Genomic DNA, 57,259 nt, shown 5'->3' with positions numbered 1-57,259 from the left:
ACCGCCGTGCGCCGGGCCCCACAGACATGCGATACCGGCTGCGATACACGCGAACGGATTCGCGCCCGACGAACCCGACAGACGCACCGTCGATGTCGACGCGTTCTGCTCGTGGTCTGCGTGCAGGATCAGGATGCGGTCCAGCGCGCGGACCAGCACTTCATTAACCTTGTACTCTTCGCACGGGTTCGAGAACATCATGCGCATGAAGTTCGCGCTGTACGACAGATTGTTCTGCGGATACACGAACGGCTGGCCGATCGAGTACTTGTACGCCATCGCGACCAGCGTCGGCAGCTTGGCGATCATGCGGATCGCGGAGACGTCGCGGTGGCGCGGGTTATTGATGTCGAGCGAGTCGTGGTAGAACGCCGACAGCGCGCCAACTGCGGCGACGAGAATCGCCATCGGATGCGCGTCGCGGCGGAAACCGCGGAAGAAGAACTGCATCTGCTCGTGAACCATCGTGTGGTTCGTGACCGTCTTCACGAACTCGTCCTTCTGCGCCTGGTTCGGCAGATCGCCCTTCAGCAGCAGGTAGCACGTTTCGAGGAAGTCGGCGTTTTGCGCGAGATTGTCGATCGGGAAGCCGCGATACAGCAGCTCGCCCTTGTCGCCGTCGATGTAGGTGATCGCCGAGTTGCACGACGCCGTCGACATGAAGCCCGGATCGTACGTGAACTTGCCGGTTTGACCGTACAGCTTACGGATGTCGATCACGTCCGGGCCCATCGAACCCTTGTAAATCGGCATTTCAACGCTCGGCGAGTTGTCGCTGAACGATAGCGTGGCTTTAACATCTGACGGGGTCATAGCACATCCTCAATCGAAAGTATGGAAACAGGGTTTCGATAATTGCACGCCTGGATCAAACTTACCTGCGCACCTGTGACGCTCACACAGTGCGCAGCATCTCCAGCACCCGCGCGACGTCGGCGTCGGCGAGGTCGCCTTCCGGTTCCTTGCGTGCGAGAAGCAAGTCCATCAGGTCGTTATCGCTCAGTTCGAGCAGGCGCGTGAGCGCGCCCACGTCCGCATCACTGAGGTCATGCTCATATCGGCTGAAAAAACGCTCGAAGATCAGATCGTTTTCCAGCAGGCCGCGCCGCGCGCGCCAGCGGAGACGCGCGCGGCGTAGAGGGTCGGACTGATGCGATGATCCGTCCATCTCAGACAGCGCGGCGAACCATCAATTCCTTGATCTTGCCGATCGCCTTCGTCGGATTGAGGCCCTTCGGGCACACGTCGACGCAGTTCATGATCGTATGGCAACGGAACAGACGGTACGGATCTTCCAGGTTGTCGAGACGCTCGCCCGTCGCCTGGTCGCGGCTGTCCGCGATGAAGCGATAGGCTTGCAGCAGGCCCGCCGGGCCGACGAACTTGTCCGGGTTCCACCAGAAGCTCGGGCACGACGTCGAGCAGCTGGCGCACAGGATGCACTCGTACAGGCCGTCGAGCTCGTCGCGTTCTTCCGGCGACTGCAGACGTTCCTTTTCCGGCGGCGGCGTATCGTTGATCAGGTACGGCTTGATCGAGTGATACTGGTTGAAGAACTGCGTGAAGTCGCAGATCAGGTCGCGCACGACGGGCAGGCCCGGCAGCGGACGCAGCACGATCTTCTGCGGCAGGTCGTTCAGGTTCGTCAGGCAGGCAAGACCGTTCTTGCCGTTGATGTTCATCGCGTCCGAACCGCACACGCCTTCGCGGCATGAACGGCGGAACGACAGCGTTTCGTCCAGTGCCTTCAGCTTGACGAGCGCGTCCAGCAGCATGCGCTCGTGCGAGTCGATTTCGATCTCGTACGTCTGCATGCGCGGCGCGGCGTCCTTGTCCGGGTCGTAGCGATAGATTTCAAAAGTACGCTTGGCCATTTCTCAGATCCTTTGATGTGCCTTAGAAGGTACGCGCTTTCGGCGGCACCGATTCGACGGTCAGCGGCTGCATGTGAACCGGCTTGTAGTCGAGGCGATCGCCTTCGCTGAACCACAGCGTATGGCGCAGCCAGTTTTCGTCGTCGCGATGTTCGAAGTCGCTCTGCGCGTGCGCGCCGCGGCTTTCCTTGCGAGCCTCCGCCGACACCATCGTCGCGCGCGCCACTTCGATCAGGTTCTCCACTTCGAGCGCTTCGATGCGCGCGGTGTTGAACACCTTCGACTTGTCCTTCAGATGGACGTGAGCCGCGCGTTCCTTCAGTTCCTTCATCTTTTCCACGCCTTCAGCCAGCAGCTTCGACGTGCGGAACACGCCTGCGTGCGCCTGCATCGTCGAGCGAATGTCGCCCGCGACTACCTGCGCGTATTCACCGGAGCTGGAGTTGTCGAGCTTCGCGAGACGCGACAGCGCGAAGTCGGCAGCGTCGGCCGGCAGCGGCTTGTGTTCCTTGATTTCCTTCACATGCTTGACGATGTGGTTGCCGGCGGCGCGGCCGAACACGACGAGGTCGAGCAGCGAGTTCGTGCCCAGGCGGTTCGCGCCGTGGACCGACACGCACGAGCATTCGCCGACGGCATAGAAACCGTTGACGGGCTCTTCGTGACCCTTCGACGTACCCACGACCTGGCCGTGGATGTTCGTCGGAATGCCGCCCATCTGGTAATGGATGGTCGGCACGACGGGGATCGGCTCCTTGATGCAGTCGACGTTCGCGAACTTCAGCGCGATTTCGCGGATCGACGGCAGACGCTTCATGATCGTCTCGGCGCCGATGTGCGACAGATCGAGCAAGACGTGGTCCTTGTTCGGACCGACGCCGCGGCCTTCCTTGATTTCCTGGTCCATCGAACGCGAAACGAAGTCGCGCGGCGCCAAATCTTTCAGCGTCGGCGCGTAGCGCTCCATGAAGCGCTCGCCGTTCGAGTTGCGCAGAATGCCGCCTTCGCCGCGCACGCCTTCCGTGATCAGCACGCCAGCGCCTGCCACGCCCGTCGGGTGGAACTGCCAGAACTCCATGTCCTGCAGCGCGATGCCCGAGCGGGCCGCCATGCCGAGGCCGTCACCCGTGTTGATGAACGCGTTCGTCGATGCCGCGAAGATGCGGCCCGCGCCGCCCGTGGCGAACAGCGTGGTCTTGCCTTCGAGGATGTAGACGTCGCCCGTTTCCATTTCGAGTGCGGTCACGCCCAGCACGTCGCCGTCGGCGTCGCGGATCAGGTCCAGCGCCATCCATTCGACGAAGAACGTCGTCTTGGCTTCGACGTTCTGCTGATACAGCGTGTGCAGCAGCGCGTGGCCGGTACGGTCAGCCGCCGCGCAGGCGCGTTGCACGGGCTTTTCGCCGTAGTTCGCCGTGTGGCCGCCGAACGGGCGCTGATAGATCGTGCCGTCCGCGTTGCGATCGAACGGCATGCCGAAGTGTTCCAGTTCATACACGGCGTTCGGCGCTTCACGGCACATGAACTCGATCGCGTCCTGGTCGCCGAGCCAGTCGGAACCCTTGATCGTGTCGTAGAAGTGATAGTGCCAGTTGTCTTCGCTCATGTTGCCGAGCGATGCGCCGATGCCGCCTTGAGCAGCGACCGTGTGCGAGCGCGTCGGGAAGACTTTCGACAGCACGCAGACCGACAGGCCCGCGCGCGCGAGTTGCAGCGACGCGCGCATTCCGGAGCCGCCCGCGCCGACGATGACCACGTCGAAGCGGCGACGCGGCAGAGAATTCTTGATTGCAGCCATTCTTTTACACTCTCCAGAGAATCTGCGCAGCGTAGCCCGCGCAAGCGAGCAGCCAGACGATCGTCAACGCTTGAAGCAGAAGGCGCGTGCCAACGGGCTTGACGTAGTCCATCCAGATGTCGCGCACGCCGACCCAGGCGTGATAGAACAGCGACAGCAGCGTGACGAAGGTGGCGAGCTTCATCCACTGCGTAGCGAAGATCGCGGCCCAGCCGTCGTAAGAGAATGCCTGCGCGCCGAAGAACCAGCACAGCAGAATGATGGTGTAGACGGCCATGATGACGGCCGTGATGCGCTGTGCGAGCCAGTCGCGCAGACCGTAGTGAGCGCCGACGACGAGGCGCTTCGAGCCAACACGGTTATTAGCTGACATTTTTTTAGAATGCTCCGAACAGTTTGAGCGCGAATGCGATCGTCAATAGCGACGACACGATGAACACGACGATCGACGTATTCTTGCCGCGTTCCTTCGACACTGCGTCATGGTTCATGTCCATCAACAGGTGACGGACGCCGGCGCAGAAGTGGAACAGGAAGGCCCACGCGAGAACCAGCGTAATGAGCTTGACGATGATGTTGGACAGGAAGCCCTTGAAAACTTCGAAACTGAGTTCGGATGTGAGACTCTGATCGAAGAGGTACAGCAGGAACGGAAGGAAGATGAAGAGCAGTCCACCGCTTACACGGTGAAGAATCGACACGCGCCCCGCGAGAGGAAGACGGTATGCCGTCAATATCTGCCCGATACCGATGTTCCGGAATTCCGGCCTCGGTTTTTTTACGGCTTCAGCCATGCTAGACCCCTACTATGTAGTCACACTAATCCGCGATTTTAGCGCCTTTTTATTTCGCGCTGCAGCGAAACCCCGCACAAGACAGCGTTACGCCACGCGCATGTAAAGGCACAGGCAAGCCTCGCCGCAAGCCCACGGCAAAGCTGCTTCTCTCAACTCAAGTCGTTCTGATAGTAATACCCGGTTGTGACATACCATCCTCGTCGAACTTCGACGGGACGATCCCCATAGGTATAGGACACGCGCTCCACGGATAACAGCGGAAATCCCGTCGGCACATGCAGCAGATCTGCAACGGCCGGGTCCGCTGCAACCGCGCGAATCTTCTCCGATGCGCGGATCATTCGCGTGCCGAACTCCGTTTCGAACATCGCATAGAGCGGCCCCTTGTACTCCGACAGGCGCTCGAGCGTCAGCCCGCGGAACACGCCACCCGGCAGCCAGATCTCGTCGAGAACGGTGTCTTCGCCGTCGAAGGTCAGGAGGCGCTTGATCAGCACGACGGGATCGGCCGGCTTCAGATCCAGTTGCCGCGCAATCTCCGCCGACGCGCGCAGCCGGCGGCATTCGAGCAGCCGGCTGATATGCGGATGCTCGGCGCCGTCGTCGGCGAGAAGGCGCAGGAAGCGGAATTGGGCGCGGTCTTCGTTGTGCGTGGCAACAAACGTGCCTTTGCCCTGGCGGCGCACCAGCAGATTGTCGGCGGCGAGTTCGTCGATCGCCTTGCGCACGGTGCCCTGGCTGACCTTGTAACGCGCGGCCAGCTCGACTTCACTAGGAATGATCTCGCCGGGCTTCCATTCGCCCGACTCGAGACTCTGCGTGATGAGCGCCTTGATCTGCTGATAAAGAGGACTGAAGGTCGGCGATGGAGCCGGCGTGGAGACAGGCGCGGCGTCACCCGCGCCGGACGCGCCGGGAGGGTTTGCTGTGCTGGCCTGGTTCGAATTCATGCGCGCATTTCAACACAAAGCGCCTCGCGCCGTCCAGATTTTTTACCGCAATAATTATGTCTTATATAAGACATAAGATACTGTTGACTTTGTGCCTCCCGAATCCTACACTCCTTGTCGAGCAAGGGTTTGCGGGTAGTGCCACGCATTTTTGACACCGCTTTGTGTCAACGGCGTGATGCGCTGAAGGCCACCCTGCATCACGCCGTTCCCTCACGCAGTCCAGGTTTCGCTTCGCCCTGCATTGCCCGGCTTGCGCCGTCAATGTCCGCCGAAACGCGCTGTTTGCAGGAGCCCGCGCCATGCAGCGGCCACGCGCGGCATCGCCGCGAGGCGAGCCTCGTCAGCATCCCCCGTTCCCCGCGCTCGGCAGCACCGATTATCCGGCATGGCGGTTTCGCCGGCGGCGCGCCTTCTGGCCTTCTCGTGAGCGCCCGCAAGGCTCGCGCAGCGAATTTGCCGTGCTTAAACCACGCTTCGCGTAACGCGCATATAGAATGGCGTTTTCCCTAGCGTTCAACGCATCGTCCTGGAGATTTCTCAATGGCTAAGCCCGCAAAGCGCGTTGCCGTCACTGGCGCCGCAGGTCAAATCGGTTACTCCCTGCTGTTCCGTATCGCCAATGGCGACATGCTCGGCAAGGACCAGCCGGTCATCCTGCAGTTGCTGGACCTGCCGCAAGCGCAAGCCGCCGTCAAAGGCGTCGTGATGGAACTCGAAGACTGCGCGTTCCCGCTGCTCGCGGGTGTCGTGGTGACTGACGATCCCAAGGTCGCATTCAAGGATGCGGACGTCGCACTGCTGGTCGGCGCGCGTCCGCGTTCGAAAGGCATGGAGCGTAAAGACCTGCTGTCGGCAAACGCCGAAATCTTCACGGTTCAGGGCAAGGCGCTGAACGAAGTCGCAAGCCGCGATGTGAAGGTGCTGGTCGTCGGCAATCCGGCGAACACGAACGCGTACATCGCGATGAAGTCGGCACCCGATCTGCCGAAGAAGAACTTCACGGCCATGCTGCGCCTCGACCACAACCGCGCGCTGTCGCAACTGGCCGCGAAGTCGGGCAAGCCCGTTTCGTCGATCGAAAAGCTCGCGGTGTGGGGCAACCACTCGCCGACGATGTACCCGGACTTCCGCGTCGCAACGGCAGAAGGCCAGGACCTGACGAAGCTGATCAACGACGACGAATGGAACCGCAACACGTTCATCCCGACGGTCGGCAAGCGCGGCGCGGCGATCATCGAAGCACGCGGCCTGTCGTCGGCGGCTTCGGCAGCCAATGCTGCAATCGACCACGTGCGTGACTGGGTGCTCGGCACGAACGGCAAGTGGGTGACGATGGGCATTCCGTCGGACGGCTCGTATGGCATCCCCGAAGACATCATCTACGGCGTGCCCGTGACGTGCGAAAACGGCGAATACAAGCGTGTCGAAGGCCTGTCGATCGACGCGTTCTCGCGCGAGAAGATGGACAACACGCTGAACGAGCTGCTCGAAGAGCGCGACGGCGTTCAGCACCTGCTCGGCTAATCGCCCGATGCAGACACGAACCGGGACTCCGTTGCAGCGCGACGGGTTCCGGTTTTTTACGTGCGATCTCTTGCATGATGCTCTGCGCGGCAGACGGCATGCAGCAGATCGCAACTGATCCGAACGCGTTTTGATTCAACAGCCTGTTCGACTCGCTTCGCGCGACTTGCTTCGACGCGGGCCGAAAACGGACAGAACGCGCCCGAATCGGAATTTTCAAACACGCTCCCGACGCCGACAATGCGCGCACTGACTCCCGCGGAAGTCCTGTTTGACGGCGAAGCGCCGCCTGCTGTGCTGCCTGCCTGCGATCACTACGCGGGCAGCGAAAAGCTGATGCTCAAATCGCTCGCGTTGCAGCAGCAGCTCGGGCCCGTCTTCGATGTCACGCTCGATTGCGAAGACGGCGCGCAAGTGGGCCGCGAGGCGGAGCATGCCGAACTTGTCGCGTCGCTCGTCGGCAGCGAGCACGACCGGTTCCTCCGCGTCGGCGTGCGCATTCACGATTTCAACCACTCGCACTGGCGCGACGACGTGCGCCTCATCTTGCGCGCCGCCAGGCGCGCCCCTGCCTACATCACGCTGCCGAAAGTCCGCAACGTGCCCGATGCCGCCGAAATGTGCGCATTCATCGAGGCCACACGGCGCGAACTCGGCATCGCGAAGCCTGTCCCCGTCCATCTGCTGATCGAAACGCACGGCGCGCTCGCGCGCGTGTTCGATCTCGCCGCGCTGCCGGGCGTCGAGGCGCTAAGCTTCGGCCTGATGGACTTCGTGTCCGCGCACGACGGCGCGATTCCCGATAGTGCGATGCGCTCGCCGGGCCAGTTCGATCATCCCCTCGTGCGGCGCGCGAAGCTCGAGATTTCGGCGGCTTGTCACGCGCATGGCAAAGTGCCGTCGCACAACGTATCGACGGAAGTGCGCGACATGGACGTCGTCGCGAACGATGCGCTGCGCGCGCGCAACGAATTCGGCTACACGCGCATGTGGAGCATCCACCCAGCGCAGATTCCCGCGATCGTGTCGGCCTTTGCGCCGCGCGACGAAGAAATCGCGACGGCGACGGACATCCTGCTCGCCGCGCAATCGGCGCAATGGGGCCCGACGCGCCATCGCGACTCGCTGCACGATCGCGCGAGCTATCGCTATTACTGGTCGGTGCTGCGCCGCGCCCGCTCGACGGGCCGCGCACTACCCGCCGAAGCCACGCCGCTTTTCGGGCCCAACGACACGCCCTCGACGAAGGAGTCCGCATCATGAGCACGACCGCACACACGTCCGCGGGCGCCGCGTTTCGCGCGGCCGTCGCCGCCGAAAAGCCGCTGCAGGTCGTCGGCACGATCAACGCGAATCACGCGCTGCTCGCGCAACGCGCGGGCTTCAAGGCGATCTACGTATCGGGCGGCGGCGTCGCGGCCGGCTCGCTCGGCTTGCCCGATCTCGGCATATCGACGCTCGACGACGTATTGACCGACGTGCGCCGCATCACCGACGTGTGCGATCTGCCGCTGCTCGTCGATGTCGATACGGGCTTCGGCCCGTCGGCGTTCAACATCGCGCGCACCGTGAAGGCGCTGACGAAAGCGGGTGCAGGTGCGATGCACATCGAAGACCAGGTCGGCGCGAAACGCTGCGGACACCGCCCCGGCAAGGCGATCGTGTCGCAGGCGGAAATGGTCGACCGCATCAAGGCAGCCGTCGACGCGCGCACTGAATCGAACTTCGTCATCATGGCGCGCACGGATGCGCTCGCCGTCGAAGGCTTGCAGTCGGCCATCGACCGCGCGGCGGCATGCGTCGAAGCGGGCGCGGACATGATCTTCCCCGAAGCGATGACGGAGCTCGGCATGTACAGGCAGTTCGCGCAGGCCGTGAAAGTGCCCATCCTCGCCAACATCACCGAATTCGGGGCGACGCCGCTCTTTACTGTCGAAGAACTGCGCGGCGCGGACGTGTCGCTAGTGCTGTATCCGCTGTCGGCGTTCCGCGCGATGAACAAGGCAGCCGAAAACGTTTACACGGCCATTCGCCGCGACGGCACGCAAAAGGCCGTCGTCGAGACGATGCAGACGCGGGCCGAACTGTACGACCGCATCGGCTATCACGCATACGAGCAGAAGCTCGACGCGCTGTTCAGCCAGAGCGCGCAGAAAAACGGGCAAGACAACTAACGCAAGCGGCACCTCAAGGAGACCCTCGGCATGAGCGATACGACGCAAGCGGCTGCACCCGAAACGACAAGCGGCTTCAAGCCGAAGAAATCCGTCGCGCTGTCGGGCGTGACGGCGGGCAACACCGCGCTGTGCACGGTCGGCAAGACGGGCAACGACCTGCACTATCGCGGCTACGACATTCTCGACATCGCGGGCGCCTGCGAATTCGAAGAGGTCGCGTATCTGCTGGTGCACGGCAAGTTGCCGAACGTCGCCGAACTCGCCGCGTACAAAACGAAGCTCAAGGCGTTGCGCGGCCTGCCCGCGAACGTGAAGGCCGTGCTCGAATGGATTCCCGCCGCAGCGCACCCGATGGACGTGATGCGCACGGGCGTCTCGGCGCTGGGCACGGTGCTGCCGGAGAAGGACGATCACAACATAGCAGGCGCGCGCGACATCGCCGACCGGCTGATGGCCTCGCTCGGCTCGATGCTGCTGTACTGGTATCACTACTCGCACAACGGCAAGCGGATCGAAGTCGAAACCGACGACGATTCGATCGGCGGCCACTTCCTGCATCTGCTGCATGGCGTGGAGCCGTCGAAGTCGTGGGTGGACGCGATGCACGTATCGCTGAACCTGTACGCGGAGCACGAATTCAACGCATCGACGTTCACGGGCCGCGTGATCGCGGGCACGGGCTCGGATATGTATTCGGCGATCACGGGCGCGATCGGCGCGCTGCGCGGGCCGAAGCATGGTGGCGCGAACGAGGCCGCATTCGAGATCCAGTCGCGCTATCAGACGCCCGATGAAGCGGAAGCGGACATCCGCCGCCGCGTCGACAACAAGGAAGTCGTGATCGGCTTCGGGCATCCCGTCTACACGATCTCCGATCCGCGCAACAAGGTCATCAAGGACGTGGCGAAGAAGCTGTCGAAGGAAGCGTCGAACATGAAGATGTTCGATATCGCCGAGCGGCTGGAAACAGTGATGTGGGACGTCAAGAAGATGTTCCCGAACCTCGACTGGTTCAGCGCGGTGTCGTATCACATGATGGGCGTGCCGACCGCTATGTTCACGCCGCTGTTCGTGATTTCGCGCACGTCCGGCTGGGCCGCGCACATCATCGAGCAACGCATCGACAACAAGATCATTCGGCCGAGCGCGAATTACACGGGTCCGGAGAATTTGAAATTCGTGGCGCTAAATAGGAGAAAATAGCGTCCGCTGTGCGCTCCGGGGTGCGTGCAGCCCCCGGCGGTTGCGATGTTGCAGCCGCGCACTGTTTAAACTCTGAAATTCGATAGAAAGGTTCTCTCCCATGAAAAAACTGCTGATCGCTGCCGTTATTGGCGCTCTGTCCTCGACGCTGCTGGTAACGGCGCCCAGCGCGTTCGCACAATCGACGACGACTCACGCCAAGCCGAAGGCACCGGCGCCGAAGCGCCTGTTCAAGCGCAAGGCCAACCCTGCCAAGGAAGCGAAGGTCGATCCCGTGCCGGAAGGTTCGGAGAAGTGGTCGTGCAACGAAGGTCTGTCGTTCGACCTGAAGGGCGACATGAAGCGTGACCAGATCGTGACCGTCCACTGGGCCAACAAGAACTACAACCTGCCGCGCGAAGCCACGACGACGGGTGCGGACCGCTTCCACGACGCGGCAACCGGCATGGATCTCGTCGTGATCCCGACCAAGGCCATGCTGTTCTCGGACAAGGACAGCTCGCGCCTCGCCGACGAGTGCAAGACGGCAGCCATGGTGCAAGGCTCGCCGGCTCCGACGCAGTCGAACGCCATCAACAAGGCCCAGTAAGCGGGTCGCTCAGGAAACCTCGATGTCCGCACCGATCTCCAACGTCCGCCCAAAACCGGACACAGTACTGGTCGATATCGTCGACTATGTGCTGAATGAAAAGCTCGAGAGCGATCTCGCGCTGGAGACCGCGCGCAATTGCCTCATCGATACGCTCGGCTGCGGACTCGAGGCCCTGTCCTACCCTGCCTGTACCAAGCTGATGGGACCGCTCGTGCCGGGCACGATCGTCCCGAACGGCGCAAAGGTGCCGGGCACGCAGTTCCAGCTGGATCCCGTGCAAGCCGCCTTCGACATCGGCGCGATGATCCGCTGGCTCGACTTCAACGACACCTGGCTCGCGGCCGAATGGGGCCATCCGTCCGATAATCTCGGCGGCATTCTCGCGACGGCCGACTGGCTCTCGCGCACGGCAACCGCGAACGGCAAGAAGCCGCTCGTGATGAAAGACGTCCTGGTCGCGATGATCAAGGCGCACGAAATTCAAGGCTGCATCGCGCTCGAAAACTCGTTCAACAAGGTCGGCCTCGACCATGTGCTGCTCGTGAAGCTCGCTTCGACGGCAGTGGTCGGCCAGTTGATGGGACTCACGCGCGATGAGCTGATCAACGCAGTCTCGCTGGCGTTCGTCGATGGACAATCGCTGCGCACCTATCGCCATGCGCCGAACACAGGCTCGCGCAAGTCCTGGGCAGCGGGCGATGCGACGTCGCGCGCGGTGCGTCTCGCGCTGATCGCGAAGACGGGTGAAATGGGCTATCCGTCGGTCCTGACGGCAAAGACGTGGGGCTTCTACGACGTGCTGTTCAAAGGGCAGCCGTTCAGATTCCAGCGCCCTTACGGCTCGTATGTGATGGAGAACGTACTCTTCAAGATTTCGTTCCCCGCCGAATTCCACGCGCAAACGGCCGCCGAAGCGGCGATGGCGCTGCATGCGCAGATGATCGCGAGCGGCAAGCGTATCGAAGACGTCGCGAAGATCACGATACGCACGCATGAAGCGGCGATCCGCATCATCGACAAGAAAGGGCCGCTCGACAATCCCGCCGACCGCGATCACTGCATCCAGTACATGATTGCCGTGCCGCTCATTTTCGGGCGCCTGACGGCCGCCGATTACGAAGACGCCATCGCGCAGGACCCGCGCATCGACGCGCTGCGCAACAAGATGGAATGCGTCGAAGACCCGCAATTCACGAAGGATTATCACGACCCGGACAAGCGCTCCATTGCGAATGCGCTGACGGTGGAGTTCACCGACGGATCGAAGTTCGACGAGGTGGTCGTCGAATATCCGATCGGTCACAAGCGTCGCCGCGCCGAAGGCATCCCGCTGCTCGTCGAGAAGTTCAGGACGAACCTCGCGCGGCGCTTTCCGGCGAAGCAACAACAAGCGATCCTCGATGTGTCGCTGGACAAGGCAAAGCTAGAAGCGATGCCCGTCAATGAATACGTCGATCTGTACGTCATTTGAGTTCAGAAACGTAGCAACGTCATTTCCTCGAAACCCCAGGACAATTACCATGGCCCACAACCTCCACAAAACGCTCAAGGAATTCGACAGCGGTTCCGGCAAAGGCAAGTTCTATTCGCTGCCGCAGCTCGGTAAGGCACTGAACGTCAAGATCGACCGCCTGCCGGTTTCGATCCGCCTCGTGCTGGAATCGGTGCTGCGTAACTACGACGGCAAGAAGATCTCCGAAGAACACATCGAGCAGCTCGCGAACTGGAAGCCGACGGCTGCACGCGTCGACGAAATTCCGTTCGTAGTCGCGCGCGTCGTGCTGCAGGACTTCACGGGCGTGCCGCTGCTCGCCGACATCGCAGCCATGCGCGGCGTCGCGCAGCGCGCGGGCAAGAACCCGAAGTCGATCGAGCCGCTGGTTCCCGTGGATCTCGTCGTCGACCACTCGGTGCAGATCGACCACTTCCGCGAGAAGGGCGCGCTGGACCTGAACATGAAGCTGGAATTCCAGCGCAACAACGAGCGCTACCAGTTCATGAAGTGGGGCATGCAGGCGTTCGACACGTTCAAGGTCGTGCCGCCGGGCGTCGGCATCGTTCACCAGGTGAACCTCGAATACCTCGCGCGCGGCGTGCACAAGAAGGCCGAGAACGGCGACACCGTGTACTATCCGGACACGCTGGTCGGCACGGACAGCCACACGACGATGATCAACGGCATCGGCGTGGTCGGCTGGGGCGTGGGCGGCATCGAAGCGGAAGCGGGCATGCTTGGCCAGCCGGTGTACTTCCTGACGCCGGACGTCGTCGGCGTGCACCTGAAGGGCAAGCTGCGCGAAGGCGTGACGGCAACGGACCTCGTGCTGACCATCACCGAACTGCTGCGCAAGGAAAAGGTTGTCGGCAAGTTCGTCGAGTTCTTCGGCGAAGGCACGCGCTCGCTGTCGCTGCCGGACCGCGCGACGATCGGCAACATGGCGCCGGAATACGGCGCGACGATGGGCTTCTTCCCCGTCGACGAAAAGACGATCGACTACTTCAAGGGCACGGGCCGCACGCAAGCGGAAATCTCGGCGTTCGAAAACTACTTCAAGGCGCAGGAACTGTTCGGCGTGCCCGACGCTGGCGACATCGACTACACGAAGGTCGTCACGCTCGATCTGGGCACGGTCGCGCCGTCGCTGGCCGGTCCGAAGCGTCCGCAAGACCGCATCGAGATCACCAACGTCAAGTCGACGTTCACCGACCTGTTCTCGAAGCCCGTCAACGAAAACGGCTTCGCGAAGAAGGCTGAAGACCTGAACGCGCAATACACGACGAGCAACGGCGTCAACGTGAAGAACGGCGACATTCTGATCGCCGCGATCACGTCGTGCACGAACACGTCGAACCCGAGCGTGCTGCTGGCAGCCGGCCTGCTGGCGAAGAAGGCCGTCGAAGCCGGTCTGGAAGTGGCGCCGCACATCAAGACGTCGCTGGCTCCGGGATCGCGCATCGTCACCGAGTACCTGACGAAGACGGGCCTGCTGCCCTACCTCGACAAGCTCGGCTTCACGCTGGCCGCATACGGCTGCACGACCTGTATCGGCAACGCGGGCGACCTGACGCCGGAACTGAACGAGTCGATCACGAAGAACGATATCGTCGCGGCCGCCGTGCTGTCGGGCAACCGCAACTTCGAAGCGCGCATTCACCCGAACATCCGCGCGAACTTCCTGGCATCGCCGCCGCTGGTCGTCGCTTACGCGATCGCGGGCAACATCACGCGCGACCTGATGACCGAGCCGGTCGGCAAGGGCAAGGGCGGCAAGGACATCTACCTCGGCGACATCTGGCCGTCGAGCGAAGAAGTCAACGCGCTGCTGAAGTACGCACTGGACGCCGACGCTTTCCGCACGAACTACTCGCAGCTCACGAAGAAGGGTGATCTGTGGAGCAAGATCGAAGGCGAAGAAGGCCAGGTCTACGACTGGCCGAAGTCGACGTACATCGCTGAGCCGCCGTTCTTCGGCAACGACTTCTCGATGGAGCCGGCCTCGAGCATCGCTGCCGTGAAGGGCGCGCGCGCACTGGGCATCTTCGGTGACTCGGTCACGACCGACCACATCAGCCCGGCCGGCTCGATCAAGGAAGACTCGCCCGCAGGCAAGTGGCTGAAGGAAAACGGCGTGCAGAAGGCCGACTTCAACAGCTACGGCTCGCGCCGCGGCAACCACGACGTGATGATGCGCGGCACGTTCGCGAACGTCCGCATCAAGAACCTGATGATCCCGGCGAAGGCGGACGGCACGCGCGTCGAAGGCGGCCTGACGATTCACCAGCCGAGCGGCGAACAGCTGTCGATCTACGACGCAGCGATGAAGTACATCGCGGCAAACACGCCGACCATCGTGTTCGCGGGCGAAGAGTACGGCACGGGCTCGTCGCGCGACTGGGCGGCGAAGGGCACGCAACTGCTGGGCGTGAAGGCGGTTGTCGCGCGCAGCTTCGAGCGCATCCACCGTTCGAACCTCGTCGGCATGGGCGTTCTGCCGCTGCAGTTCAAGGGCTCGGATAGCATCCAGTCGCTGAACATCACGGGCGAAGAAACGTACGATGTCGAAGGTCTCGGCGACGACTTCAAGCCGCAACAGGAAGTCACGCTGGTGATCCATCGCAAGGACGGTTCGGAGCAGCGCGTCCCCGTTCTGCTGCGTATCGATACGCCGATCGAAGTCGACTACTACAAGCACGGCGGTATCCTGCCGTTCGTGCTGCGCTCGCTGCTCGCAGCGTAAGCTATCGCTTTGCAGGTGCTGCGTTCTCGTCGAGGACGCAGTGACTTTTAAGAGCCCGGTTATGCCGGGCTTTTTTTTCGTTTGCGCGCGATGGAAATGCATGCAGTCGGCCAATTTCGCCGTGAGCTGCGCGTGGTCCGCGTTGTCGAGTAAAAAGTTCCTGTTTCCGGCCGAACGTTGATTCGCTCTGCCATTAGCGATACCCTTGACCCGTTCGTCGTCGTCGAATGCTGGTCAACCCGGAGGCAACCGTTTCGTGAAGCGAGCGTGGGCTTTCTCCTGCATCCTTGCCTTGAGCGCGATCCTCGGCGGATGCGACAAGAACGGATCGCAAAACGCGACCAAGGAACCGGACGCATCCGCGAGTCAGGCGGCCGGTCAGCCTGGGCAGGCCGCGAGCAACACACTCGCCGCGTCGGGGGCGCAGCAGCGGAGCGCGCCGGCGGCCGTCACCAAGGCGCAGCTGCCGGGTGAAGCGGCGGAAACACTGCGTCTGATCAAAGCGGGCGGCCCTTTCCCTTTTGGCGAGGACGGGGTCCTGTTCCGCAACAGCGCGGGATTGCTGCCCGAGCATCCGCGCGGCTACTACCACACCTATACGGTTCGCACGCCTGGCTCGAAGGATCGCGGGCTGCGCCGCGTCGTATGTGGCGGACCGCGCAAGCAGACCAGTGATTGCTACTACACCGACGATTACTACGTCAGTTTCAAGCGCATCACAGATAGCCAATGAATGTCCATGACGGCCTGTTTTTGCGTTGCGAAAGCGCGGTAAGAAAACGGAATCACGCGATATAGCGCCGCGCCGCCGAGGAATGCGGTTTGCTGCGACGCCGTATGACGCTCACGCTCTGGCGGCCGCTGAGCATGCACATCATGACGACCGCATCCGCTTCAGTTTGTCTTTGTCTTTGGATGACGGATCTCTGTCTCGTTCGTCGTCACGGTGAGTCCTTTTAGCGACTGCGCGAATCTTCCCTGCCTACCCTCATCGCCGGCGCTGACGAAAAAAGCGAAACGCTGTTTCCCGGCGTGTCGAATTTGATAGTCTTCGTTCGTCGTCTCTACGGCAGCATGCAGCATGCGGCTTTGCCACCGCATCGCCCCAACACTGACAGGAGATTTGCCATGAAGATTCAGAAGATCACGCCGTTTCTCTGGTACTCCAACGAAGCGGAGGAGGCCGCTGCTTTCTATGCGGGTATCTTTCCGGACTCGCGCGTCATCCGGGTCACTGGGGTGCCGAGCGCCGGCGCCACGAAAGTCGTCGAGTTCGTTCTCTTCGGGCAGCCCTTCTATGCGATGAGCTCCGGGCAGCCCGATCCGTTCAACCCGTCGATATCTCTGCTGGTCAGTTGCGACGACCAGGCAGAACTCGACCGCTATTGGAACGCCCTTCTCGAGGGCGGCGGCTCGACCCAGGCGTGCGGCTGGCTGAAAGACCGCTTCGGCATTTCGTGGCAGATCGTGCCGAACGATCTCATCCCGATGATCGCAGACCCCGATCCCGTCAAGGCGAAGCGCGTCGCAGAGACCATGATGACGATGATCAAGTTCGATGTCGCCACGTTGAAAGCCGCCTATGCGGGGACGGCGAGCTGACAAGCAGCGCAAGCCCTCTGCATTGCGCGCAAGAGAGAGCGCCGGCCGGCTTTATCCACTTCGCCAGCCGACGCTCATCGCACTACCGCTGATAAAACGCCACGCGCTCCATCACCCGCTCCACATAGCGCCGCGTCTCCGCATACGGCGGAATCCCGCCGCCGCACTTTCGCACCGCACCCTCGCCCGCGTTATACGCCGCAAGCGCCAGCGAAACATCGCCGAACGTCGCAAGCAACGCATCGAGCAAACGCGCGCCCGCCAGAAGGTTCTGCCCGGGATCGAACAGATCGTCCGCGCCCTGCTGCCTGCCTGTTTGCGGCATCACTTGCATCAAGCCCGTTGCGCCTTTCCGCGACACCGCAAACGGATTGCCGCCCGACTCGACATCGATGACGGCCATCAGCAGCGCTCTGTCGACGCCGACACGCTTCGCAATGTCATCGACGAGCGGCGTCCACGCCAGCACCCTCGACAATGCACCACGCGGGCCCGTTGGCGCCGCAAGCGACGCGTCCAGTTCGATCACCAGCGACTGCCCGGCCGCATCGCCGCCCTTCAATCCGCCGATGACCATCTCGACGCGTCCGCCTGCCCGCGCATCATCGACATCACCGATCACGACGATCGCCAGCAACGCGAGCAACACGACACGCAGCATCAACGCGCCGTCACGGTAGCCGCATCGTTGGCCGCGTCTGCGCGAAACGGCGACTGCATCCGCACGATCGCCCCGGATTCCAGCGCAATCGGCCAGCGCTGGCTCTGCAATCCATCGGCGAGCGTCGTCCGGCACACGCTGTCGGGCCGGCGCGGCGATCCATACGCATCGACGTCTGCGTCAGCGGGTCCACGCGAAAACAGGCCATTCGCAGCGACGTTGCCGATCACGTTCGTCGCGTAGTACATGATCCTGTTGACCAGAGGCACGACCAGATCGAAGCAGTAGTGCACGCGCAGCTTCAGCAGATTCGCATCCTGCACATTCACGTTCGACTCCATGCCAGGAGACGCATCGCGATACATCAGCGTATCGTTCGGAATCTCTTCGTGCGTGATGCCCTCGTCGGGATAGAAGCGCGTGCGCGCGAAGTCACGCGTCATCGCGGCCGTCGGGCTGACAATCGCAATCGACGCCGCCTTCGTCACCGCGCTTCGCGCCGCAAGCATGGCCGATTGCACGCCCCGCGCATCGGCATGCCGCGCATACAACGGCGCGAGACCGCGAGCGAGACCTGCCTGCATCGCCTGCATCGATCCATGATTCACCGCCCCATCACGCGCCGCTTCGAGCACGGCAACGTCAAGCGTCGACTTCGCCTGATACAGCAGCACGAACTGCACGGTCGCGAAACCGAAAAACAGCAGCAGCGGCGCGACGATCAGAAATTCCGTCATCGCCTGCCCTGTCATGCGTCTCATGTGTCTCATGCATCGCTTGCGCATGTATTCATGCGTCACGGCAGCGCCCTCCATGCGAGCCTGTCGCCGATACCGATACCGCACACATGCGCCGCGTTCGCGTTCATCTCCAGCACGCTGCGCGCGCGCCAGCAAAACAGCATGCGTCCACGTTGCACGTTGCAATGGATCGCCACCACGCGATTGCGATCGTCGATAAAGACTACGTCGATCGAAAAGCGCATGCCGAACGTATGCACCGCATTGCACGGTTCGAGCCACAGCGCCTGCGTCGCATCGAGACATGAGCGGCCGAGCAACCCATGCAGGCGTTCGAACGCGTGTTCGGTCACGTCGAGCGCGATGCGCGTCGACTCTCCGCGATGAATCAGGCGCGCGCGTTTCATAGCAACCCCTCCTGCATGAACTTCATCGCGATCGGAAAGCCGGATCACGTGATGGCCGGTCACACGCAACAGGCGGGAGCGAACGGCTACATCAGCAAAGGCCGCGAAATGGCGGAGATGCTGACGGCCGCGCGCACCGTGTTGCTCGGCTTCGACTGTTTCCCGGCGCATGCGCAGAATGCGAGCCGGAACAGCGGCTTGGAAGTACTGTCGCCGCGCGAGATGGAAGTGCTGCAGTATCTTGCGCGCGGCGTCAGCAACAAGGAGATTGCGAGCCGGCTGTTTCTCAGCGACAAGACAGTGAGCACGTATAAGACGCGGCTGTGCGAAAAATTGGGGCTATCGTCGCTGGCCGCGCTGATCGAGTTCGCGTCGCTGCACAAGCTGATCGACTGACACGGTCGCGAGCATGACACTCCGCCGCGCGACAGACGCGCTCTCGTTTCCGGTGCGCACGGTCGGCGGCTCGTCGCTTGCGTGCGCGCTGTCGCTGTTCGGCGCGCTCGCGGCGTACTGCGGTCCGCTCGCGGGTGCGTCGGCGGCGGCAACGCTGCTGCTGGCGCGCGCGCTGCACGTCATCGCCAGAAACGGCGCGGCGCACCGCGCGCTCTCGCTCGTCAACGAAAAGCTGAGCGCGTCGCTGCGCCTCACGCGGGAAGACAACAAAGCGCTCGCGGCCGAAATCGCGCGCGCGGCTGACGAAGCCGGGCAGGCAGCCCGAGCCGAGGCACTCGAAGAACAGGTCCGGACATTGGCGCGCACGAGGCGCGCGATCGTGCCGCCCATGCGGGCATTGAACGACGCCGCGCGTTTCGCCGACGCAACCGGCGTACCGTTCGCCGCGCGCCAGGCGACGCGTGCATCGCGTGTCTATCGTCACGCTGCGCAGACGCTCGCGCAGGTCGCCGGCGACGCGCTCGACATGCTCCCGCCGGACGAGCGCAACGTCGTGCTCGATGAAGATGCCGTCGATCTGCGCGAACTGTTCGACGCGGCCGCGCTGCTCCTGGCGCCCGTCGCGGCGGCCAAGCGGATGCGGATGCAAATATGCATCGACCGCTCCGTCGCGGCGTGCGTGCTGGCCGACGCAACTCGCCTTGGGCAGATTCTGTTCGCCCTGCTGGCCTACGCGATCGAAGAAGCCGACGCCGGCACCCTCACCGTCGCCGCGCGCGCGGAATCGCTGAATGCGGGTGCGCAACGCATCGTGATCGGCATCAACGGACCGGCGGGCGCAACGTCGACAACGCCGGCAACGTCCACGACGCGCGGCGCGCGCAACGGGCGCTCCGGCACGCATCCGGCCGTGGCCGAATCGGCGGACTTCCGCGCGCATCCCGATCTCGCGCTATGCCGTGCGATCGCGCGACGAATGGGCGGCGACATCACCGTTTTGCAGGGCCGAAGCGTCGGCGTGTGCGTCGCGATCCATGCGCCGTTCACGATCGAGCGCCACGACTGGCCGGTGCTCGAGCACGAGCGCCGCTGGGCCACCGTCGATCTCGACACTTACGAAGACCGGCAGGCACTGTGCGAACTGCTGAAGAAGCTGGGCGTCACCGCGCTGCCCTCCGACGCAAAGCCGCCCGTGCGCATCGACTATCACTTTGCTGCCGCATCGCGGCCGCCGTCGCCTCATGGCGCGAAGCGCACGATCGTGATGACGCGCGATGCGCTGCCGGGCGGCATCCGGGAGGCAGGCAACGGCGTCGAACTGTCGCTCAGCCCGCTGTCGTGGACGGCGCTCCGGCGCGTCTGCGATACGCGCGACGAAACGCTGCCCACGCGAGCCGTGCCGTTGCGCGCGCAAGTCCGTTCCTCTTCTGGACGACCGACCATTCTCGTCACCGACGACAACGAAGTGAACCGCAAAGTGCTCGCGCGTCAACTCGACGTGCTCGGCTATCGCTGCATCGCGGCCTGTTCGGGCGAAGAGGCGCTCGACGTGCTGGCTCGCGAGCGCATCGATCTGCTGATCACCGATCTGCAGATGCCCGGCATGGACGGCGTCGAGCTCGCGCGCCACGTCCGCGCAATGTTCAGCACGTGCCGCGAGCCGCTGCCCATCATCCTGCTGTCCGCGAATCCCGACACGAAAGCAACGAACGGCAGCGAACGCGCGATGTTCGGCGCGATTCTCGTCAAGACGGCCAGCCTGGGCACGATCGACGCGTGCCTCAAGCGTCTGCTTCCAGCGAGCGCGCAAGATCGCGCTGCACCGCCTGGGCGGCGCCTCGAAGCGTACGACTTCACCGCGCTCGATTCGCTCGCCGAGCAGGGCGTGGACGTCGACGGCTTGCTGCGCGACTGGCGCAAGTCGATGGACGACGATCTGGCCCGACTCGAACGATGCCGCGCGTCCGGCGACGCGCAAGGCATCAGCAGCGTGTTGCACAAGCTCGCCGGGGCAGTCGGCATCGTCGGCGGCCGAGGCATGATGAACGCGTTGCAGCGGGCGAGCGCCGCGCAGCAGCCGGTCGATGGCGGATTGCTCGATGGGCTCGTCGATCAAATGAAATCGCTGATGACGGAACTCGACTGCTCCCGCGCGCGCTGGACATTCAGGCCATAAGCAGCAGCGCCGACAGACGGCGCAACACGCGCGATAAAGGCAACAAAAAGAAAAAGCGACCCAATAACGAAACGACAAAAGGCCCGCAGAATGCGGGCCTGAAATTCCGCGAATCACGGTGGAGACGATCAGAGAACCGTGCGCGGTCAGCGCGGCTGATTCGTGCAACCTCGGGGAAAGCTGCTCAGTCGCGCTAATGACCAGTATAGAGCGCGATTTTGTCTGTGCAGGAGAAAATGCCTGCCTTTGCGCTAACAAGTATTAATTGCCGCATGCGCAATGATAGGCACAAGGCGCCCATTCGCCTGTCATGTCTGCGAGGTCAACAAGTCGGTGAGCTGTTCGTTCAGTTGATCGACCGCTTCCGCCACGAATGGAAGCAGCGCGACGACCGTCAGCGCATCGCGCTCGAATGCCGCGCGCTCCAGGCGCCGCGCCAGCGAGATTTCGCGGCTGCGTCGCAGCATGCCCAGCGAACCGGCGAGTCGATGAGCGGCACGGCCCAGATCGTCCCATGCTTCGCTATGGCGGGCCGCGATCATGAACACGAGCGTTGCGCGATTCGTCTCGATCAGCGCACACGTCACGTCGCGCGCAACGGTGTGATCGCCCAGCGCGAGGGCATCGATTTGCGCGCGCAGCGTGCAGTCGAAAGCGGTGCACATGGGAAGCGACGTCATTGTTGCGCGGCCGTGATGCCACAACGCCGCGCGAAATCGACCAGCTCGACGAGCGTCTCGACGCCCACCTTGTTCATCAGCCGGGTCTTGTGACTGCTGACCGTCTTGTTGCTGATGAAGAGCGCATCGCCGATCGACTTGTTGGACATGCCCTTGGCCAGCATCTGCAGGATCACGAGTTCCTTGTCGGACAGCATGTCGAGCTTGTCGGCTCCCGCAACGGCATGGGCGGACCCGGAACCGTTCGCGCACGGCACGACGGGAAACACGCTATAGCCCGACAACACCGCCTCCACGCTGCGCATGATTTCCTTCACGTCCTGGAGCTTGCTGACGAAACCCTGCGCGCCTGCCCGCATCGCGCGAGTCACGAAAGTGGCCGCATCGTGGCTCGATAGAATCAGCACGCGCATGCCGGGATGCGCGGCTTTCAGACGGGAAAGAACATCGAGGCCATTTATTCGCGGAATATCCAGATCGAGAATAGTGAGATCAGGCGCGAATTGACGCGCCATTTCCATTGCCGCCTGACCGTTGTCCGCTTCAAATACTTCCTGCGTACCGAGCAATTGCAATAGATGAGTCTTGATAACAAGGCGAAATGCAGGATGATCGTCCACGATTAATATAGAAGCCAACTCCCGTTCTCCAGATATCTCTTTGATCGCGCGCTCGTCAATTTCGCGGACTCCTGACAAATCGCCGCACGCCACTTTACGGGAAGATTCTAATTCATTATTGACGCATTCAGTCTGCGGAATATTCCGCATTCTTCATTGCATATTCAACCCGAATGTTATCCAGCGTGGCAATAAATACCCCGCGCATAAAAAAGTAAATCAGCCGGGCAAAATCTGGCTCTCCGGGATAGGCGAGCGTGTCGAACCCGAAGCAGCGCGTCGGACTTCAGGTAAACCCGCTTGAATTTAACTAACTCGTCAATTAAGCTTGCCTCTCATGAACCCGAAGCGTCCACCGGCCAAACCGCGCGGCCGGCGCCCCGTCGTCGAGAACTTCGACGTGCGCGAACATCTGCTCGACACGGCCACGCGCCTGTTCTCCGAGCGCGGCATCGCCGCGACCACCGTCGCGCAGATCGCCACGGCTGCGGGCGTCACGTCCGCGCTCGTGCACTACTACTTCACGAACCGCGAAACGCTGCTCGATGCGATCGTCGAAGAGCGGCTCGCGCCGTCCATCGGCTTCGTATGGAGCGCCGCAGGCGACGATTCGAACCCCGATCCGTTCGCGATGGTCAACGATCTCGTCGCGCGCCTTTTCGACGTCACGCGCCGCATGCGGTGGTTGCCGCCGCTGTGGCTGCGCGAGGTCATCAACGAAGGCGGCATGTTGCGCGAGCGCATGCTCACGCGCATTCCGTTCGACAACATCAAGCGCTTCGGCGCGCGCATCATGCAGGCGCAGCAGGCGGGCGAAGTGAACGCCGAACTCGATCCCCTGCTGATGTTCAACTCGATCCTCGCGCTCGTGATGCTGCCGCAAGCGGCCGCGAAGGTATGGCAAAGCATTCGCGGCTTCCCCCCGATCGAGGGCGAGACGCTGCAGCGGCACGCGACGGCGCTGCTGCTGGGCGGCATGCGTCCGCGCGCAACAGCTGCCGACAAAGCGCCTGACGTTCGAGCAGCGCGCAAGACCACGCGGCGCGCCACCACGAGGTCCAGATCATGACGCAGTCCCGTTCATCCGCGAACACGCTGCGGCTATTCGTCGTGTTCATTGCGTTGGTCGGATGCAGCGCGCTCGGTGCATGCTCGCATCGCGACGACAACACATGGCAAGGCTATGTCGAAGGCGAATTCGTGTATCTCGGCTCGTCGCAATCGGGCAAGCTGACGCAGCTCGACGTCGCGCGCGGCGACGAGATCGCCGTGAACGCGCCCGTGTTCGCGCTCGAATCCGTCGACGAAGCGGCCGCGCTGCAACAGGCACAGCAACAGCTCGCCGCGGCCCGCGCACAGCTCGCGGATATCCAGACGGGCAAGCGCCCGCCCGAAATCGACGTGACCAAAGCGCAGCTTGCGCAGGCCATCGCGAATGCGCGCAAGGCGGCGCTGCAACTGACGCGCGACGACGCGCAGTATCGCGTCGGCGGCATTCCGAAGGGACAGCTCGACGATTCGCGCGCCGCTGCCGATGCCGCGAACGCGCAGGTGCGCGAGCTCACGCATGAAGTCGACGTCGCGCGCCTGCCTGGGCGTTCGCAGCAACTGACCGCGCAGGCGGCGCAAGTCGACGCGGCGCAGGCCTCCGTCGCGCAGGCGCAATGGAAGCTCGACCAGAAGCGCGTGAACGCGCCCGCGCAAGGCCGTGTCTACGACACGCTGTACCGCGTCGGCGAATGGGTGCAGGCGGGCAGCCCCGTCGTGCAGATGCTGCCGCCGCAGAACGTGAAGGTGCGCTTCTTCGTGCCGGAGACGCTGGTCGGTTCGCTTCAGCCTGGCCGCGCGCTGACCATTCATTGCGACGGCTGCGCATCGGACGTGAGCGCGAAGATCACCTATGTGTCGAGTTCGTCCGAATACACGCCGCCCGTCATCTACAGCAACGAGAGCCGCGGAAAACTCGTGTTCATGATCGAAGCGCGCCCGTCCGTCGACGACGCGCCGCGCCTGCATCCCGGCCAGCCCGTTTCGGTGAGCTTGCGATGAACACGCAAAACGCAACGCTCGCCATCGACGTGCACAACCTGAACAAGCATTTCGGCGACAGGCACGTCGTCAACGATGTGACGCTGCAGGTCGCGCGCGGCGAAATCTTCGGCTTTCTCGGACCGAACGGCAGCGGCAAGACGACGTCGATCCGCCTGATGTGCGGACTGCTCACGCCGGACTCCGGCAGCGGCACGTGCCTCGGCTACGACATCGTGCGCGAGAGCGCGCAGATCAAGCGCAATGTCGGCTACATGACGCAGCGCTTTTCGTACTGGGACGATATGACGATTCGCGAGAACCTCGATTTCGTCGCGCGCATCTATCAGATGAAGAACCGCAAGGAGAAAGTCGATCGCGCGCTCGAAACGCTCGGCCTGCAAACGCGCGCAGGCCAGATGACGGGCGCGCTGTCGGGCGGCTGGAAACAGCGGCTCGCGCTCGCCGCGTGCATGTTGCACGAGCCGAGGCTGCTGCTGCTCGACGAGCCGACTGCGGGCGTCGATCCGACCGCGCGCCGCGACTTCTGGGAAGAGTTGCATCGTCTCGCGGCGCAAGGCATATCGGTGCTCGTGAGCACGCACTACATGGACGAAGCGGAACGCTGCCACAAGCTCGCGTACATCGCTTACGGCAAGCTGCTCGCGCAAGGCAGCGCGCAACAGGTGATCGATTCGCAGGCGCTCGCCACGTGGGCGATTCACGGCGAGCGGCTGACCGACCTGTCGGAACGGCTGCGCAACACGCCGGGCGTCGACCAGACCGTCGTATTCGGCTCCGCGCTGCACGCGAGCGGCCACGATCATGCGGCGCTCGAAAAGGCCATCCGGCAGGCGACGTCCGGCATGTCCGTGCGTATCGAGCCGATCGACACCGGACTCGAAGACGTGTTCATCTACATGATGAGCCGCTCGACCGACAACTACGCGCACGTGGGCAAGCCATCGTGAACCGCTTCTTTTCCGTCACGCGCTGGTGGGGCATCGTGCTGAAGGAATTCGTCCAGTTGAGGCGCGACCGCATCACGTTCGGCATGATCGTCGGCCTGCCGATTCTTCAGCTCGCGCTGTTCGGCTTCGCGATCAACACCGATCCGAAGCACCTGCGCACGGCCGTCATCGTCAGCGACGACAGCCCGTTCTCGCGCAGCTTCGTCGCGGCGATGCAGAACTCCGACTACTTCAATATCGTCGAGACGCTGCCCGACGATGCGGCCGGACGGCATGCGCTCGCGCAAGGCAACGTGCAGTTCGTCGTGTCGATACCCGTCGATTTTTCGCGTCGGCTGTTGCGCGGCGAACGGCCCGCGCTGCTGGTCGAAGCCGACGCAACCGATCCGACGGCGACGCAAGCGCCCCTCGCCGCGCTGCCCGGTCTCGTGCAATCGGTCGCGGACAAGGACATCACGGGACCGCTCGCGCATCTGAACGGCGCGCCCGCCGCGTTCGACGTGCAGATCCACAAGCTGTACAACCCCGAAGGCATCACGCAATACAACGTCGTGCCGGGGCTGATGGGCACGATCCTCACGCTGACGATGGTCATGATGACGGGCCTCGCGATGACGCGCGAACGCGAGCGCGGCACGATGGAAAATCTGCTCGCAACGCCCGTTCTGCCGCTCGAAGTAATTGCGGGCAAGCTGGTGCCGTACATCGCGATCGGACTCGTGCAGTCGTCGATCATCCTGGTCGCAGCGCGCTACGTCTTTCATGTGCCGTTCGTCGGCAGCCTGATTGCGCTCTATGTGGCCGCGCTGCTTTTCATCGCGGCGAACCTGACGGTCGGCATCACGCTGTCGTCGATTGCGCAGAACCAGTTGCAGGCGATGCAGCTCACCGTCTTCTACTTTTTGCCGAGCCTGCTGCTGTCGGGCTTCATGTTTCCTTTCGCGGGCATGCCCGTGTGGGCGCAATGGATCGGCAATCTGCTGCCTCTCACGTACTTCAATCGCCTCGTGCGCGGCATTCTTCTGAAGGGCAACGGCTGGGTGGACCTGTGGCCTTCCGTGTGGCCCGTCGCGATCTTCACGGTCATCGTGCTGGCGATTGCAGTGCGCTTCTACCGGCGCACGCTCGACTAGGAGGACTCGATCATGAAACGCTGCGTCCTCGTCGCTGCGCTTCTGTTGGGCGGTTGCGCCGCCGGCCCGGATTTCCATGCGCCCTCCGCGCCCGATGCGCAGTCCTATGCGCGCGAAACGCTGCCTGCTTCGACGCAGGCAGCCGGCGCGACGCAAACGCTCGTCGCCGCCGATCACGCGTTGCCGGCGTGGTGGACGCAATTTCGTTCCGACGCGCTCAACCGTCTCGTCGATACAGCGCTACAGCAAAGCCCGACGCTCGACGAAGCGCGCGCGAAGCTCGTCGAAGCGCGCGAAAACTATGTCGCGCAAGCGGGCGCGACGCAGTTTCCGACAATCGACGCGAAGCTTTCCGGCGCGCGCCAGAAAGTCGATCCGGCGGCGTTCGGCATTCCCGTGCCGAGTCCGGGGCCGTTCACGCTGTTCAATGCGTCGGTGAGCGTGTCGTATTTGCTCGATGTTTTCGGCGGCAACCGGCGCGCGCTCGAAGCACTGCTCGCGCAGGTCGATTATCAGACGTACGAACTCGATGCCGCGCGTCTGACGCTCGCGGGCAATGTGGTATCGACGGCGATCCGGCGCGCGTCGCTGCAACAGCAATTCGCGCTGACCGAGCAACTCGCCGATGCACAGGCGCAACAGCTGAAAATCATCGAAGGACGCTATGCGGCGGGTGGCGTCGCGGAACTCGACGTGCGCACGCAGCGCACGCTGCTCGCACAGACGCGGGCAGAGCTTGCGCCGCTCGCGACGCAACGCGCGCAGGCCGATCATCAGCTGGCGATTCTGCTCGGCGTGGCGCCGTCGAACGCGGATTTCAACGACATCACGCTCGACGCGCTGCATGTGCCCGACAGCGTGCCCGTCACGCTGCCGTCGACGCTCGCGCGCGAACGCCCCGATATCCGCGCATCGGAAGCGCTGCTGCACCAGGCGAGCGCGAACGTCGGCGTCGCGACAGCGAATCTTTATCCGCAGTTCGTGGTGTCGGCGGGTGTGGGTTCCGAGCGCACACGCATCGAGGATATCGTCAACGGCATGAACATCTGGAACATCGGCCTGAATTTGACGCAGCCGATCTTTCACGGTGGCGAACTGCACGCGAAGAAACGCGCCGCGCAAGCCGCTTACGATGCGGCTCTCGCGTCGTACCGGCAGACCGTGCTACAGGCGCTGCAACAGGTCGCCGATACGCTGCATGCGTTGAACGACGATGCGGATGGACTGCAGGCGCGCGACGACGCGGCGTCGGAGGCGCAAGCGAGTGTGAAGATCGCGCAGGCGCGCTATTCGGCGGGTGGTGTCAGCCAGTTCGGCTTGATCGATACGCAACGCCAGGCGTTGCAGACGGCGATCGACCGGACGCGGGCACAGGGCGATCGTCTTGCGGATACGGCTGCGCTGTTTCAGGCGTTGGGCGGCATGACGCCCGTTGCATCCGTTGCGCCCGTTGCGACCGTTGACCAGGCGGCGAGGCGGTGACGCGAAGCGCGGACGGCTACAGCGCACACCACCCGCGCCGCGCCGTCACCGACGCTTGATGAGGCGAATGATGAACAGCAGGATGACCGCGCCGACAAAAGCCGTGGCAATCGAGCCGATCCATCCGTTGCCGAGCGAGATATGCAGCACGCCCGACAGCCAGCCGCCGATAAACGCGCCCGCAATCCCGACGACGATATCGATCAGGACGCCGAAGCCGCCGCCATCCACGAGCACGCTGGCAAGCCAGCCCGCCACGCAGCCGATGATCAACCACGCAATGATTCCGTGTTCCATAGTTTTCCCAGGTTTGTATTGCAGCTGTTGGAACGAGTCCACGACGATGCCGTAACCCGCTTTCGTTGACGCCACTGATGGAGTCAGCGTGGGTTGTACAGCAGCGTTCAACCTGGGTTGTGAACGTTTGTCAAAGCGGAGGTTTGACGGACGCATGGCGGCAAGCGCCCCTATACCGCCACTGCCCGCGCCGCATTCCTGCCGCGCAGCCATTCGAGCGCGAGCAGCAGGCACGTGGAAAACACAATGAGGATCGTTGCGAGCGCTGCGATCGTCGGGCTGATGTTCTCGCGAATGCCCGTGAACATCTGACGCGGCAGCGTCGTCTGATCCGCGCCCGCGAGGAACAGCGTGACGACCACTTCATCGAACGACGTCGCGAACGCGAACAGCGCGCCCGAGATCACGCCCGGCGCAATGACGGGCAACGTGATATTGAAGAATGTCTTCACGGGGCTCGCGCCGAGCGACAAACTCGCGCGCACGAGGTTGTAGTTGAAGCCCTGCAACGTCGCGGCTACCGTCGTCACGACGAACGGCACGCCCAGCGACGCGTGCGCCATGATCAGCCCGATATACGTATTGGCCAGTCCCAGCGGCGCAAAGAACAGATACATGCCGACGCCGACTACCACCACGGGCACGATCATCGGCGAAATCAGCACCGCCATCAGCAGCGCCTTGCCCTTGAAATTCGCCTTGGTGAGCCCGATCGCCGCGAGCGTGCCGAGCACGGTGGCGAACACCGTCGCGGACGGCGCAACGATAAAGCTGTTCTTTGCGGCCATGCGCCATTCGTCTGAAGCGATCAGGTTCTGATACCAGCGCAGCGACCAGCCCGGAATCGGATAGACAAGGAAAGTGCTCGACGAAAACGATAGCGGCACGATCGCGAGCACGGGCAGGATCAGATACAGCAGCGTCAGCACGGCAAGCCCGCGCAACGTGAAGTACCACACGCGCTCGATCATCGACGTGTGCGGCGCGAACATCGGTTTGGCCATTTTCATCGCGTGCTCCTTGCCGTCAGCCGAGGCTCACTTGAGAACGCGTGAAGCGTCCGTAGATCACATACAGCACGAGCGTCGCCGCGAGCAGCAGACCGCCGAGCGCGCACGCCATGCCCCAGTTGATCGTCACGTTCGTGAAGTACGCGACGTAGTAGCTGACCATCTGGTCGTTCGGTCCGCCGAGCAGTGCCGGCGTGATGTAGTAGCCGATCGCGAGGATGAACACGAGCAGCGCGCCCGCGCCGACGCCCGGATACGTCTGCGGCACATACACGCGCCAGAACGCCGCGAACGGATGCGAGCCGAGCGAAATCGCCGCGCGCTGATAGCTCGGCGGAATCGACTTCATCACGCTGTAGAGCGGCAGGATCATGAACGGCAAGAGAATATGCGTCATCGAGATGTAGACGCCGACGCGGTTGAACAGCAGCGCCAACGGATCGTGTATCAGCCCTGTGCCGAGCAGCGCCTTGTTGACGAGCCCTTCGCTCTGCAGAATCACGATCCACGCGGCGACGCGCACCAGAATCGATGTCCAGAACGGAATCAGCACGAGGATCATCACCAGATTCGCACGCCGTTCATTGAGGGTCGAGATCCAGTACGCGAGCGGATAGCCGAGCAGCAACGCGAACACGGTGACGGCAACGCCGATCACGAACGTGCGGCTGAACACGGCGAGATAAATCTGTTGCTCGGGATCGGTCGGAATGATGTGACCGAATGCATCCTGCTTGTGATCGAGTGCGGCGAGCAGATAGAACGGCGAATACGTGCCGCCGTTCTTCGCGATCGCCTGCCAGTACTTCACGTCGCCCCAGCGTTCGTCTGTTTCGAGAATCTTCGCCTTCATCTGCGCGGGCGGCAGCGCGTGGCCCGCATCGTCGTTCAGCGGCATCGCGCGCGCCGTCTTCGCGACGAGCGAGCGATAACCGGGAATCTCCGTGTTCAGACGGCGCGCCAGCGCGCCCATTGCTTCACCGTCGGAGACGGCCGTCAGATCGGTGGCGAGCGCGGCATACGCTGCGTCGGTGGGCGCGGACTTGCGGTCCCAGTCGCGCAGCACCGTCACGGTATGCGGCAGCGCCGTCGCGATCTCCGGGTTCTGCACGGCGCGCGTGAGCAGCGCGCCGATCGGCACGACGAAGATCATCAGCAGAAAAATCGCGAGCGGCGCGATCAGCAGCAGCGCCATTGCGCGCTTCTTCGCTTCGGCGGCCTTCAGTTCGCGCTTGAGTTTGTTCGACGACTCGGGGGCCGAGTCGGCGGCGATCGTCATCGTCGTCACACGTTTCTCCATGTCTGACGTCACTTCAGTACCGCAGCGATGCGGCCTCTTTCAACAGAAGCCGCATCGCCTTCACTTCATGCTTACTTCGACGCCCACGACGCGAAGCGCTGCTCCAGCTCGTCGCCGTGATCGGTCCAGAACGTGAGGTTTTGCAGCACCGCGTTCTTGCCGTTGGTCGGCGAGTTCGGCAGATTCGAGAGCGTCTTCGCGTCGAGCGACTTGATGGCCGATTCGTTCACCGGACCGTACGCGATGTGCTTCGCGTATTCCTGCTGCGGCTTCGACGAGATCGTGTACGCGATGTACTTCTCGGCCAGCGCCTTGTTCGGCGTGCCCTTCGGCATTGCCCAGTAGTCGAGGTCGTAGATGCTGCCGTTCCAGACGACCTTCAGGTTCTTGCCTTCTTTCTGCGCGGCATCGATACGGCCGTTATAAGCCGTCGACATCACGACGTCGCCCGCCACGAGGAATTGCGGCGGCTGCGCGCCCGCTTCCCACCACTGGATGTTCGGCTTCAGTTCGTCGAGCTTCTTGAATGCGCGGTCCTGACCTTCCTTCGTCCCGAGCACCTTGTAGACGTCCTTCGGCGCGACGCCGTCGGCCATCAGCGCGAACTCGAGGTTGTAGCGCGCGCCCTTGCGCATGCCGCGCTTGCCGGGGAATTTCTTCGTGTCCCAGAAGTCGGCCCAGCTTGCCGGCGCCGTCTTCAGCTTGTCGGCGTTGTACGCCATCGCCGTCGACCACACGAAGATGCCGACGCCGCACGTCTGCGGCGCTTCGGGTATCAGATCCGACTTCTTGCCGAGCTTCGACCAGTCGAGCTTTTCATACAGGCCTTCGTCACAGCCGCGGCCCAGGTCGCCCGATTCCACTTCGACGACATCCCAGTTCACGTGCTTCGCCTCGACCATCGCCTTCACCTTGGCCTGCTCGCCGTTGTACTCGACGGCCGTCACCTTCGCGCCGTTTTGCGCTTCGAACGGCTGGTTGAAGGCGGCCTTCTGCGCGTCGCCGTTCGCGCCGCCGAAGTTCACGACCGTCAGTTCCGCCGCGTTCGCCTGATTCATCGCCGCCGCGCCGAGTGCGAGGACGAATGCGCCGACAGCCACGGCACAGCGCGATTGCACGATCTTCTTCATGGTGGTTCCTCTTCCGTGTGTGATGGTGTGATGAGTGTTGCTTACGACGTGGACGTTCTTGTGATTCTCGTCAATGCTTATGCTCACGCGAACACGCGCAGATGCTCCGGCGCGAACTCGAGCGCGACGGGCACGCCTGGCGCGAAGCCATCGAGCGCTTCCGTGCCGAGCGGCACCTTCACGAAGCACTCGTCCTGTTCCTGCAGACGGCAACGCATGCGGACGTGGTCGCCGAAATAGATGAGACCGCGCGCTTCGCCCGCCAATGCATTCGCGCCCGGCCTCGACGCGCCTGCCGCGAGCTTCATCCGCTCGGGCCGGATGCATGCGATGCCTTGCGCGCCCGCCTTCGCGCCACCGATATTGCGCCCGACGAGCCGCGTGCCGTCGATCAGGTGAAACTCGCAGTACTCGCCGTCGACGTTCGCAACGGTGCCGCGCAGCCGGTTGCTGTCGCCGATGAAGTTCGCGACGAACTCGTTGCACGGCGATTCGTAGAGGCGGTCGACGGTATCGAGCTGCTGCACGATGCCCTTGTCGAACACGGCGACGCGATCCGACATCGTCAATGCTTCGCCCTGATCGTGCGTCACGTAGACGAACGTGACGCCAAGCTTCTCGTGCAGCGACTTGAGTTCGATTTGCATGTGCTCGCGCAACTGTTTGTCGAGTGCGCCGAGCGGCTCGTCCATCAGCACGAGCTTGGGCTCGAAGACGAGCGCGCGGGCCAGCGCGATGCGCTGCTGCTGGCCACCCGACAGTTGCGCCGGATAACGCTTTGCGAAGCCCTCCATGCGCACCATCTTCAACGCGTTGTTGACCTTGTGCGCGCGTTCGTCGGCGGCGAGCTTGCGCACGGTCAGCGGATACGCGACGTTCTGCTCGACGGTCAGATGCGGAAACAGCGCGTAGTTCTGAAACACCATGCCGATGTTGCGCTTGTGCGGCGGCACGTTGTTGAGCAACTGGCCGTCGAGCCAGATCTCGCCGCCCGTCGGAAACTCGAAGCCCGCGAGCATCATCAGGCAGGTCGTCTTGCCGGAACCGGACGGCCCGAGCAGCGTGAGGAATTCGCCCTGATAGATGTCGAGATCGAGTTGCTTGACGACGAGCGTTTCGCCGTCATAGGTCTTGCGCACACCCCGAAAGCTGACGATTACGTCTTCGGTTCTCATCGTGTCCGTCTCCATGGCTGCGTCTACGGGTTTCTACTGGCTCCACCCGTTTTGAAGAATCGCATCGATTGCGTGATCCACTATAGCCGCTTACGGTTCTACAATAGGGAACCATTTCATAATTCCGGATAGAACCACTTGGACACCGTCATCCTGTCGGACTGGCTCGCCGCGCGGCTCGACCGGACGGCCACCGAACCCGTCTACCGGCAAGTGCTCGGGCTGATGCAGCAGGCCATCCTGACGGGCCAGTTGCCGCCCGGCGCGAAGCTGCCCAGCTCGCGCACGCTGGCCGGCGACCTCGGCATCGCGCGCAATACGGTGCTGCACGTCTACGATCAGCTCACGGCCGAAGGCTATGTGATTTCGACGACGGGCAGCGGCACCTACGTCGCCGATACGCGTCCGGATACGACGGCCGTCAACGCGCGCAAGGCGCCACGCGCGGCAAGTGGCCCCGTCGGCGTCGTCACGGGCACGGCGCCAGCGCAATCCGGCGCGCCGGCGCACGGCGGCCTGTCGATGCGCGGCTCGCGGCTCATCAGCAAGGCGGGCGTGTCGGCGCGTCAGTGGGGCGCGTTCATGCCGGGCGTGCCGGATGTCTCCGAATTCCCCGCGCGCACGTGGAGCCGCCTGCAGTCCAAGCTGTGGAAGCAGGCGAATCCCGATCTGCTGACATACGCGCCGGGCGGCGGCTATCGTCCGTTGCGGCGGGCGTTGTCGGACTATCTGCGGGTCGCGCGCTCGGCGAAGTGCACGCCGGACCAGATCATCATCACGACGGGCATTCATCAGTCGATCGATCTCGCCGTGCGGCTGCTGACCGACGTCGGCGACCGCGCGTGGGTCGAAGAGCCGTGCTATTGGGGCGCGCGCAGCGTGCTGCAGGCGTCGGGGCTGACGCTCGTGCCCGTGCCCGTCGACGACGAAGGGCTCAATCCGCGCGAGCCGGATCTGAAGTCGCCGCCGCGCATCGCGCTCGTCACGCCGTCGCATCAGTATCCGCTCGGCATGGTGATGAGCCTCGCGCGCCGCCGCACGCTGCTCGAATATGCGCGGCAGCACGGCGTGTGGATCATCGAAGACGATTACGACAGCGAGTTCCGCTACGGCAGCCGCCCGCTCGCGTCGCTGCAAGGGCTCGACGACGCGGGCCAGGTGATCTACGTCGGAAGTCTGGGGAAGATGCTGTTTCCGGGTCTGCGGATCGGCTTCATGATCGCGCCGGAACATCTCGTCGACCGGTTTCGCACGGGCCTCGCCGAGCTGTATCGCGAAGGACAGCTGATGCAGCAGGCCGTGCTGACCGAGTTCATCATGGACGGCTATCTGACGTCGCACGTGCGGCGCATGCGGGCGCTGTACGGCGAGCGCCGCCAGATTCTGATCGATGCGATCACCGCGCGCTTCGGCGAAACGCTGCCCGTGATGGGCGACGAAGCGGGGCTGCATCTGGTGCTCGGCCTGCCCGATCACGCGGACGACCGCGAAGTGACGGCGGCTTCATACGACGCCGGCGTGATCGTGCGGCCGCTCGCGTCGTACTACAACAGCGAGACGCCCGAGCGACGCGGTCTGCTGCTCGGCTATGCGTGCGTGCCGAACGACCGCATCGGCCCCGCGTTCGATACGCTCGCGCGCGTGATCGAGCAGACGGCGTTGAAGACACCAGCGGCGCCGACGCGCGCCGCGTGACGCGACGTTGGTGCGCGCGCGCAGCTTCGTGTGAATGCGCGCGCTCCGTGCGCTTGATGCATGTATGGGTGCGTATGCGTTCATGTGCGTGCGCGCCGCTACACACTCGCCGCGTGTTCACGAAGCGCCACCGGCACACGGCCGGCGACGCCATCCGCACATGGTCACGCCGACGCCTTATTTAAGGCCGAAATCGACGCGTGTCGTCGCGCCCTTGTCGCTGATCCCCGACGCGTCCAGCTTCGGCGCGACGATGAACACGCGGCTGCTGTCGATCTTGCCTTCGAAGTACTGCTGCACCGCTTGCGCGCGCCGCTGCGCGAGATCGCGCAAGCTGGCATCCGACACGGGCGCATGCTCGGCGAGCGCGGCCTTCATCTCATCATCGGGCAGCGTCTTCGTCAGGCCCACGAAGTTGCGCGGCTTCTTGAAGTCGGCGTCCTTGTACGCCTTGGTCAGATACTTGTCGTATTCCTTGTCGTCGACCTTGATGCTCATCGGGTCGACGCTTTCGCCATTGCCCACGACATCCTTGATCTTCTGCTGACGCACGAGCCGATCGACATATGCCGCGCGCAGGCCGGGCTGATCGACGGCTGGATCGACGCGGCCGATGATCTCAATGCGTATCGACGGCTTGTCGGCGAGCGCCTTCACGATGGTGTCGAGCTTCTTCTGCGACGCGTCGGAAAGCGCGGCGGACCCGGCATCGAACTCGACATACCCGAGTTCCTCGCCACCGCCGCCGAACGCATGCGCGAGCAGCGAGAACGGCGCCGTCACGGCCTTTTGCAACAGATTCAGCACCGCATGCCAGATCAGCCCGCCGATGCTGAACTCCGGATTGTTCAGCGAACCCGACACGGGAATGTTCACGTCGATTTCGCCGCGCGAGTTCTTCAACAGCGAGATCGCGAGCCGCACGGGCAGCTTGGTCGCCGTGTCGTTGTCGACGTGATCGCCGAATGTCAGCTGGTCGATGAAGATGTGGTTGTTAGCGGTCAGCTGGTCATTCGCGAGCTGATAGTGCAGATCGACGTTCAGCTTGCCCTTCGTGATGGGATAACCCGCATACTTCGCCGAGTACGGCGTGAGGTTGGTCAGTTCGATGTCGTGCGCCGTCGCCGTCAGATCGAGCGACGGCTTCGTGATCAGCGGATTGACCGAGCCGCGGATCGTGATCGGTCCATTGGCCGCGAGCTTCGCCGACACGTCGACGGGCGCCGACTGCTTCGAGTCCGTGCCGAACGCGCCGACCGTCCCCTGAATCGAGACCAGATTCGCCGTGTAGTTCGGCTTGATGAAGTTGTCGGTGTAGTTGACGCGGCCGTTCTGCAAGACGAGTTGGCCGAAGTGCAGGCGGACCGGGTTTTGCGGCGTCCCGGTCACCGTCGCGGCCGCGCTGGAGGCCGCCGACGCCGCAGCCGGCGCTGCCGCCGACCTGGCGGACGACGCCGCAGCCGGCGCGCTAGCAACGCGCGCTTCCGATGCGGCAGGCGGGCTCAGCGGAATCGGCTCACGGCCCTTGGCGTTCTTCTCGCGCGTGAGCGATTGCGGCTCGCCCGGCTGCTGCGCGACCACGTCCTTGAGATTCAGCTTGCCCTGTGCATCGAGCAGCACGCGGCCGTAGAAGTTCGCGAACGTGACCTTGGTCGCATCGACATCCGTGCCGCGCGCGTCGTAGTTCGCCTTCAGGCCCGTGAGCGCAAGCGAGCGCCAGCCCGCGAACGGGTCGGACGTCGCCTTGTCGATCATCCGCACGTCGACGAGCGCCGCGTCGCCGTGATACGTCGCGTGCACGCCCTTCTTCTCTTCCTGCGCCATCGTCACTTCGCCGTTCGCGTTAAGCAGCGCGCTCGCGATGGTCGCGTTCAGCTTGTTGCCGAAGTACGGCTCGAACGCGGCGGCATCGAGCCGGTTCGCGTTGATCTTCAGTCCGAGCTTGAGCGGCGTCGCCGTCACGTCGCCCGTCACGCCGAGCGTGCCCTTGCCGTTCACCGTCGCCTGGAGCTCGACGGGCAGCGCGTGGCTCATGTCCTCGCTGATCTTCTGCACCTTCAATTGCAACGGCGTCACGACGATCTTGACGGGACGCGTGGTCGTGTTGTCGGTGAACGTGGCCGACGAGTTCTTCAGATTCAGCTCGCCGATGCTGTAATGCCAGGCCGGCCCTTCCTGCGAAGCCTTCTTCGCGGCGTGGATCACGGTGCGCTGGTGCACTTCTTCTTGCGGCGGCCCGGCGAGCGCCGCGAGATCGATCGTGCCGTCCTTCAGGCGCTGCGCATCGACGGACAGTCCCGTCAGGTCCACGCCGTCGATTTCCGCCTTGCGGCCCGGCAGGTCCACGTGCTTCACGCTCGCCTTGCCGTCCGCGATCACGATGGCCGGCTGCTTCTCGCCCGCCGCCGCCACCTTGACCGAATGCAGACCGATCTGGCTTTCGCCGATCTGCAGATCGAGAGGCTCTTTCGACCAGTTCGCGCTCAGGTTCGTCTGCATGCTGAGCGTGCCGTCGACCAGCTTCGCCGCCGTCACCGTGTCGAGATACGGCTGCACGAGGGGCAGGGACACGGACTTCAGATCGATCTTCGCATCGGCCGTCTTCGCGGCGAGCGTCAGGTTGCCCGTCACGGCAAGCGCGCCTTGCGGCTGGTTCTCGAGGCCGCTGTTGACGCTATAGCGTGCGGGCGTCTTGCCGAGCGTCGAGAAGTCGTCGAGCGACACGGCGAGATTGGTCAGCCCCGCCGACACGGACCGCGACGCCGCTTCGTCCTGCACGTCGACGGTGCCGTTGGAGAGCGCGAAGCGCTTGATCTGCAAGTCGACCGGCGGCGCGGCCTTCGCTGCTTCCGGCTTCGCCGGCGTGCCGGATGCGGGTGCGGGTGCGGGCGCGGCCTGGCTCGCCGCGCCGGCTGGGGGCGCCGGGGCGAACGTATGCTGCACGCTCAGAATGCCGTTTTTGTCGCGCGCGAGGTGCACGTCGGGCGCATCGAGACGGATATCGTCGAAGTGATAGACGCTCTTGAGCGGCTCGAGCGTCGCCGCCGCCACGTGCAGCGAGCGCGCCGCGAAGAACGGCGCCTTGTGCTCGTCGAGCACGTCGATGTCGGCGAGATCCGTCGTCCCCGTGATGCGCAGCGTCGGCGCGTCGCCCGCCATCACGAAGTTGACTTTCAGATCGCTCGACAGCTTGCCCGCTTGCACCGTGACGGGCAGCTTCGCGGGCGAATAGGACAGCAGCTTCGGCACGTCGAGCCCCTGGAAGCGCAGCGACACTTCCGACTCCCGCGACTTCGCGAACGGCTTCGTGCGCCCGTCGATGGCGAGTGGGCTGCCGTCGATGCGCGCGCGCAGCAAAGGCTCGACGAAGATATTCGTTTTCGAAGGCAGCGTCGCGATGAACGGAATGCCGAGCTTCCATTGATCGACGACGTGCGTGACGCCGAGCAGGCGGTCGTCGAAGGTGATCTTGCCGTTCTCGATCCGGATGTTGGACACCGAGAACTGCGCCGGCTTGCTTTCGGGCTTCGACGGCTGCTTCGAGAACTTCTCGATCAGGTCGCTGAAATTGAAGTGCTGCGCGTCGTAGCGGACGATCGTGAAGCGCGGCGAGTCCAGATGCACTTCGTCGACGATGGGCGCGAGCCGGAAAATCGAGCTCCACGATGTGCGCACGATCAGCCGCTCGATGTCGACGAAATCGCCTTTGCCGCCGCGCTCGCCGATATGCACGCGGTCTGCTTCGAAGTTGAGCGTGTACGGGTTGAGCGCGATGCGGCCGATGGTGGCGGGCCGGTCCAGTTGCTCGCTGAGCTGCTGTTCGGCGATGTGTCGAATCAGCGGCGGCGCGGCGAAAAAGCCGAGCAGGCCGAAGACGGCCACCACGATGAACAGGATGAGGACGATGCGCCGGGCGCGTCGTCCTTGCGCGACTTCGCGCACGGTTTGAATAGAAGAGATGAGTGTTGCTTTGGTGGGACTTGCCATGCTCGGTCGCGGGTAGTGCGGCGCAAAGCTCGCCGCTGTGACGAAGATCCAGCTTGCCCAAAGTATAAGTCGTGTACTTCAGGCAAACCATCAAATGTCATGGGAATGCCGACCGTTGCAGGCAAATAAAGGTGAGAAAGTGTAAAGCCGCGAATGTCCGTCGAATGACGGGTGTGTCGACCAGAGTTGGCGCTTTAGCTGTCGGCTGGAGTTGGCGCTTTAGCGCTTGCTCCAGCGCCATGCGGGAGCACCTTCTCCGGTCCCACACACGATCACTACCGCCACGCGGCCGTCACCTTCATTCGCTATTGACGCACAACAGCGGGCGGCGCCCAGGTTCCATCGCTCGCTTCCGGCTTCGGCGCATAGAGCCGCAGCACGAGCTGGAAATCGCCGCGCGGCGCGGGCAGCCAGTTCGCTGCCTTGCGCGGCCGCACCGACGCCACCGTCACGTCGATCGAACCGTCACGATTGCGCCGCACGCCCGCCTTGTCGCCGACGGCCGCATGCGCGGGCGCGCTTTCGCCGAGCGCGCCATCCGTCGTGTAGGCCGTGACCGACCAGAAGCCGCGCACAGGCGGCACCTGCTTCGGCGCGAAATGCATCACGTAGCGGTTCGCGCCGTTCAGCGCGTGGCCGTCGCTATCGAGCGACACGCTCGCGCGCACTTCGTCGTCCTTCGTACCGATGCCGGGTTGCGCATATGCGGCATACGCGCGCAATGCATAGTCGGGCCCGTAGCTGCCGACGCCATCGCCGAACCAGCTCCAGCCGTTGCCCATCACCATGTTCGTCGGCGGCGTCGCGACGCGCGCATGGCCGTCCGCGAGACCGCCCGCGATCGCACCCGTCGCCGACGACGGCAACTCGACGGGCTCGTCCGGCTGCACGCCGAGGTCCGCGAGAAACTTGAGCGCGTGCGGATCGGCGGGCGAAGGCGGATTGTCGGGCAGCAGTTGCGCGACGCGATCGAAGAAGCCTTTCGCATCGAGCGCCGCGACCTGGTCGGCGGGCGAGCGCGATGCACCCGTATCGGCCGACAGGCTGCGCGGCGCGACGGTAGCCGCGGACGCGTCACCCGTATAGACGCTCAGCGGCGCCACGCGGATGCCGCGCTGCACTTTGCGCACGGCCGTCAGGTCGTGCGCGCCGCTCGTCTGGATGCGCACATCGAGCCACACATTGCGGGTCGGCGCGTCGATGCGCTTCACGCCCCTCGGCAGATCGCCCTTCCAGTCGGGCTTCGCGAACGCGACCGTCTGCGCCTTGATGCCCGTCGCGCGGGAACCGCCCTGCGAAGCCGTCGTCGACCACAGCACGTTGGTCCACATGTCGAGCGCGCGCGCATCGACGTAGCGACCCGGCGACGCGGGCAGCGACACGATCACCGGCTCGTCGCCGACGTCGAGCCATGCGGTCGAGTCGAGCGTATCGATGCTGGGCGTCGGCGGATTGTGCGCGCCGACGGGCGGCAGCGCGGTCGCGTGGCGCACCGTGTTGATGGGCGCCTGGCCCGGGCCCGTGCCGACGGCGGCATCGCGCGCCGTGCCCATCAGCACGAGCGGATACGCAAAAACGTAGGAATCGGCGACCTCGTCCTTGATCCATCCCGTAGGCCTCGGAGCCACGGTGGGAGTCGACGAGCAGCCGGCAAGAAGTGCAACGCCTGCGAACGCCGCGCAGGCCAGGCGAAACGGAAACTGTTCTCGGCGATTTTTTATCATTCGATGAACCGCGGTCCTGGATGTATCTCTCGGGTCAGGACCGACTAAGGTCCGTCGAGCCCCCGCTCGCGTCAACCCGTCGCATTGTCCTGACATTGCTTTCCGACATCGCGTTTTATCTTATCCACGGCGCGGCGGCAAGCTATAAGGCACGAACGTGAACATTGCCTTGCATTTTGAGATACGGTTGCGGTCTTGAGCGCACTTGTGTGCGCACCTTTAAGCGCACTTCCGAGCATCGCCGTCGCCGCCTTTTACCCGGAGCCGAGTCATGTACATTCCCGCCCATTTCGAAGAGAACCGTCTGGAAGTTCTCCATCGGCTGATCGCCGACTATCCGCTCGGATCGCTCGTGACCGTCGGCCCGAACGGGCTCGACGCGAATCACGTGCCGTTCGAATTCGAAGCCGGCCAAGGTCCGCACGGCACGTTGCGCGCGCACGTCGCACGAGCGAATCCCGTCTGGCGGGAAGTGGCCGAACGGCCGGATGCGCTGGTGATCTTCCAGGGACCGACCGCCTACATTTCGCCGACGTGGTATCCGAGCAAGCACGAAACGCATCGCCAGGTGCCGACGTACAACTACATGGTCGTGCATGCGCACGGCCCGATCGTGGTGCGCGACGACGAAGCGTTCGTGCGCGGCCTCGTCGCGCGGCTCACGCGCAAGATGGAAGCGGGCGAGCCGGTGCCGTGGAAAATGGGCGACGCGCCCGCCGACTACATCTCGCAGATGCTCGGCGCGATCGTCGGCATCGAGATCGAGATCACGAAGCTGACGGGTAAATGGAAGCTGAGCCAGAACAAGGCTTCCGCCGACCGGCGCGGCGCCGCCGCCGCGCTGAACGAACGCAACAGCGACGAGCAGCGCGCCGTTGCGGACGCGATGCTGGCCGCGCCGCCTGCCCTCGATTGACCACGCGCAACAACCGATTGCCGATAGCCCTTGACCTTCCCATCATGGGAAGGTCGATACTGGCTCCATCAAGTGCTTATGCGCCGTAACTGGAGCCTCGCCGCCATGACCGATCTCGCCACACCGCGCGCCGCCGACACTTCGCGCGTCGACGCGAAAACCGCCGAACTCGACATCAGCGGGATGACCTGCGCGTCGTGTGCGCTGCGCGTCGAAAAAGCGCTTGCGAAAGTGCCGGGCGTCTCGGCCGCGTCGGTGAATCTGGCGACCGAAAAGGCCAGCGTCGAGGCGGATGCGTCCGTTGCCGTCGATGCGCTGATCGCCGCCCTCATTGGAGCCGTCCGCAAGGCGGGCTACGACGCGCAAGCCGTGGACGAAGCGGCGGCGTCCGCGAGCGATACCGCTGCCACGAGCACCACGAGCGCGGAACTCGCGATCGGCGGCATGACCTGCGCGGCGTGCGCGCTGCGCGTCGAAAAGGCGCTCGCGAAAGTGCCGGGCGTGACGTCGGCGTCCGTCAATCTCGCGACCGAAAAAGCCGTCGTGACGACCGATGGCGCCGTCGGCATTGACCAGTTGATTGCGTCTGTCACGAAAGCCGGCTATCAGGCGACGCCGCTTGCGACCGATGCCGCCGACACCGGCGCCGCGCCCGCCAATCGCGACCGGGACGCCCTCGCGCGCCGGGCCGTGCGCCACGAGCTGGGCGCCGTCGTGCTCTGCGCGCTGCTGACGCTGCCGCTCATCGTCCCGATGGTCGCGGAACCGCTCGGCCTCGATGCGATGCTGCCCGCCTCGCTGCAACTCGCGCTCGCCACCGTCGTCCAGTTCGTGTTCGGCGCGCGCTTCTACCGCGCCGCGTGGAAGGCCGTGCGCGCCGGCTCGGGCAACATGGATCTGCTGGTCGCGCTCGGCACGTCGGCGGCGTATGGCGTGAGCGTCTATCAGATGGCGCTCCATTCCGGCGACACGATCCATCTCTACTTCGAGGCGTCGGCCGTCGTCATTACGCTGGTGCGCTTCGGCAAGTGGCTCGAAGCGCGCGCGAAGCGCCAGACCACCGATGCGATCCGCGCGCTCAACGCGCTGCGGCCCGATCGCGCGCGCATCGTCGTCGGTGAGCAGGAGCATGAGGTGCCGCTTGCGCAGGTGCGCGTCGGCATGATCGTCGCGGTGCGGCCGGGCGAGCGCGTGCCCGTCGACGGCGCCGTGCTGCAAGGCCGCACGCATATCGACGAATCGCTGATCACCGGCGAAAGCCTGCCCGTGCCAAAGCAGCCGGAAGACCGCGTGACGGCGGGCTCGATCAACGGCGAGGGCGCGATCACGGTGAGGACGACGGCGATCGGCGCGGAGACGACGCTCGCGCGGATCATCCGGCTCGTCGAGACGGCGCAGGCGGAGAAGGCGCCGATTCAACGGCTCGTCGATCGCGTCAGCGAAATCTTCGTGCCGGCGATTCTCGCGATCGCGCTCGTCACGCTGGCCGGCTGGCTGCTGACGGGGCATAACGCGGAGACGGCCATTCTGAACGCGGTCGCGGTGCTGGTGATCGCTTGCCCTTGCGCGCTCGGTCTCGCGACGCCGACGGCCATCATGGCGGGCACGGGCGTCGCCGCGCGCCACGGCGTGCTGATCAAGGATGCACAGGCGCTCGAAATCGCGCATCAGATCCGCATGGTCGCGTTCGACAAGACGGGGACGCTGACGGTCGGCCAGCCGTCGGTGACGGCTTTCGACGCGGCGCCGGGCATCGACCGCGCGCAGGCGCTCGCGCTGGCCGCCGCCGTGCAGCGGCACAGCGACCATCCGCTTGCGAAGGCAGTCGTCAAGGCCTTTGACGCAGAGCCGCAAGCGCTGGCCACTGCCAACGCGCGGCCCGCGTCAGGCGAAGCGCGCGCGGTCGCGGGGCGCGGCGTGGAAGCGGACATCGGCGGAGAAACGGTCGCGATCGGCAGCGGCCGCTGGCTGCGCGAACTCGATGGCGCGGTGCCGCCCGCTCTGTCGCAGCGGGCACGCGAACTCGAAGCGCAAGGCAATACCGTGTCGTGGCTGATGAAGCGCGGCAACGCGGACGCATCGACAGAAGTCCTCGCGCTGATCGCATTCGGCGATACGTTGAAGCCGGGCGCGCGCGCCGCCGTCGAGCGCCTGTCGCGGATGGGCGTGACGAGCGCGCTCGTGACGGGCGACAACGAAGGCAGCGCGAGAAGCGTCGCGGCCGCGCTCGGCATCGACGAAGTGCATGCACATGTGCTGCCGTCCGACAAGGCGCGCGTCGTGCACGATCTGAAGATCCGCACGTCGAGCGTCGTCGCGATGGCGGGCGACGGCATCAACGACGCGCCCGCGCTCGCCGCCGCCGACATTGGCATTGCGATGGCGACGGGCACCGACGTCGCGATGCACGCAGCGGGCATCACGCTGATGCGCGGCGACCCGGCGCTCGTCGCCGATGCAATCGACATCTCGCGGCGCACGTGGCGCAAGATCCGGCAGAACCTGTTCTGGGCGTTCGTCTACAACCTGATCGGCATTCCGCTCGCGGCGTTCGGGCTGCTGAATCCGATGATCGCGGGCGCGGCGATGGCGTTTTCGAGCGTCAGCGTCGTAACGAATGCGCTGCTGCTAAGAACGTGGCGTTCGTCGCGCTGACTCGCGGCGATCCTGCCGCTACAGGCGGCGAGCGTCACCGGGCGGGACGGTCACGTCTCGTCATCGTGTGGGGTGCCACGCGCCGCGTCTGGAACTCGACGTCGAGTCCGTCGAGTTCGTTGGCTTGCTTCTGCGCGTCGGCGATCCGCTGTTGCATCCCATGCAGCGCGTGAATGCGCCGCGCATACGCGACGACGGACCTGACAGCGGACTTCGCCTGAAAACCGTCATATCGTCTTTCAGCGGGCTGCACTGCCGCTGCGTGAACTCGAAGTGTAGGGACGGCACGTCGAGCCTTCGAAGATCCGGCGCACCGCACTGCTGACGGTGGAAGACGAGCGCGACGATATCTGCGCGATCGGACAGACGCTCGCCGCGCAGGACGTGTGCGACAGGCTGCGTCCGCATGTGAAGACGCATCATGTGGAGACGGGCGTCGGCCACGATGGCGCGTTCAACGGTCAGCGCTGGGAGCAGCAGGTGCATTCGCGTATTCGCGCCGTCATTCACGACAACGAGCCGCGCGTGGTGCCTTCGGCGACGCACTGCGCAAGGGCGTCGTTGACGCTCGGGAATGCGGTGGCATCGCGAGTGGCATCGCCGGCGGGCGCGAAGCCCGCTGCCGCCGAAGCCGCCGACGTCGATCAGTGTTCCGGCGAGACCGCTGCGGAATGAACGCAACGGCCTTTGTCGTCGGGTTGCGCGCCGGCCGTCAGGATGTCGGACGGATCATCTGGAACATGTCGCCGATCTGCGCGTAGTCGGCGCGATAGCCCGCGCGCATGATCGGCTGCGCGGCGTGCGTGTCGAACAGGCCGTCTTTCAGATACTCGCTGCGGATATGCACGCCGACCACCTGGCCGAGCGCGAGCCAGTTGTCCATCGGCTTGCCGCTCAGGTCGTGCAACTGGACGATCTGCAGCAGTTTGCACTCGAGCGCCGCCGGCGATTCGCCGACGTGCGGCACCGACACGTTGCGTCCCGGCGCGGGCGTGAGGCCCGAAAGCCGGAACTCGTCGACGTCGGGCGCAACGGGCGCCGACGTGCGGTTCATCTGCTCGGCGAGCGGACGCGTCGCGAGATTCCAGACGAACTCGCGCGTCTCTTCGATATTGCGGATGCTGTCTTTGCGGCCTTCGCTGCAAAATCCGATGATCGACGGAAACGTCGCGAACGCGCCGAAGAAACTGTAGGGCGCGAGATTCAACTGGCCGCTTGACGCGCGCGTCGAGACCCAGCCGATCAGGCGAGGCGCGACGATCGCCTTGAACGGATCGTGAGGCAGGCCGTGACCGGCGGCGGGGTCGTAGAAATAGACGTCCGACATGATGTCGCTTCCTTTGTTGCGCTTCGGCTGTCGTCGCTTGCGCGTGGTTTGCTTGCGTGGTTTGCTTGCGTGTGGCTCGCTTTCGCCTGGTTCGCTTGCGTCTGGCTTCGCGATGCTCGGCGGCGCTGCTCAGCGTTGTCCGTGCTTCTTCGGTCCGTTCGACTGGATCACGCGCCGGCGTCCCGCCTTCACTTTCGCGGACTGAGCGTCGTCCCAGTCGTAAAAGCCCGCGCCGCTGCGCACGCCGACGCGTCCGGCACGCACCTGCTCACGCAGCAGATCGAGCACGTCTTCGTCTTTCGCGAGCGCCGGCATCAGATGGCTCGCTATATCGACGAACGTATCGAGGCCGCCCATATCCGCGCCTTCGAACGGCCCGACGATCCCCCAGCGCTTGCCCAGCGACGCCTTCATCACACGGTCGACGACTTCGGGTGTCGCCGCGCCCGAGCGCACGATGTTCAGCGCCTCGCGCAACACCGCGAACTGCAAGCGATTGCCGACGAAGCCCGGAATCGCGTTCGACAGCACGACGGGCTCCATGCCTGTCGCGTTCATCAGCGCGACGGTCGCATCGATGACGTCTTGCGACGTATCGCTGCCCGGCACCACCTCGACGAGCGGGATCATATGCGGCGGATTCCAGTAGTGCGCGATCAGAAAACGTTCTTTCGCGCGCAGCGGCATCGAGAGTTGATCAGGCGGAAAGCCGCTCGTGTTGCTCGCGAGGATCGCGTCGCCGCGCAGAATGCCGGTCAGCGCCGCGTAAAGCCGATGCTTCAGTTCGAGCACCTCGGGAATCGCTTCGATGACGAAATGCGCATCGGCCATGACCTCGAGCGATGCGCTCGTTTCGATGTTCGCTAGCGCCGCTGCTTTCGCCTGCTCATCGATACAGCCGGCGTCGATCAGTTCGTCGAGCACCGCTTGTGCCTTGGGCGCGACGCTCGCGAGTCGCGCGGGGTCGACGTCGTTGACGATCGTCCGGTGTCCGTGCAGCGCGCTTTGCGTCGCGATGCCGACGCCCATCAGTCCCGTTCCTACCACGCCTACGACTGGCTTGCTCAATCCCTATTCCCCTTGCTGGTACTGTGCCGCTAATCAAAGCACGGAAGGATAGCGCAGCATGCGTTTTTCCGACGCCGGATACGGCAGGGCCGGCGCGCTCTTGCGAGCGGCCGGCCCTGTTTTCGCCTTGGCGGCATGTCCAACCGATGCCGTCAGCTGATATCAATGCGTGATTAGTAACGCGGGGGCGGACGGTGGCCGTGATCGCGATCATGGTACGGATCGCGGTCATGCGGGTGATGACGCATCCAGTCGTCGTGCGCCCAGTAGCGGTGGCCGTCCCAGTAGCGGTCGCCGTGCCAGCCGATGTTGACCTGAACGCCCACCGGCATCATGTGCGGCTGCCCGTAGGCGGGGCCATACTGCGCAAAGGCGCTGCTGGCGCCGAGCAGCGCGCCGCCTGCAAGCACCGCCGCGATGATCGAACGCGTTGTCTTGTTCAAGGCTTTCATGACTATTCTCCCTATCGAGTTTCGTTGCGAGCGACGGCTGAATCGACCGGGCTGGTTTGAGATTCGTGCCCTTCGCTTGAGAACCACTTTAGCGGCGCGGACCGTTCACAGACGTGAGGACTTGTAAGTGCACATTTCAAAAGCGGAACATAGCAACAGGAGCGAGTCGGAGCGGGCAAGCCCTGATTTCGCAAGGCTAAATGCGCTTCCGACGGCTGTCACGGTCGGCCGGGCGCGAATCGCCCGTTACATTCATTTCGTCCCCGAAATAATCGACGACGGATTGCGCCGTCGCGCGCAACACCGAATTGGCTTGGGTATGGGACAGATGCGCTCACGCCAGTTGTGGCCTGGAGCGCAAAAAAGAAAAACCCGGCGTAGTAGCCGGGTTCCTTTGAATTGTCCGCCGCTTCTGGATAGCGGCGACATGCGCAGTGCAACGTCTTTTTGTTCAATGGCTGGCCGACGAGCGATCAGTCGGTCAGGCGGATGCCGAACAGGGTTGATTGCGACTTGCGAACACGCTCCGCTTCGCGATGGCGTGCTTCGTACGAATAATCCGAATCCAGAGGCAAGTGGGGCGACGCGAAGAGGTCGCTAACCTTTTGGAACAGCGCGAAAAGATAGTTCATGGCGACTCCCGGTTGATGGTGATCTAGGGTTTTCCCTTAAGAGGAAGTATAGGGTTTTCCCTAGATAAAAGCTAGTGCAATGCAGCAATTTATTGGGCGTGGTCTTTTGCCGCAGCGCATCTAACGGGATGTTGCGCTGCGTCAGTCCGATGAGATCAGGCTTGCGGACGCGTCCCTGTTTTTTTCGAGACAGCGGTGCATGAACGCAACGGCCCGCTGTGCATTGGTAGCACGGGTGCGGGGTGGACCGTTAGATGCGTTTTTTGCCACTGCGGACGGTCCGATGGCTGACGCGACGCGCTGTCATATCGTTCGCGCGAAAATCGCCAATCTCGAAACGGAAGAATTGCTGGCCGCGCATCGACGCGCAGCCCGCGTCGATGCTTAGTGAGCGTGCGCTGACTTACGTCGCTGTGAGTGCTGGGCGTGCGTGGCGCGCGCATCGGCGGGCTTTGCCGGCGTGGTCGCGGCAGCCGGCGATGCAGGCGCTGGAGCTTGCGCGCTGACGGGAAGGCTGGTCGTCGACGAATCCGTGTCGAGCAACGTCGACAGCGTGGCCTGCTGGTTCAGCATCATTTGCTCGATGCGCTGTTCCTGCGCCGTCGACTGATGTGCAAGACGCAACAGCAGCAACGTCTGCGCGATACCGATCGCGATCGTCATCAGCAGCGCGCACACGACGATCGTCAGCAGCCATTTCATGCGCCGCGAGTGGTCGCCGGCAGCGCGGCGCTGGTCGGCGATCACGCCATACAGCGCGTCGACGGTATCGGCGAAGGCGGTCGCGCGAGCCTGATCCAGTTCGGGCGTGGCGCGTGGCGCCTGATGGCGCGGCGTCGTTGCGACGTACGGCGCGCGCGTCGGCTGCGTGGCTGAGCCCGTTGCGTTTGCGCGTGTCGGCGGTGTCGTCGAGCCCGTTGCGCTTGCGCGTGTCGGTTGCGCGGCTGGGCCCGTCGCGTTTGCGCCTGTCGCGCCTGTCGCGCCTGCCGCGCCTGTCCCGCCATTCCCATCGATCGCACTGCCCGCGCCGCCTGGCTTCGCCGACGCATCGGCTGCCGTCACGTCGCCCGCAGCCGTCGCGGCTTTGGCACTCGCAGCGTCGAAACGCTGCGCCGCGCCGACAGACGTCAACGCCTTCGCGCCTTCCTTAGGCCCGCCAGATCCATCCGCCGTTGCGGAAGCCTGGCGCAGCGCCGCCACGCTGCGCATCACGCTTGCCGCCGCCAGCGATGCACTCTGCGACGACGTATCGCCCGTCACCTTTGCAACGCTCGCCGACGCCGCCGTCCGCGTCGCCATGTCGTCTTCAGCCGGAGCAGCACGCGACGCTGGCCCATCGACCGCGCCGCTTTCAGCCGCTGCCGCTACCGCAGCCGATTCAGGCAAGCCCGCGTCTGTTTCGATCAGCATCTGTCCGGCATGCGGATCATCGGTTGGCGTCTGTTCTTTCGACGGCGACGCCGCGACGCGCGTCCCGCGCAGCCCCGCTTTCGCTTCCGCCGGCGCCGCCGCAAAGCCGCCCCCATCCGCCGCGCCCGCCGCCGCCAGCACGACATCGGGCAACTCGAAGCCGGCCAGCGTGCCTTGCCGCACGTCGATGTTCATCGCGTGCTGCTCGGCGCGAGCGGTGTCGTCGGGGAACAGGTCGAGCGTGCTGTCGTCGCGCACGGCATCGCTCAGTTGCGCGAGACGCTGCGCCGAGCGCGCCGCCCGCGCGAGCTTGTTTTCCGTTTCGGGAGAGACAGCGGACGTGCGCCGCTTCTGCGAGCGGGCGCGCGCCGGGCGGGAAATCGTGGATTCTGCGGAATCTGCCATGAAGGGAAGCGGGAAAGGCAGCGTTCGTCGCCTGTCAGGCGCCGCTACAACATGCCGTCAGCGTGTTTTAGAGCCCGCATTGTCTCATGCAAAAGGGGACGCAGAAATGGATCGCGGGCCTTTTTGCGACGGGCTTCGCGCGCGAGTGGCGCACGTCGCCGTTGCGTTCGGCGCGGCCCAACGTCCGCCGATGCTCACTCAGGCCGGCTCACCGTTTTCGCGAAAGTCCTTCACGCCCGGCAGTGCTTTCAGTTGCTCGCAAATCGCGGTGTACTCCGTCGTCGATACGCGATTCAGCGTGATCAGCGCTTCGTCGAACTGCGGATCGTCGTCGCTCTGCTGCATCACGAACTGCTTGACGCGCGGGCTCGCCGGACCTAGCGCTTCGTGCAGCGAATGGAACGTGATCGAGCCGCGCTCGACGACAAGCGTCAGCTGGCGGCGCTGCTTGACCGTGATGAAGCGTTTTTCGATCGGCTTGACGCCTGCGAGGATGATCAGAACGATGATCGTCGCAGCAATCGATGCCGTGTACAGTCCACCGCCGACGGCGAGGCCGACGGCCGCGACGGACCATAGACTCGCCGCCGTGGTCAGCCCGCGGATGATCGAGCCGCGCAGCAGGATCGAACCCGCGCCGAGAAAGCCGATCCCGGAGGCGACCTGCGCGGCGACACGCGATGGATCGAGCACGACGTGTTCGGCGCCTGCCACATCCGCGAAGCCGAACGCCGAGACGATCATGAAGAGCGCCGAGCCGACGCACACGAGCATATGCGTGCGCAGCCCCGCGGCCCATGAAAGCCGCTCGCGTTCGAAGCCGATCACGCTGCCGAGCACCGCCGCGAGGACGAGCCGAGAGATCAATTCGACGTTGCTAACCATGTTCTTCTCCTGTCGACCAGAGTTGGCGCTTTAGCGCCTTGCTCTGGTCCCACGCAAAGCGGTCGGCTGGAGTTGGCGCTTTAGCACTTACTCCAGCCCCAAGCAGCACGGTCGACCAGCGCTTGCTGTGCCCCACCCAACATCCTCGACGCGACATCGCCGCTGGCCGGTTTGCGCACTAAGCATCGCGCGCGCGGTTTGCTATGCTGGAGCCCCGGCGCCCATGCAGCCCGCATGCGCTTCACATCGCGCGCACGACTCCACTCATCGAATTCCTCCAACCATGAATCCAACCGCATCCACGCCCGAACTCGCAGCCGCGCTGCGCGACCACTTCGCGCGCGTCATCCTGCCGATCTGGCGAGGGCCGGGCTTCAACGCGGCGCTCGGCCTGCCGTTTGAAGCCGTGGCAGCCGATGGCCAGACGCCGCTGCCCGTCGTCCGCTATCGCGCGATGGCGTGCGCGCGGCAGATGTTCGTGTTTGCTCTGTCAGGTGAAATGGAGCATGCGCTGCGCCTGTTCGAATCGCTGATGCGTACCTTTCAGGACGGCAAGCATGGCGGATGGTTCTATAGCGTCGATGCGCAAGGCGCGCCGCTCGACACGACCAAAGATCTCTACACGCATGCGTTCGTTGTGTTCGCATGCGCCGAATACGGCGCGCGCTCGGGCAACCGCGATGCGCTGGACGTCGTGCATCGCGCATCGTCGCTGATCGAAGACCGCTTCGCCGCGAACGATGGCCTGCTGCACGCCGCGCTCGCCGCCGACTTTTCGACGAAGGGCGAGATGCCGCTGCAAAACCCGCTGATGCATCTGACGGAAGCGTGGCTCGCGGCGCGCGCGGCCACGCAGGACGCCGCGTTCGACACGGCGCTTGCGAAGCTCGGCGAAGCGATTGCGCGCACGTTCGTGCACGCGCCGACGGGCTGCATCGCCGAACTGCCCATTGGAAGCGCGGGCAACCGGCTCGAGCCCGGCCATCAGTTCGAGTGGTTCTGGCTCGCGCAGCAAGCAGGCGATGTGCTCGCGGGCTCGGGCTTGCGCGAAGCGCTGGTGCGCGCGTTCATGTTCGCTCACGAACGGGGCGTCGATGCAGCTACGGGCGGCGTGCATGCCGCGCTCGACGAGGCGGGCAGCATCAAGGACTCGACGCAGCGCATCTGGGCGCAGACGGAATATCTGCGCGCGCTGGCCGTGCACGGCGACGCCGCCATCCGCGCGCTGCTGCCGCAACAGATCGAGCGCTTCCGGCCACGCTTCCTGCACGCGCACGGCTGGGTCGAATGCAAGACGCTCGCGGGCGAGATCGCTCGCGCGGACATGCCTTCGACGACGCCCTATCATCTCGCCACCGCTTACGCCGCATTGCCGTCCGCATAACAAGCGCTTTTAACGACTGCATCGAACCAGAAAAACAGCAAAAACAAAGCCCGCGAAGCAAGTCGCTTCGCGGGCTTTGTCATATGCGATCTATCTGCGCCCCAGGCGCTAACGCATGCGCTCAAGCGCCAACCGGCTCGCTGAACCCCGGCACGATCGCGTGACGCGTGCGTTGCGACGCGAATACGACATCGGCGATCTCGAATGCCGACACGGCGTCCTTCAACTGCCGCGTCTGCTGATGCAGCGAAGAAGCCGCCGCCGCCGCTTCCTCGACGAGCGCCGCGTTTTGCTGCGTCATCTGGTCCATCTGCACGACGGCCTGATTGACCTGCTCGATACCCGTGCTCTGTTCGTGCGACGACGCGCTGATCTCGGCCATCATCTGCGTGACGCGCGAGATCGATTCCGATACGTTGCGCATCGCTTCGCCCGCGCGTTCGACGAGCGCCGATCCGCCTTGAATCTCGGCCACCGATTCGCTGATCAGTTCCTTGATCTCCTTCGCCGACTGCGCGCTGCGCTGCGCGAGCCCGCGCACTTCGCCCGCGACGACGGCAAACCCGCGGCCCTGCTCGCCCGCGCGCGCCGCTTCGACGGCCGCGTTCAGCGCAAGAATGTTGGTCTGGAACGCGATTCCGTCGATCACCGTGATGATCTCCGCGATGCGGTCCGAGCTTTGCGCGATGCCGTGCATCTTCGTCACGACCTCGTTGACGACATCCGTGCCGCGCGACGTTGCATCGAGCGCCGTCTCCGCGAGCGTGTTCGCTTCGCGCGCGTGTTCGGCGTTCTGGCGCACGGTCGCCGTCAGCTCTTCCATGCTTGATGCCGTCTCTTCGAGCGATGCCGCCTGGTTCTCCGTGCGCGCCGACAGATCGGCGTTGCCCGTCGCGATTTCGTCCGCGCCGATATGAATCGAATCGGCCGCTTCGCGCACGGTCTTCACGGTGCGCGCGACGCTCGCCTGCATATGCGAGAGGCCCAGGAACAGACGGCCGATTTCGTTCGTGCCGCGCTCGGCAATCGGCTGGTTCAGGCGGCCTTGCGCGATGCGCTCGAAATGGCGGCCCACTTCTTCGAGCGGTCCGACGACGCCACGGCGCAGCACCACGTGTACGCCGATCGTGCCGCCCAGCAGCAGCGCGAGAATCACGAGACCGACCACGCGGAACATCGTCTCGCGCGCATCGATAGAATCGAGTGACGCGCGGCCCGCCGCATCGCCGAATTGCGTGAAGTTATGCAGTTCCGTCAGATACGCGTCCTGCATGCCTTGCGTCGGCTGATCGAGAAACGCCTGGATGTTGTTGGTGTCGAGATACTGCGCGAGCTCGCCGAGCGCCGTATGCAGCTTCTGGTACTTCTCGTTGAGCGCAGCGGCGCGCGCGCTGTTTTCGTCGTTGAGTTTCGGCGCGTTCATGAACACCGCGAACGAGCGCTCCGCGGCGGCGATCTGCTCGCGCGCATGCTGAACGATGTCGGTCGGTTCCGCGCCGCCGCGCACCATCCGCGTGCCGGCGCGCGACAGGTTGATGCGCGCGTCCATCAGATGCTGCGTCGTTTCGTTGACGGCGTTCACCTGGCGCAGCGCTACGTTCGCCAGATCGTCGACGTCGCCATGCGTGCGCGTCATCGACCAGAAACCGAGGCCCGCCGTCACCAGCTGGAAAATGCAGAAAGCGGCCAGAACACATAGCAGGCCGGATGCGACCTTGATCTTGCTGAACATCGAAACACCTGAATAGCTGAGAGGGACGGGAGTGCATCCGGGTTTACGGCAATGCCGGCCGTGCCCTTGAGCCCCCGCCTTGAAAATTACTCACGCATGCGAATTCCGAAAAGCATGCCGTTGCATCACATCGAATTACGCAATAATTGCCGCGCTATCTTTTCGAATTCTCTTGACTCGCCGCATTCATGCTTCCTAGAGTGGGGGCATCGCCATGCGGGCCATGCCCGAAGGAACGACGATGACTGATCTACTCGACCGGGCGCGCGGCGCACTGCACGCCCAGCCATTCAGCGTATTGCTCGGCACCGAACTGATGTATGTCGGCGCGAACGAACTGACGCTGTGTCTGCCGATCCGCGATGAATTGCGGCAACAACATGGCTTCGTGCATGGCGGGGTGATCAGCTATCTCGCCGATAACGCGCTGACCTTCGCGGGCGCGCTGGCCCTGGGGCCGAGGGTCGTGACGGGCGAGTACAAGATCAACTATCTGCGGCCCGCCGTGACGGGCGTGCTGATGGCGCGGGCGGAAGTGGTCTACGTCGGCAGGCAGCAGGCGACGTGTCAGTGCAACGTGTTCGTCACCGACGGCGACAGGGAACGGCTGATCGCCGTCGCACAGGGCACGATCAACCGGATCGGCGACGGCACGGAAGACGATCCCTTGCGCGCGGACGAAAGACGTCATCGCGAATGAAAATAAAAAAGCCGTCCGGGCATTGTGCGCCCGAACGGCTTTTTCTCTCTGTAAATGCTCTGCCGCGCAAATGAACGGGCCGCGCCGTTCGTCAGGACTCAGCGCGAATCACTCCGCCGCATACGTCTTCTGCTGCTGCTCGCCGAGTCCCTCGATGCCGAGCCGTACCGTCTGCCCCGCCTTCAGATAGACGGGCTCGGGCTTCACGCCCATGCCGACGCCCGGCGGCGTGCCCGTCGAGATCACGTCGCCCGGTTGCAGGCTCATGCACTGCGACAGATACGACACCAGCTTCGCAACGCCGAACACCATCGTCTTCGTGCTGCCATTCTGATAGCGATGGCCGTCCACTTCGAGCCACAGCTTCAGGTTCTGCGGATCGGGCACTTCGTCGCGCGTGACGACCCACGGACCGATCGGGCCGAACGTATCGAAGCCCTTGCCCTTGTCCCATTGACCGGCGCGCTCAATCTGCCATTCGCGCTCGGACACGTCGTTGATCACGCAATAGCCCGCGACGTAGTCGAGCGCATTCGCTTCGTCGACGTACTTCGCTTCCTTGCCGATCACGACGCCCAGTTCCACTTCCCAGTCGGTCTTCTTCGAGCCGCGCGGAATTTCGATGTCGTCGTTCGGGCCGACGATCGCGCTCGTCCACTTGTTGAAGACGACGGGCTCGGTCGGCACGGGCAGATTCGATTCGGCCGCGTGGTCCGCGTAATTCAAGCCGATGCACACGAATTTGCCGATCTTGCCGACGCACGGCCCGATGCGCGGATTGCCTTCGACCACCGGCAACGATGCCGGATCGACTGCGCGCAGTTTCGCGAGCACGGCATCCGACAGCGTGCTGCCGTCGATGTCGGCGACCACTTTCGACAGATCGCGAATCTTGCCTTGCGCATCCAGCAAGCCCGGCTTTTCCTGGCCTTTCGGTCCATAACGAAGCAATTTCATCGCTGCAGTTTCCTCAGTTCAGTGATTCAGGTTCATCGATGCCTACGCTGCGCGGCTCAGTTCGACCAGCCGCCGTCGATCACATGCGCCTGGCCCGTCGTGAACGCCGACTCGTCCGACGCCAGGTACAGCGCCAGCGCCGCGATCTCTTCCGGCTTGCCCACGCGGCCCATCGGCTGGCGCGCGACGAACGCCGCGTGCACCGCTTCGACCGTCGCGCCTTGCGCCTTCGCCTGTTCCGCGATGCGCTCTTCGAGCGAAGGCGAGTGTACCGTGCCAGGGCAGATCGCGTTGCAGCGTATGCCGCGCGTGACGAAATCCGCGGCGACGGACTTGGTCAGCCCGATCACGGCCGCTTTCGATGCGCCATACGCGAAGCGGTTCGGCACGCCCTTCACGCTCGACGCCGCCGACGACATATTGATGATCGACCCGCCGCCGTTCTCCAGCATCGCGGGCAGAAACGCGCGGATCGTCCGGTACATCGCCTTCGCGTTCAGAGCGAAAGCGAAGTCCCAGTCTTCCTCGCTCGCTTCGAGAATCGAGCCCGCGTGCACGTAGCCCGCGCAATTGAACAGCACGTCGATCGCGCCGAGTTCGTCGGCGAGCGCCTTGATCGCCGCGCCGTCGAGCACGTCGAGCTTGCGCGCTTCGACGGGCTTGTCCTTCAGCGCGTCGATGCGAATGTCGGTCGCGATGACGCGCGCGCCTTCACGCGCGAAAAGCTCGGCCGTCGCGAGGCCGATGCCTTGCCCCGCGGCAGTGATCAGTGCCGTCTTGCCGGCCAGTCTTTGTACCATCTACGGCTCCCATTGGATTGGCGTTTGAGTCATACCGGGTATTGCAGCGGCTGCTCACCGGCGCGATCGTGGAAATGTCGACGAGCGGATTCGGAGGCCGCATTCAGTGGCTCGATTCAGAGACTCGATTCAGAGACGATAGAACGCGGCCGCGTTGCCGCCGAAGATGTCATCGCGCTCCGCGTCGGAGAGTTGCGCGAGCAGCAGCGTCGCAATCGAATGCCACAGCAGATAGTCGCCGTTCAGATTCAGCACCGGCCAGTCGCTGCCCCACATCAGGCGCTTCGGCCCGAATGCGGCAAGCAGATGATCGACGTATGGGCGCAGCGTCGCTTCCGTCCAGCCTTGCGCGGCTTCCGTCGCGAGGCCGGACAGCTTGCAGTGCACATGCGGCCATCGCGCGAGCCGCGTGATGCCCTCGGCCCATGCGTGCCAGCCCGTGCTGCCTTCGCGGATCGGCGGCTTCGCGCCGTGATCGACGACGATGCGCAATCGGTCGAAGCGCTTGATGAACGTCTCCAGAGCGTCGACGTGGCGCGTGAAGATCAACGCATCGAAAGCGAGATCCTTCGCGATCAGTGCATCGACGGCGGGCTTCAGCGCGGGATTCGCGATCCAGTCGTCGTCGGGCAGGTCTTGCAGCATCGGCCGCACGCCCTTGAATTTCGGCTCGCGCGCGAGCGATTCGATCAGCGCGGGCGCATCGGCGTCGAGCATCGGCACCCATCCGACGACGCCCGCAATCGACACCTCGTTGCGCGCGAGTTCGAGCAGATAGCGCGTTTCTTCGACGGTCGGCGCGGCCTGCACGACGACCGTTTGCGCAACGCCCGCCTTTTCGCGCAGCGGCGCGAGATCGGCGGGACCGAAGGTGCGATAGAGCGGACCGAGATCGGGCGTGAGCCAGCCGTAGTCGCCGCGCTCCGGGTTCCAGTAATGCTGATGTGCGTCGATTTGCATGATGTCGTTGAGCAATCAATTCTTCGGCACGGGCGCGCGTGGATCGAGCAAGTCCTTGTCGCGCAGCGCCTGCCACAGTTCAGCGGGTATCGGTCGATCGAACGACGCGACGTTCTCACGCAGTTCGTCTGCATTGCGCGCGCCCGTCAGCACGGTCGCGACGGCGGGATGCGCATACGGAAACTGCAACGCAGCGGCAGCAAGCGGCACGCCATGCACCTTGCACACCGCTTCGAGACGCGCGACGCGCGCGATCACGTCGTCGGGCGCTTCGCCGTAATTGAACTTCAGATCGCCTTCGACGCCCCGCGCGAGAATCCCCGAATTGAACGCGCCGCCGAGGAGAATACTGACGTTGCGCTTCTGGCATTCAGGCAGCAGATCGTCGAGCGTCGCCTGTTCGAGCAGCGTATAGCGGCCCGCGAGCAGCGCGCAGTCGATGTCGAAATCGCGCATTGCGTCGAGTATCGCCGCGCCTTCATTGACGCCGAGGCCCACCGCTTTCACCACGCCTTGCGCGCGCAGATCGTCGAGCGCGCGAAAGCCGCCGCCTTGCGTAAGCTGCTGCCAGTAATGCGCGTTGCTGTCGCCGTGCGTAAAGCGACC

General features: G+C 64.1%; 52 protein-coding genes and 1 pseudogene (2 of these 53 cut by a window edge). 22 read left to right on the top strand and 31 right to left on the bottom strand.

All coding sequences use genetic code 11. From position 1 onward, the window contains the following. The 7 genes from gltA to AABE10_RS02950 form a co-directional block, all read right to left on the bottom strand. Nucleotides 1-813, bottom strand: the 5' portion of a protein-coding gene (gltA, locus tag AABE10_RS02980; protein ID WP_342931789.1) for a citrate synthase. It extends 489 nt beyond the left edge of the window; the window shows 813 of its 1,302 coding nt (coding positions 1-813); the start codon lies at nt 811-813; its stop codon lies beyond the left edge, outside the window. A gap of 82 nt (nt 814-895) precedes the next feature. Next, on the bottom strand, nt 896-1,168 hold the full coding sequence (locus AABE10_RS02975) for a succinate dehydrogenase assembly factor 2 (RefSeq protein ID WP_090871098.1): 273 nt from the start codon (nt 1,166-1,168) through the stop codon (nt 896-898). Between the two features lies 1 nt (nt 1,169). Next, nucleotides 1,170-1,874: a succinate dehydrogenase iron-sulfur subunit gene (locus AABE10_RS02970; protein ID WP_008924387.1), complete on the bottom strand. Its 705-nt coding sequence runs from the start codon at nt 1,872-1,874 to the stop codon at nt 1,170-1,172. A 22-nt stretch (nt 1,875-1,896) separates the two neighbouring features. Further along, nucleotides 1,897-3,672, bottom strand: a complete 1,776-nt coding sequence (gene sdhA / locus AABE10_RS02965) for a succinate dehydrogenase flavoprotein subunit (protein WP_342931788.1) — start codon at nt 3,670-3,672, stop codon at nt 1,897-1,899. A 4-nt stretch (nt 3,673-3,676) separates the two neighbouring features. Continuing rightward, on the bottom strand, nt 3,677-4,045 hold the full coding sequence (gene sdhD, locus AABE10_RS02960) for a succinate dehydrogenase, hydrophobic membrane anchor protein (protein ID WP_342931787.1): 369 nt from the start codon (nt 4,043-4,045) through the stop codon (nt 3,677-3,679). 4 nt (nt 4,046-4,049) lie between these two features. Then, nucleotides 4,050-4,466 (bottom strand): succinate dehydrogenase, cytochrome b556 subunit, encoded by a 417-nt coding sequence (sdhC, locus tag AABE10_RS02955; protein WP_342931786.1) that lies wholly within the window; start codon nt 4,464-4,466, stop codon nt 4,050-4,052. Nucleotides 4,467-4,618: 152 nt separating this feature from the next. Continuing rightward, nucleotides 4,619-5,419: a GntR family transcriptional regulator gene (locus AABE10_RS02950; RefSeq protein ID WP_087735664.1), complete on the bottom strand. Its 801-nt coding sequence runs from the start codon at nt 5,417-5,419 to the stop codon at nt 4,619-4,621. A 543-nt stretch (nt 5,420-5,962) separates the two neighbouring features. Here AABE10_RS02950 and AABE10_RS02945 point away from each other — a divergent pair. From AABE10_RS02945 to AABE10_RS02905, 9 genes are all read left to right on the top strand, one after another. After that, nucleotides 5,963-6,946 (top strand): malate dehydrogenase, encoded by a 984-nt coding sequence (locus AABE10_RS02945; RefSeq protein WP_342931785.1) that lies wholly within the window; start codon nt 5,963-5,965, stop codon nt 6,944-6,946. Between the two features lie 240 nt (nt 6,947-7,186). Beyond that, on the top strand, nt 7,187-8,209 hold the full coding sequence (locus AABE10_RS02940; protein ID WP_342931784.1) for an HpcH/HpaI aldolase/citrate lyase family protein: 1,023 nt from the start codon (nt 7,187-7,189) through the stop codon (nt 8,207-8,209). Then, entirely contained in the window at nt 8,206-9,120 is a 915-nt protein-coding gene (prpB, locus tag AABE10_RS02935; RefSeq protein ID WP_342931783.1) for a methylisocitrate lyase, read from the top strand. The genes AABE10_RS02940 and prpB overlap by 4 nt, the downstream gene beginning before the upstream one ends. Nucleotides 9,121-9,150: 30 nt before the next feature. Next, nucleotides 9,151-10,326 carry a bifunctional 2-methylcitrate synthase/citrate synthase gene (gene prpC, locus AABE10_RS02930; protein WP_342931782.1) on the top strand — a complete coding sequence of 392 codons (1,176 nt, stop codon included), beginning with the start codon at nt 9,151-9,153 and terminating at the stop codon, nt 10,324-10,326. Nucleotides 10,327-10,426: 100 nt separating this feature from the next. Then, a complete protein-coding gene (locus AABE10_RS02925; protein WP_342931781.1) occupies nt 10,427-10,915 on the top strand; it encodes a hypothetical protein in 489 nt (162 codons plus the stop codon). 22 nt (nt 10,916-10,937) lie between these two features. After that, complete coding sequence (locus tag AABE10_RS02920) at nt 10,938-12,389, top strand: bifunctional 2-methylcitrate dehydratase/aconitate hydratase (protein ID WP_342931780.1); 1,452 nt, start codon at nt 10,938-10,940, stop codon at nt 12,387-12,389. A gap of 49 nt (nt 12,390-12,438) precedes the next feature. Continuing rightward, nucleotides 12,439-15,156 (top strand): aconitate hydratase AcnA, encoded by a 2,718-nt coding sequence (gene acnA / locus AABE10_RS02915; protein WP_342931779.1) that lies wholly within the window; start codon nt 12,439-12,441, stop codon nt 15,154-15,156. 256 nt (nt 15,157-15,412) lie between these two features. Continuing rightward, nucleotides 15,413-15,889, top strand: a complete 477-nt coding sequence (locus tag AABE10_RS02910; protein ID WP_342932244.1) for a ribonuclease — start codon at nt 15,413-15,415, stop codon at nt 15,887-15,889. A gap of 395 nt (nt 15,890-16,284) precedes the next feature. Next, on the top strand, nt 16,285-16,758 hold the full coding sequence (locus AABE10_RS02905) for a VOC family protein (protein WP_342932243.1): 474 nt from the start codon (nt 16,285-16,287) through the stop codon (nt 16,756-16,758). Between the two features lie 82 nt (nt 16,759-16,840). Here the strand turns inward: AABE10_RS02905 and AABE10_RS02900 are convergent, their stop codons facing one another. From AABE10_RS02900 to AABE10_RS02890, 3 genes are read right to left on the bottom strand one after another with little or no spacing between them, the layout of a single operon-like run. After that, the gene (locus tag AABE10_RS02900) at nt 16,841-17,419 is read right to left on the bottom strand and encodes a lytic transglycosylase domain-containing protein (RefSeq protein WP_342931778.1); all 579 of its coding nucleotides are present in this window, start codon (nt 17,417-17,419) and stop codon (nt 16,841-16,843) included. Beyond that, nucleotides 17,419-18,180 (bottom strand): TadE family protein, encoded by a 762-nt coding sequence (locus AABE10_RS02895; RefSeq protein ID WP_342931777.1) that lies wholly within the window; start codon nt 18,178-18,180, stop codon nt 17,419-17,421. Before AABE10_RS02895 ends, AABE10_RS02900 begins: the two co-directional genes overlap by 1 nt. Before the next feature lie 35 nt (nt 18,181-18,215). Further along, nucleotides 18,216-18,566: a DUF192 domain-containing protein gene (locus tag AABE10_RS02890; protein ID WP_342931776.1), complete on the bottom strand. Its 351-nt coding sequence runs from the start codon at nt 18,564-18,566 to the stop codon at nt 18,216-18,218. Nucleotides 18,567-18,581: 15 nt separating this feature from the next. On the opposite strand from AABE10_RS02890, the gene AABE10_RS02885 reads away from it, so the two are divergent. Continuing rightward, complete coding sequence (locus AABE10_RS02885; protein WP_342931775.1) at nt 18,582-18,962, top strand: response regulator transcription factor; 381 nt, start codon at nt 18,582-18,584, stop codon at nt 18,960-18,962. Nucleotides 18,963-18,975: 13 nt separating this feature from the next. Beyond that, on the top strand, nt 18,976-21,138 hold the full coding sequence (locus AABE10_RS02880; protein WP_342931774.1) for an ATP-binding response regulator: 2,163 nt from the start codon (nt 18,976-18,978) through the stop codon (nt 21,136-21,138). A 308-nt stretch (nt 21,139-21,446) separates the two neighbouring features. Here AABE10_RS02880 and AABE10_RS02875 read toward each other — a convergent pair whose 3' ends face one another. Next, on the bottom strand, nt 21,447-21,818 hold the full coding sequence (locus AABE10_RS02875; protein ID WP_342931773.1) for an Hpt domain-containing protein: 372 nt from the start codon (nt 21,816-21,818) through the stop codon (nt 21,447-21,449). Beyond that, entirely contained in the window at nt 21,815-22,456 is a 642-nt protein-coding gene (locus AABE10_RS02870) for a response regulator transcription factor (protein ID WP_342932242.1), read from the bottom strand. Before AABE10_RS02870 ends, AABE10_RS02875 begins: the two co-directional genes overlap by 4 nt. Before the next feature lie 319 nt (nt 22,457-22,775). Between AABE10_RS02870 and AABE10_RS02865 the strand changes: the two genes are divergently transcribed. The 5 genes from AABE10_RS02865 to AABE10_RS02845 are packed head-to-tail and all read left to right on the top strand — an operon-like array spanning nt 22,776 to nt 28,052. Continuing rightward, the gene (locus tag AABE10_RS02865) at nt 22,776-23,507 is read left to right on the top strand and encodes a TetR/AcrR family transcriptional regulator (RefSeq protein ID WP_342931772.1); all 732 of its coding nucleotides are present in this window, start codon (nt 22,776-22,778) and stop codon (nt 23,505-23,507) included. After that, entirely contained in the window at nt 23,504-24,487 is a 984-nt protein-coding gene (locus AABE10_RS02860; RefSeq protein WP_342931771.1) for an HlyD family secretion protein, read from the top strand. Before AABE10_RS02865 ends, AABE10_RS02860 begins: the two co-directional genes overlap by 4 nt. Continuing rightward, the gene (locus AABE10_RS02855) at nt 24,484-25,437 is read left to right on the top strand and encodes an ABC transporter ATP-binding protein (RefSeq protein ID WP_342931770.1); all 954 of its coding nucleotides are present in this window, start codon (nt 24,484-24,486) and stop codon (nt 25,435-25,437) included. The genes AABE10_RS02860 and AABE10_RS02855 overlap by 4 nt, the downstream gene beginning before the upstream one ends. Further along, the gene (locus tag AABE10_RS02850; RefSeq protein WP_342931769.1) at nt 25,434-26,570 is read left to right on the top strand and encodes an ABC transporter permease; all 1,137 of its coding nucleotides are present in this window, start codon (nt 25,434-25,436) and stop codon (nt 26,568-26,570) included. The genes AABE10_RS02855 and AABE10_RS02850 overlap by 4 nt, the downstream gene beginning before the upstream one ends. Nucleotides 26,571-26,582: 12 nt before the next feature. Further along, a complete protein-coding gene (locus tag AABE10_RS02845; protein WP_342931768.1) occupies nt 26,583-28,052 on the top strand; it encodes an efflux transporter outer membrane subunit in 1,470 nt (489 codons plus the stop codon). Nucleotides 28,053-28,097: 45 nt separating this feature from the next. On the opposite strand, the gene AABE10_RS02840 is transcribed toward AABE10_RS02845, so the two are convergent. From AABE10_RS02840 to AABE10_RS02820, 5 genes are all read right to left on the bottom strand, one after another. Continuing rightward, entirely contained in the window at nt 28,098-28,349 is a 252-nt protein-coding gene (locus AABE10_RS02840) for a GlsB/YeaQ/YmgE family stress response membrane protein (protein WP_342932241.1), read from the bottom strand. 170 nt (nt 28,350-28,519) lie between these two features. Beyond that, a complete protein-coding gene (locus AABE10_RS02835; RefSeq protein WP_342931767.1) occupies nt 28,520-29,359 on the bottom strand; it encodes an ABC transporter permease in 840 nt (279 codons plus the stop codon). 16 nt (nt 29,360-29,375) lie between these two features. Continuing rightward, entirely contained in the window at nt 29,376-30,638 is a 1,263-nt protein-coding gene (locus AABE10_RS02830; RefSeq protein WP_342932240.1) for an ABC transporter permease, read from the bottom strand. A 92-nt stretch (nt 30,639-30,730) separates the two neighbouring features. Next, nucleotides 30,731-31,789, bottom strand: coding sequence for an ABC transporter substrate-binding protein (locus tag AABE10_RS02825; protein ID WP_342931766.1), 1,059 nt, complete (start codon nt 31,787-31,789; stop codon nt 30,731-30,733). Nucleotides 31,790-31,872: 83 nt separating this feature from the next. Next, on the bottom strand, nt 31,873-32,964 hold the full coding sequence (locus AABE10_RS02820) for an ABC transporter ATP-binding protein (RefSeq protein WP_342931765.1): 1,092 nt from the start codon (nt 32,962-32,964) through the stop codon (nt 31,873-31,875). Nucleotides 32,965-33,102: 138 nt separating this feature from the next. Here AABE10_RS02820 and AABE10_RS02815 point away from each other — a divergent pair, with 138 nt between their 5' ends. Then, on the top strand, nt 33,103-34,659 hold the full coding sequence (locus AABE10_RS02815; RefSeq protein ID WP_342931764.1) for a PLP-dependent aminotransferase family protein: 1,557 nt from the start codon (nt 33,103-33,105) through the stop codon (nt 34,657-34,659). A gap of 177 nt (nt 34,660-34,836) precedes the next feature. Here AABE10_RS02815 and AABE10_RS02810 read toward each other — a convergent pair whose 3' ends face one another. Then, nucleotides 34,837-38,646, bottom strand: coding sequence for a DUF748 domain-containing protein (locus tag AABE10_RS02810; RefSeq protein ID WP_342931763.1), 3,810 nt, complete (start codon nt 38,644-38,646; stop codon nt 34,837-34,839). A gap of 305 nt (nt 38,647-38,951) precedes the next feature. Then, the gene (locus AABE10_RS02805; protein WP_342931762.1) at nt 38,952-40,370 is read right to left on the bottom strand and encodes a DUF1254 domain-containing protein; all 1,419 of its coding nucleotides are present in this window, start codon (nt 40,368-40,370) and stop codon (nt 38,952-38,954) included. A gap of 271 nt (nt 40,371-40,641) precedes the next feature. Here AABE10_RS02805 and AABE10_RS02800 point away from each other — a divergent pair, with 271 nt between their 5' ends. Together AABE10_RS02800 and AABE10_RS02795 are read left to right on the top strand one after the other, a co-directional pair. Further along, entirely contained in the window at nt 40,642-41,286 is a 645-nt protein-coding gene (locus AABE10_RS02800; RefSeq protein ID WP_342931761.1) for an FMN-binding negative transcriptional regulator, read from the top strand. Between the two features lie 105 nt (nt 41,287-41,391). Then, nucleotides 41,392-43,941, top strand: a complete 2,550-nt coding sequence (locus AABE10_RS02795; RefSeq protein ID WP_342931760.1) for a heavy metal translocating P-type ATPase — start codon at nt 41,392-41,394, stop codon at nt 43,939-43,941. Nucleotides 43,942-43,975: 34 nt separating this feature from the next. Here the strand turns inward: AABE10_RS02795 and AABE10_RS02790 are convergent, their stop codons facing one another. After that, the gene (locus tag AABE10_RS02790; protein ID WP_342931759.1) at nt 43,976-44,098 is read right to left on the bottom strand and encodes a hypothetical protein; all 123 of its coding nucleotides are present in this window, start codon (nt 44,096-44,098) and stop codon (nt 43,976-43,978) included. Nucleotides 44,099-44,126: 28 nt separating this feature from the next. Between AABE10_RS02790 and AABE10_RS02785 the strand changes: the two are divergent. Then, nucleotides 44,127-44,616, top strand: a pseudogene (locus AABE10_RS02785) (polyhydroxyalkanoate depolymerase); the annotation flags it as partial. Nucleotides 44,617-44,653: 37 nt separating this feature from the next. Here the strand turns inward: AABE10_RS02785 and AABE10_RS02780 are convergent. The 6 genes from AABE10_RS02780 to AABE10_RS02755 all read right to left on the bottom strand — a co-directional run bounded on the left by AABE10_RS02780 (nt 44,654) and on the right by AABE10_RS02755 (nt 50,120). Continuing rightward, entirely contained in the window at nt 44,654-45,268 is a 615-nt protein-coding gene (locus tag AABE10_RS02780) for a flavin reductase family protein (protein ID WP_342931758.1), read from the bottom strand. A 129-nt stretch (nt 45,269-45,397) separates the two neighbouring features. Further along, nucleotides 45,398-46,336: a 3-hydroxyacyl-CoA dehydrogenase family protein gene (locus AABE10_RS02775; RefSeq protein WP_342931757.1), complete on the bottom strand. Its 939-nt coding sequence runs from the start codon at nt 46,334-46,336 to the stop codon at nt 45,398-45,400. Between the two features lie 173 nt (nt 46,337-46,509). Further along, on the bottom strand, nt 46,510-46,788 hold the full coding sequence (locus AABE10_RS02770) for a hypothetical protein (RefSeq protein ID WP_342931756.1): 279 nt from the start codon (nt 46,786-46,788) through the stop codon (nt 46,510-46,512). Between the two features lie 473 nt (nt 46,789-47,261). Next, the gene (locus AABE10_RS02765; protein ID WP_012403599.1) at nt 47,262-47,420 is read right to left on the bottom strand and encodes a hypothetical protein; all 159 of its coding nucleotides are present in this window, start codon (nt 47,418-47,420) and stop codon (nt 47,262-47,264) included. A 384-nt stretch (nt 47,421-47,804) separates the two neighbouring features. Further along, on the bottom strand, nt 47,805-49,235 hold the full coding sequence (locus tag AABE10_RS02760) for a hypothetical protein (protein WP_342931755.1): 1,431 nt from the start codon (nt 49,233-49,235) through the stop codon (nt 47,805-47,807). A gap of 198 nt (nt 49,236-49,433) precedes the next feature. Next, nucleotides 49,434-50,120 (bottom strand): MgtC/SapB family protein, encoded by a 687-nt coding sequence (locus AABE10_RS02755; protein WP_342931754.1) that lies wholly within the window; start codon nt 50,118-50,120, stop codon nt 49,434-49,436. A 283-nt stretch (nt 50,121-50,403) separates the two neighbouring features. Here AABE10_RS02755 and AABE10_RS02750 point away from each other — a divergent pair, with 283 nt between their 5' ends. Continuing rightward, on the top strand, nt 50,404-51,504 hold the full coding sequence (locus tag AABE10_RS02750; RefSeq protein ID WP_342931753.1) for an AGE family epimerase/isomerase: 1,101 nt from the start codon (nt 50,404-50,406) through the stop codon (nt 51,502-51,504). Between the two features lie 121 nt (nt 51,505-51,625). Here the strand turns inward: AABE10_RS02750 and AABE10_RS02745 are convergent, their stop codons facing one another. Beyond that, nucleotides 51,626-53,236, bottom strand: coding sequence for a methyl-accepting chemotaxis protein (locus AABE10_RS02745; protein ID WP_342931752.1), 1,611 nt, complete (start codon nt 53,234-53,236; stop codon nt 51,626-51,628). Between the two features lie 241 nt (nt 53,237-53,477). Between AABE10_RS02745 and AABE10_RS02740 the strand changes: the two genes are divergently transcribed. Next, the gene (locus tag AABE10_RS02740; protein WP_342931751.1) at nt 53,478-53,936 is read left to right on the top strand and encodes a PaaI family thioesterase; all 459 of its coding nucleotides are present in this window, start codon (nt 53,478-53,480) and stop codon (nt 53,934-53,936) included. Nucleotides 53,937-54,044: 108 nt separating this feature from the next. Here the strand turns inward: AABE10_RS02740 and AABE10_RS02735 are convergent, their stop codons facing one another. From AABE10_RS02735 to AABE10_RS02720, 4 genes are all read right to left on the bottom strand, one after another. Then, nucleotides 54,045-54,893, bottom strand: coding sequence for an ureidoglycolate lyase (locus AABE10_RS02735; protein ID WP_342931750.1), 849 nt, complete (start codon nt 54,891-54,893; stop codon nt 54,045-54,047). A gap of 56 nt (nt 54,894-54,949) precedes the next feature. Then, a complete protein-coding gene (locus AABE10_RS02730; protein WP_342931749.1) occupies nt 54,950-55,693 on the bottom strand; it encodes an SDR family oxidoreductase in 744 nt (247 codons plus the stop codon). Between the two features lie 129 nt (nt 55,694-55,822). Continuing rightward, nucleotides 55,823-56,653: an amidohydrolase family protein gene (locus tag AABE10_RS02725; protein WP_342931748.1), complete on the bottom strand. Its 831-nt coding sequence runs from the start codon at nt 56,651-56,653 to the stop codon at nt 55,823-55,825. Between the two features lie 15 nt (nt 56,654-56,668). Beyond that, a protein-coding gene (locus AABE10_RS02720) for an aldo/keto reductase (protein WP_342931747.1) crosses the window boundary here: on the bottom strand, nt 56,669-57,259 show its 3' portion. It continues 450 nt past the right edge of the window; 591 of the gene's 1,041 nt are visible here — the last part of the coding sequence; its start codon lies beyond the right edge, outside the window; the stop codon is at nt 56,669-56,671.

The sequence above is a fragment of the Paraburkholderia diazotrophica genome (assembly GCF_038900755.1).
GTDB lineage: Bacteria > Pseudomonadota > Gammaproteobacteria > Burkholderiales > Burkholderiaceae > Paraburkholderia > Paraburkholderia diazotrophica_A.
This window is presented reverse-complemented; position numbering and strand designations above follow the sequence as displayed.

Bases quoted from the DNA above. Each gene is read 5' to 3' on its own strand.
- AABE10_RS02975 (WP_090871098.1), bottom strand. From the start codon at position 1,168: ATGGACGGATCATCGCATCAGTCCGACCCTCTACGCCGCGCGCGTCTC.
- AABE10_RS02970 (WP_008924387.1), bottom strand. From the start codon at position 1,874: ATGGCCAAGCGTACTTTTGAAATCTATCGCTACGACCCGGACAAGGAC.
- sdhA (WP_342931788.1), bottom strand. From the start codon at position 3,672: ATGGCTGCAATCAAGAATTCTCTGCCGCGTCGCCGCTTCGACGTGGTC.
- sdhD (WP_342931787.1), bottom strand. From the start codon at position 4,045: ATGTCAGCTAATAACCGTGTTGGCTCGAAGCGCCTCGTCGTCGGCGCT.
- sdhC (WP_342931786.1), bottom strand. From the start codon at position 4,466: ATGGCTGAAGCCGTAAAAAAACCGAGGCCGGAATTCCGGAACATCGGT.
- AABE10_RS02950 (WP_087735664.1), bottom strand. From the start codon at position 5,419: ATGAATTCGAACCAGGCCAGCACAGCAAACCCTCCCGGCGCGTCCGGC.
- AABE10_RS02945 (WP_342931785.1), top strand. From the start codon at position 5,963: ATGGCTAAGCCCGCAAAGCGCGTTGCCGTCACTGGCGCCGCAGGTCAA.
- AABE10_RS02940 (WP_342931784.1), top strand. From the start codon at position 7,187: ATGCGCGCACTGACTCCCGCGGAAGTCCTGTTTGACGGCGAAGCGCCG.
- prpB (WP_342931783.1), top strand. From the start codon at position 8,206: ATGAGCACGACCGCACACACGTCCGCGGGCGCCGCGTTTCGCGCGGCC.
- prpC (WP_342931782.1), top strand. From the start codon at position 9,151: ATGAGCGATACGACGCAAGCGGCTGCACCCGAAACGACAAGCGGCTTC.
- AABE10_RS02925 (WP_342931781.1), top strand. From the start codon at position 10,427: ATGAAAAAACTGCTGATCGCTGCCGTTATTGGCGCTCTGTCCTCGACG.
- AABE10_RS02920 (WP_342931780.1), top strand. From the start codon at position 10,938: ATGTCCGCACCGATCTCCAACGTCCGCCCAAAACCGGACACAGTACTG.
- acnA (WP_342931779.1), top strand. From the start codon at position 12,439: ATGGCCCACAACCTCCACAAAACGCTCAAGGAATTCGACAGCGGTTCC.
- AABE10_RS02905 (WP_342932243.1), top strand. From the start codon at position 16,285: ATGAAGATTCAGAAGATCACGCCGTTTCTCTGGTACTCCAACGAAGCG.
- AABE10_RS02900 (WP_342931778.1), bottom strand. From the start codon at position 17,419: ATGCTGCGTGTCGTGTTGCTCGCGTTGCTGGCGATCGTCGTGATCGGT.
- AABE10_RS02895 (WP_342931777.1), bottom strand. From the start codon at position 18,180: ATGAGACGCATGACAGGGCAGGCGATGACGGAATTTCTGATCGTCGCG.
- AABE10_RS02890 (WP_342931776.1), bottom strand. From the start codon at position 18,566: ATGAAACGCGCGCGCCTGATTCATCGCGGAGAGTCGACGCGCATCGCG.
- AABE10_RS02885 (WP_342931775.1), top strand. From the start codon at position 18,582: ATGAACTTCATCGCGATCGGAAAGCCGGATCACGTGATGGCCGGTCAC.
- AABE10_RS02880 (WP_342931774.1), top strand. From the start codon at position 18,976: ATGACACTCCGCCGCGCGACAGACGCGCTCTCGTTTCCGGTGCGCACG.
- AABE10_RS02875 (WP_342931773.1), bottom strand. From the start codon at position 21,818: ATGACGTCGCTTCCCATGTGCACCGCTTTCGACTGCACGCTGCGCGCG.
- AABE10_RS02865 (WP_342931772.1), top strand. From the start codon at position 22,776: ATGAACCCGAAGCGTCCACCGGCCAAACCGCGCGGCCGGCGCCCCGTC.
- AABE10_RS02860 (WP_342931771.1), top strand. From the start codon at position 23,504: ATGACGCAGTCCCGTTCATCCGCGAACACGCTGCGGCTATTCGTCGTG.
- AABE10_RS02855 (WP_342931770.1), top strand. From the start codon at position 24,484: ATGAACACGCAAAACGCAACGCTCGCCATCGACGTGCACAACCTGAAC.
- AABE10_RS02845 (WP_342931768.1), top strand. From the start codon at position 26,583: ATGAAACGCTGCGTCCTCGTCGCTGCGCTTCTGTTGGGCGGTTGCGCC.
- AABE10_RS02840 (WP_342932241.1), bottom strand. From the start codon at position 28,349: ATGGAACACGGAATCATTGCGTGGTTGATCATCGGCTGCGTGGCGGGC.
- AABE10_RS02835 (WP_342931767.1), bottom strand. From the start codon at position 29,359: ATGAAAATGGCCAAACCGATGTTCGCGCCGCACACGTCGATGATCGAG.
- AABE10_RS02830 (WP_342932240.1), bottom strand. From the start codon at position 30,638: ATGACGATCGCCGCCGACTCGGCCCCCGAGTCGTCGAACAAACTCAAG.
- AABE10_RS02825 (WP_342931766.1), bottom strand. From the start codon at position 31,789: ATGAAGAAGATCGTGCAATCGCGCTGTGCCGTGGCTGTCGGCGCATTC.
- AABE10_RS02820 (WP_342931765.1), bottom strand. From the start codon at position 32,964: ATGAGAACCGAAGACGTAATCGTCAGCTTTCGGGGTGTGCGCAAGACC.
- AABE10_RS02810 (WP_342931763.1), bottom strand. From the start codon at position 38,646: ATGGCAAGTCCCACCAAAGCAACACTCATCTCTTCTATTCAAACCGTG.
- AABE10_RS02805 (WP_342931762.1), bottom strand. From the start codon at position 40,370: ATGATAAAAAATCGCCGAGAACAGTTTCCGTTTCGCCTGGCCTGCGCG.
- AABE10_RS02800 (WP_342931761.1), top strand. From the start codon at position 40,642: ATGTACATTCCCGCCCATTTCGAAGAGAACCGTCTGGAAGTTCTCCAT.
- AABE10_RS02795 (WP_342931760.1), top strand. From the start codon at position 41,392: ATGACCGATCTCGCCACACCGCGCGCCGCCGACACTTCGCGCGTCGAC.
- AABE10_RS02790 (WP_342931759.1), bottom strand. From the start codon at position 44,098: ATGCAACAGCGGATCGCCGACGCGCAGAAGCAAGCCAACGAACTCGAC.
- AABE10_RS02780 (WP_342931758.1), bottom strand. From the start codon at position 45,268: ATGTCGGACGTCTATTTCTACGACCCCGCCGCCGGTCACGGCCTGCCT.
- AABE10_RS02770 (WP_342931756.1), bottom strand. From the start codon at position 46,788: ATGAAAGCCTTGAACAAGACAACGCGTTCGATCATCGCGGCGGTGCTT.
- AABE10_RS02765 (WP_012403599.1), bottom strand. From the start codon at position 47,420: ATGAACTATCTTTTCGCGCTGTTCCAAAAGGTTAGCGACCTCTTCGCG.
- AABE10_RS02760 (WP_342931755.1), bottom strand. From the start codon at position 49,235: ATGGCAGATTCCGCAGAATCCACGATTTCCCGCCCGGCGCGCGCCCGC.
- AABE10_RS02755 (WP_342931754.1), bottom strand. From the start codon at position 50,120: ATGGTTAGCAACGTCGAATTGATCTCTCGGCTCGTCCTCGCGGCGGTG.
- AABE10_RS02750 (WP_342931753.1), top strand. From the start codon at position 50,404: ATGAATCCAACCGCATCCACGCCCGAACTCGCAGCCGCGCTGCGCGAC.
- AABE10_RS02745 (WP_342931752.1), bottom strand. From the start codon at position 53,236: ATGTTCAGCAAGATCAAGGTCGCATCCGGCCTGCTATGTGTTCTGGCC.
- AABE10_RS02740 (WP_342931751.1), top strand. From the start codon at position 53,478: ATGACTGATCTACTCGACCGGGCGCGCGGCGCACTGCACGCCCAGCCA.
- AABE10_RS02735 (WP_342931750.1), bottom strand. From the start codon at position 54,893: ATGAAATTGCTTCGTTATGGACCGAAAGGCCAGGAAAAGCCGGGCTTG.
- AABE10_RS02730 (WP_342931749.1), bottom strand. From the start codon at position 55,693: ATGGTACAAAGACTGGCCGGCAAGACGGCACTGATCACTGCCGCGGGG.
- AABE10_RS02725 (WP_342931748.1), bottom strand. From the start codon at position 56,653: ATGCAAATCGACGCACATCAGCATTACTGGAACCCGGAGCGCGGCGAC.